Annotated in this window: 53 protein-coding genes, 2 tRNA genes and 2 pseudogenes (1 of these 57 cut by a window edge); 23 read left to right on the top strand and 34 right to left on the bottom strand. The window is 66.4% G+C overall.

The features are described from left to right. Together G7Y82_RS20180 and G7Y82_RS20175 are read left to right on the top strand one after the other, a co-directional pair. Positions 1-1,203 carry the 3' portion of a PQQ-dependent dehydrogenase, methanol/ethanol family gene (locus tag G7Y82_RS20180; RefSeq protein ID WP_168149953.1) on the top strand. Its footprint begins 933 nt before the window's first position, so 1,203 of the gene's 2,136 nt are visible here — the last part of the coding sequence; the start codon falls outside the window, past its left edge; the stop codon is at positions 1,201-1,203. A gap of 157 nt (positions 1,204-1,360) precedes the next feature. After that, positions 1,361-1,693 (top strand): high-potential iron-sulfur protein, encoded by a 333-nt coding sequence (locus G7Y82_RS20175; RefSeq protein ID WP_168149942.1) that lies wholly within the window; start codon positions 1,361-1,363, stop codon positions 1,691-1,693. 86 nt (positions 1,694-1,779) lie between these two features. Here G7Y82_RS20175 and G7Y82_RS20170 read toward each other — a convergent pair whose 3' ends face one another. Genes G7Y82_RS20170 through G7Y82_RS20150 form a run of 5 tightly spaced genes read right to left on the bottom strand, consistent with a single transcriptional unit; the run spans position 1,780 to position 7,153 of the window. Further along, on the bottom strand, positions 1,780-3,108 hold the full coding sequence (locus tag G7Y82_RS20170; RefSeq protein ID WP_168149941.1) for a cytosine deaminase: 1,329 nt from the start codon (positions 3,106-3,108) through the stop codon (positions 1,780-1,782). A 3-nt stretch (positions 3,109-3,111) separates the two neighbouring features. After that, positions 3,112-3,897: an ABC transporter permease gene (locus tag G7Y82_RS20165; RefSeq protein ID WP_168149940.1), complete on the bottom strand. Its 786-nt coding sequence runs from the start codon at positions 3,895-3,897 to the stop codon at positions 3,112-3,114. Then, positions 3,894-4,694 carry an ABC transporter ATP-binding protein gene (locus G7Y82_RS20160; protein ID WP_168149939.1) on the bottom strand — a complete coding sequence of 267 codons (801 nt, stop codon included), beginning with the start codon at positions 4,692-4,694 and terminating at the stop codon, positions 3,894-3,896. The genes G7Y82_RS20165 and G7Y82_RS20160 overlap by 4 nt, the downstream gene beginning before the upstream one ends. Beyond that, entirely contained in the window at positions 4,684-5,742 is a 1,059-nt protein-coding gene (locus tag G7Y82_RS20155; protein ID WP_168149938.1) for an ABC transporter substrate-binding protein, read from the bottom strand. The genes G7Y82_RS20160 and G7Y82_RS20155 overlap by 11 nt, the downstream gene beginning before the upstream one ends. Positions 5,743-5,752: 10 nt before the next feature. Further along, on the bottom strand, positions 5,753-7,153 hold the full coding sequence (locus tag G7Y82_RS20150) for an FAD-binding oxidoreductase (protein WP_168149937.1): 1,401 nt from the start codon (positions 7,151-7,153) through the stop codon (positions 5,753-5,755). Positions 7,154-7,398: 245 nt separating this feature from the next. Here G7Y82_RS20150 and G7Y82_RS20145 point away from each other — a divergent pair, with 245 nt between their 5' ends. Beyond that, on the top strand, positions 7,399-7,830 hold the full coding sequence (locus G7Y82_RS20145; protein WP_206370927.1) for a MarR family winged helix-turn-helix transcriptional regulator: 432 nt from the start codon (positions 7,399-7,401) through the stop codon (positions 7,828-7,830). A 45-nt stretch (positions 7,831-7,875) separates the two neighbouring features. Here the strand turns inward: G7Y82_RS20145 and G7Y82_RS20140 are convergent, their stop codons facing one another. Then, complete coding sequence (locus G7Y82_RS20140) at positions 7,876-10,077, bottom strand: phosphocholine-specific phospholipase C (RefSeq protein WP_168149935.1); 2,202 nt, start codon at positions 10,075-10,077, stop codon at positions 7,876-7,878. 373 nt (positions 10,078-10,450) lie between these two features. On the opposite strand from G7Y82_RS20140, the gene G7Y82_RS20135 reads away from it, so the two are divergent. Beyond that, entirely contained in the window at positions 10,451-12,301 is a 1,851-nt protein-coding gene (locus tag G7Y82_RS20135; protein ID WP_168149934.1) for a M61 family metallopeptidase, read from the top strand. A 44-nt stretch (positions 12,302-12,345) separates the two neighbouring features. On the opposite strand, the gene trhO is transcribed toward G7Y82_RS20135, so the two are convergent. The 5 genes from trhO to G7Y82_RS20110 all read right to left on the bottom strand — a co-directional run bounded on the left by trhO (position 12,346) and on the right by G7Y82_RS20110 (position 18,425). Next, a complete protein-coding gene (gene trhO / locus G7Y82_RS20130; protein ID WP_168149933.1) occupies positions 12,346-13,263 on the bottom strand; it encodes an oxygen-dependent tRNA uridine(34) hydroxylase TrhO in 918 nt (305 codons plus the stop codon). A gap of 115 nt (positions 13,264-13,378) precedes the next feature. Beyond that, positions 13,379-15,328 (bottom strand): sigma-54-dependent Fis family transcriptional regulator, encoded by a 1,950-nt coding sequence (locus G7Y82_RS20125; protein WP_168149932.1) that lies wholly within the window; start codon positions 15,326-15,328, stop codon positions 13,379-13,381. A gap of 88 nt (positions 15,329-15,416) precedes the next feature. Further along, positions 15,417-16,874 carry a LutB/LldF family L-lactate oxidation iron-sulfur protein gene (locus G7Y82_RS20120; RefSeq protein ID WP_168149931.1) on the bottom strand — a complete coding sequence of 486 codons (1,458 nt, stop codon included), beginning with the start codon at positions 16,872-16,874 and terminating at the stop codon, positions 15,417-15,419. A gap of 97 nt (positions 16,875-16,971) precedes the next feature. Further along, positions 16,972-17,667 (bottom strand): LutC/YkgG family protein, encoded by a 696-nt coding sequence (locus G7Y82_RS20115; RefSeq protein ID WP_168149930.1) that lies wholly within the window; start codon positions 17,665-17,667, stop codon positions 16,972-16,974. Further along, a complete protein-coding gene (locus G7Y82_RS20110; protein ID WP_168149929.1) occupies positions 17,664-18,425 on the bottom strand; it encodes a (Fe-S)-binding protein in 762 nt (253 codons plus the stop codon). The genes G7Y82_RS20115 and G7Y82_RS20110 overlap by 4 nt, the downstream gene beginning before the upstream one ends. A gap of 136 nt (positions 18,426-18,561) precedes the next feature. Between G7Y82_RS20110 and G7Y82_RS20105 the strand changes: the two genes are divergently transcribed. Further along, the gene (locus G7Y82_RS20105; protein WP_168149928.1) at positions 18,562-19,257 is read left to right on the top strand and encodes a FadR/GntR family transcriptional regulator; all 696 of its coding nucleotides are present in this window, start codon (positions 18,562-18,564) and stop codon (positions 19,255-19,257) included. 231 nt (positions 19,258-19,488) lie between these two features. Further along, positions 19,489-19,944: a hypothetical protein gene (locus tag G7Y82_RS20100; protein ID WP_168149927.1), complete on the top strand. Its 456-nt coding sequence runs from the start codon at positions 19,489-19,491 to the stop codon at positions 19,942-19,944. A 3-nt stretch (positions 19,945-19,947) separates the two neighbouring features. Here the strand turns inward: G7Y82_RS20100 and G7Y82_RS20095 are convergent, their stop codons facing one another. Beyond that, positions 19,948-20,490 (bottom strand): cytochrome b, encoded by a 543-nt coding sequence (locus tag G7Y82_RS20095; RefSeq protein WP_168149926.1) that lies wholly within the window; start codon positions 20,488-20,490, stop codon positions 19,948-19,950. Then, a complete protein-coding gene (locus tag G7Y82_RS20090; protein WP_168149925.1) occupies positions 20,487-21,587 on the bottom strand; it encodes a catalase family peroxidase in 1,101 nt (366 codons plus the stop codon). The genes G7Y82_RS20095 and G7Y82_RS20090 overlap by 4 nt, the downstream gene beginning before the upstream one ends. A gap of 192 nt (positions 21,588-21,779) precedes the next feature. On the opposite strand from G7Y82_RS20090, the gene G7Y82_RS20085 reads away from it, so the two are divergent. The 3 genes from G7Y82_RS20085 (at position 21,780) to G7Y82_RS20075 (ending at position 24,416) form a co-directional block, all read left to right on the top strand. Then, entirely contained in the window at positions 21,780-22,298 is a 519-nt protein-coding gene (locus G7Y82_RS20085) for a sigma-70 family RNA polymerase sigma factor (RefSeq protein ID WP_168149924.1), read from the top strand. After that, entirely contained in the window at positions 22,295-23,044 is a 750-nt protein-coding gene (locus tag G7Y82_RS20080; protein WP_168149923.1) for an anti-sigma factor family protein, read from the top strand. The genes G7Y82_RS20085 and G7Y82_RS20080 overlap by 4 nt, the downstream gene beginning before the upstream one ends. Before the next feature lie 61 nt (positions 23,045-23,105). Beyond that, positions 23,106-24,416 (top strand): patatin-like phospholipase family protein, encoded by a 1,311-nt coding sequence (locus G7Y82_RS20075; protein ID WP_168149922.1) that lies wholly within the window; start codon positions 23,106-23,108, stop codon positions 24,414-24,416. 51 nt (positions 24,417-24,467) lie between these two features. On the opposite strand, the gene G7Y82_RS22020 is transcribed toward G7Y82_RS20075, so the two are convergent. Continuing rightward, positions 24,468-24,821 (bottom strand): glycine zipper 2TM domain-containing protein, encoded by a 354-nt coding sequence (locus G7Y82_RS22020; protein ID WP_168149921.1) that lies wholly within the window; start codon positions 24,819-24,821, stop codon positions 24,468-24,470. A 168-nt stretch (positions 24,822-24,989) separates the two neighbouring features. On the opposite strand from G7Y82_RS22020, the gene G7Y82_RS20065 reads away from it, so the two are divergent. Beyond that, on the top strand, positions 24,990-25,910 hold the full coding sequence (locus G7Y82_RS20065) for an alpha/beta hydrolase (protein ID WP_168149920.1): 921 nt from the start codon (positions 24,990-24,992) through the stop codon (positions 25,908-25,910). 75 nt (positions 25,911-25,985) lie between these two features. Further along, positions 25,986-26,858, top strand: a complete 873-nt coding sequence (locus tag G7Y82_RS20060; protein WP_168149919.1) for an alpha/beta hydrolase — start codon at positions 25,986-25,988, stop codon at positions 26,856-26,858. 13 nt (positions 26,859-26,871) lie between these two features. On the opposite strand, the gene G7Y82_RS20055 is transcribed toward G7Y82_RS20060, so the two are convergent. Beyond that, the gene (locus G7Y82_RS20055; protein WP_366515705.1) at positions 26,872-27,711 is read right to left on the bottom strand and encodes a YihY/virulence factor BrkB family protein; all 840 of its coding nucleotides are present in this window, start codon (positions 27,709-27,711) and stop codon (positions 26,872-26,874) included. A 200-nt stretch (positions 27,712-27,911) separates the two neighbouring features. Between G7Y82_RS20055 and djlA the strand changes: the two genes are divergently transcribed. Beyond that, positions 27,912-28,679, top strand: a complete 768-nt coding sequence (gene djlA, locus G7Y82_RS20050; protein WP_168149917.1) for a co-chaperone DjlA — start codon at positions 27,912-27,914, stop codon at positions 28,677-28,679. A gap of 7 nt (positions 28,680-28,686) precedes the next feature. Here djlA and G7Y82_RS20045 read toward each other — a convergent pair whose 3' ends face one another. From G7Y82_RS20045 to G7Y82_RS20035, 3 genes are all read right to left on the bottom strand, one after another. Continuing rightward, positions 28,687-30,015: a PQQ-dependent sugar dehydrogenase gene (locus tag G7Y82_RS20045; RefSeq protein WP_168149916.1), complete on the bottom strand. Its 1,329-nt coding sequence runs from the start codon at positions 30,013-30,015 to the stop codon at positions 28,687-28,689. A 31-nt stretch (positions 30,016-30,046) separates the two neighbouring features. After that, a complete protein-coding gene (locus tag G7Y82_RS20040) occupies positions 30,047-30,958 on the bottom strand; it encodes an NTF2 fold immunity protein (protein WP_168149915.1) in 912 nt (303 codons plus the stop codon). Positions 30,959-31,042: 84 nt separating this feature from the next. Continuing rightward, positions 31,043-31,321, bottom strand: coding sequence for a hypothetical protein (locus G7Y82_RS20035; protein ID WP_168149914.1), 279 nt, complete (start codon positions 31,319-31,321; stop codon positions 31,043-31,045). Positions 31,322-31,492: 171 nt separating this feature from the next. Between G7Y82_RS20035 and G7Y82_RS20030 the strand changes: the two genes are divergently transcribed. After that, positions 31,493-31,684 (top strand): DUF4169 family protein, encoded by a 192-nt coding sequence (locus G7Y82_RS20030; protein ID WP_168149913.1) that lies wholly within the window; start codon positions 31,493-31,495, stop codon positions 31,682-31,684. Between the two features lie 21 nt (positions 31,685-31,705). Here the strand turns inward: G7Y82_RS20030 and G7Y82_RS20025 are convergent, their stop codons facing one another. Genes G7Y82_RS20025 through G7Y82_RS20015 form a run of 3 tightly spaced genes read right to left on the bottom strand, consistent with a single transcriptional unit; the run spans position 31,706 to position 33,493 of the window. After that, on the bottom strand, positions 31,706-32,530 hold the full coding sequence (locus G7Y82_RS20025) for a sterol desaturase family protein (protein ID WP_168149912.1): 825 nt from the start codon (positions 32,528-32,530) through the stop codon (positions 31,706-31,708). Positions 32,531-32,587: 57 nt separating this feature from the next. Continuing rightward, a complete protein-coding gene (locus G7Y82_RS20020; protein WP_168149911.1) occupies positions 32,588-33,103 on the bottom strand; it encodes a hypothetical protein in 516 nt (171 codons plus the stop codon). Between the two features lie 45 nt (positions 33,104-33,148). Further along, positions 33,149-33,493, bottom strand: a complete 345-nt coding sequence (locus tag G7Y82_RS20015) for an EF-hand domain-containing protein (RefSeq protein ID WP_168149910.1) — start codon at positions 33,491-33,493, stop codon at positions 33,149-33,151. Positions 33,494-33,662: 169 nt separating this feature from the next. On the opposite strand from G7Y82_RS20015, the gene G7Y82_RS20010 reads away from it, so the two are divergent. Further along, entirely contained in the window at positions 33,663-34,385 is a 723-nt protein-coding gene (locus G7Y82_RS20010) for a response regulator (protein ID WP_168149909.1), read from the top strand. Continuing rightward, on the top strand, positions 34,382-35,713 hold the full coding sequence (locus tag G7Y82_RS20005) for an ATP-binding protein (protein WP_168149908.1): 1,332 nt from the start codon (positions 34,382-34,384) through the stop codon (positions 35,711-35,713). The genes G7Y82_RS20010 and G7Y82_RS20005 overlap by 4 nt, the downstream gene beginning before the upstream one ends. Before the next feature lie 107 nt (positions 35,714-35,820). On the opposite strand, the gene G7Y82_RS20000 is transcribed toward G7Y82_RS20005, so the two are convergent. The 3 genes from G7Y82_RS20000 to G7Y82_RS19990 form a co-directional block, all read right to left on the bottom strand. Further along, the gene (locus tag G7Y82_RS20000) at positions 35,821-36,033 is read right to left on the bottom strand and encodes a cold-shock protein (protein ID WP_168149907.1); all 213 of its coding nucleotides are present in this window, start codon (positions 36,031-36,033) and stop codon (positions 35,821-35,823) included. A gap of 205 nt (positions 36,034-36,238) precedes the next feature. Next, positions 36,239-37,285 (bottom strand): AI-2E family transporter, encoded by a 1,047-nt coding sequence (locus G7Y82_RS19995; RefSeq protein WP_168149906.1) that lies wholly within the window; start codon positions 37,283-37,285, stop codon positions 36,239-36,241. Then, entirely contained in the window at positions 37,278-38,438 is a 1,161-nt protein-coding gene (locus tag G7Y82_RS19990) for an AI-2E family transporter (protein WP_168149905.1), read from the bottom strand. The genes G7Y82_RS19995 and G7Y82_RS19990 overlap by 8 nt, the downstream gene beginning before the upstream one ends. Positions 38,439-38,653: 215 nt before the next feature. Between G7Y82_RS19990 and G7Y82_RS19985 the strand changes: the two genes are divergently transcribed. Next, a complete protein-coding gene (locus G7Y82_RS19985; protein WP_168149904.1) occupies positions 38,654-38,884 on the top strand; it encodes a hypothetical protein in 231 nt (76 codons plus the stop codon). Between the two features lie 4 nt (positions 38,885-38,888). On the opposite strand, the gene G7Y82_RS19980 is transcribed toward G7Y82_RS19985, so the two are convergent. From G7Y82_RS19980 to G7Y82_RS21985, 6 genes and pseudogenes are all read right to left on the bottom strand, one after another. Further along, positions 38,889-40,031, bottom strand: coding sequence for a mechanosensitive ion channel family protein (locus G7Y82_RS19980; RefSeq protein WP_168149903.1), 1,143 nt, complete (start codon positions 40,029-40,031; stop codon positions 38,889-38,891). A 71-nt stretch (positions 40,032-40,102) separates the two neighbouring features. Further along, on the bottom strand, positions 40,103-41,002 hold the full coding sequence (locus G7Y82_RS19975) for a DMT family transporter (RefSeq protein WP_168149902.1): 900 nt from the start codon (positions 41,000-41,002) through the stop codon (positions 40,103-40,105). A 76-nt stretch (positions 41,003-41,078) separates the two neighbouring features. Further along, positions 41,079-41,154: transfer RNA gene (locus G7Y82_RS19970), tRNA-Asn, on the bottom strand. A 110-nt stretch (positions 41,155-41,264) separates the two neighbouring features. Beyond that, entirely contained in the window at positions 41,265-42,446 is a 1,182-nt protein-coding gene (locus tag G7Y82_RS19965; RefSeq protein ID WP_168149901.1) for a pyridoxal phosphate-dependent aminotransferase, read from the bottom strand. Between the two features lie 242 nt (positions 42,447-42,688). After that, positions 42,689-42,835 (bottom strand): annotated as a pseudogene (locus G7Y82_RS21990) (cryptochrome/photolyase family protein); the annotation flags it as partial. Between the two features lie 2 nt (positions 42,836-42,837). Beyond that, positions 42,838-43,002: a DUF2256 domain-containing protein gene (locus G7Y82_RS21985; RefSeq protein ID WP_168149900.1), complete on the bottom strand. Its 165-nt coding sequence runs from the start codon at positions 43,000-43,002 to the stop codon at positions 42,838-42,840. Positions 43,003-43,126: 124 nt separating this feature from the next. On the opposite strand from G7Y82_RS21985, the gene G7Y82_RS19950 reads away from it, so the two are divergent. Next, complete coding sequence (locus tag G7Y82_RS19950) at positions 43,127-45,004, top strand: ATP-binding cassette domain-containing protein (protein WP_168149899.1); 1,878 nt, start codon at positions 43,127-43,129, stop codon at positions 45,002-45,004. A 142-nt stretch (positions 45,005-45,146) separates the two neighbouring features. Here G7Y82_RS19950 and motB read toward each other — a convergent pair. Together motB and motA are read right to left on the bottom strand one after the other, a co-directional pair. Continuing rightward, positions 45,147-46,034, bottom strand: a pseudogene (gene motB / locus G7Y82_RS19945) (flagellar motor protein MotB); the annotation flags it as partial. Positions 46,035-46,040: 6 nt separating this feature from the next. Then, on the bottom strand, positions 46,041-46,895 hold the full coding sequence (gene motA / locus G7Y82_RS19940; RefSeq protein ID WP_168149897.1) for a flagellar motor stator protein MotA: 855 nt from the start codon (positions 46,893-46,895) through the stop codon (positions 46,041-46,043). Positions 46,896-47,072: 177 nt separating this feature from the next. Here motA and uvrB point away from each other — a divergent pair, with 177 nt between their 5' ends. Further along, complete coding sequence (gene uvrB / locus G7Y82_RS19935; protein WP_206370925.1) at positions 47,073-49,136, top strand: excinuclease ABC subunit UvrB; 2,064 nt, start codon at positions 47,073-47,075, stop codon at positions 49,134-49,136. Between the two features lie 31 nt (positions 49,137-49,167). On the opposite strand, the gene G7Y82_RS19930 is transcribed toward uvrB, so the two are convergent. Then, positions 49,168-50,514 carry a cytochrome-c peroxidase gene (locus G7Y82_RS19930; RefSeq protein ID WP_168149896.1) on the bottom strand — a complete coding sequence of 449 codons (1,347 nt, stop codon included), beginning with the start codon at positions 50,512-50,514 and terminating at the stop codon, positions 49,168-49,170. Between the two features lie 100 nt (positions 50,515-50,614). Further along, the gene (locus G7Y82_RS19925) at positions 50,615-52,306 is read right to left on the bottom strand and encodes a phospholipase C (protein ID WP_168149895.1); all 1,692 of its coding nucleotides are present in this window, start codon (positions 52,304-52,306) and stop codon (positions 50,615-50,617) included. 202 nt (positions 52,307-52,508) lie between these two features. Between G7Y82_RS19925 and G7Y82_RS19920 the strand changes: the two genes are divergently transcribed. The 5 genes from G7Y82_RS19920 to G7Y82_RS19900 all read left to right on the top strand — a co-directional run bounded on the left by G7Y82_RS19920 (position 52,509) and on the right by G7Y82_RS19900 (position 55,090). Continuing rightward, positions 52,509-52,585, top strand: a tRNA-Val gene (locus G7Y82_RS19920). A 449-nt stretch (positions 52,586-53,034) separates the two neighbouring features. Then, a complete protein-coding gene (locus G7Y82_RS19915; RefSeq protein ID WP_168149894.1) occupies positions 53,035-53,247 on the top strand; it encodes a hypothetical protein in 213 nt (70 codons plus the stop codon). Further along, positions 53,244-54,533: a rep family protein gene (locus tag G7Y82_RS19910; protein ID WP_168149893.1), complete on the top strand. Its 1,290-nt coding sequence runs from the start codon at positions 53,244-53,246 to the stop codon at positions 54,531-54,533. The genes G7Y82_RS19915 and G7Y82_RS19910 overlap by 4 nt, the downstream gene beginning before the upstream one ends. Positions 54,534-54,535: 2 nt before the next feature. Continuing rightward, positions 54,536-54,814 (top strand): single-stranded DNA-binding protein, encoded by a 279-nt coding sequence (locus G7Y82_RS19905; protein ID WP_168149892.1) that lies wholly within the window; start codon positions 54,536-54,538, stop codon positions 54,812-54,814. Positions 54,815-54,826: 12 nt separating this feature from the next. After that, positions 54,827-55,090 (top strand): hypothetical protein, encoded by a 264-nt coding sequence (locus G7Y82_RS19900; RefSeq protein WP_168149891.1) that lies wholly within the window; start codon positions 54,827-54,829, stop codon positions 55,088-55,090. Positions 55,091-55,207: the final 117 nt, after the last annotated feature.

The following is a 55,207-nucleotide window of genomic DNA, read 5'->3' as shown; positions in this document are numbered from 1 at the left end:
AAATACGTCTGGCATTACCAGACGACGCCGGGCGACGCCTGGGACATGACCGCCACGCAGCACATGATCCTGGCGACGCTGAAGATCGACGGCAAGCCGCGTGACGTCATCATGCAGGCGCCGAAGAACGGCTTCTTCTACGTGCTCGACCGCGCCACCGGCAAGCTGATCTCGGCCGAGAAGTACGCGCCGGTCAACTGGGCAACCAAGGTCGACCTGAAGACCGGCCGCCCGGTGTTCACCGAGGAAGCGAAGTACTGGAAGCAGAAGGGTCCGGTGCTGGTGCGTCCGGGCTTCTGGGGTGGTCATGACTGGCAGCCGATGTCGTACAACCCGAACACCGGCCTCGTCTACATTCCGAAGCATGTGTTCGCGGTCACCTATCAGAACGATCCGAACTACAAGTACGAGCGCGGCGCCAAGAACTTCTATCAGCTCGGCGTCAGCGCCGCGGCGATGAAGGACTCCAACGCCGACATGCAGAAGTGGGCGGACTCGTGGACCGGCTCGCTGCTGGCCTGGGACCCGGTCAAGCAGAAGAAGGTCTGGGAAGTGCCGTACAAGACCATCTTCAACGGCGGCACGCTGTCGACCGCCGGCAACCTGGTGTTCGAAGGCACGGCCGACGGCCGCGTCGTCGCCTACCGCGCCACCGACGGCAAGAAGCTGTGGGAGTCGCCGGCGCAGTCGGGCGTGATGGCCGGCCCGGTGACCTACGAGGCCGACGGCGAGCAGTACGTGACGTTCATGGTCGGCTGGGGCGGCGCGTTTGCAACCTTCGCCGGTCAGGCCTCGCTGAATGCCGGTGTGCGTCCGTATGCGCAGGTGCTGACCTACAAGATCGGCGGCGACGCTAAGCTGCAGCCGGCCGTCTATCCGGAACTGCTGCCGCCGGCGCCGCCGAAGCAGACCGCCACCGAGGCGCAGATCGCCAAGGGTCGCGACCTGTTCAACGGTCATTGCTCGCAGTGCCATGGCATCAACGCCGTGTCCGGTGGCGTCGTGCCTGACCTGCGTCGCCTGACCGCGGCCAAGCATCAGATGTTCCCCGGCATCGTCATGGGTGCGTACGCGAGCAAGGCGATGCCGTCGTTCGCCGGCGTGCTCAAGCCCGACGAGATCGACGACATCCATGCCTATCTGATCAAGCGTGCCTACGACCTCAAGGAAGAGATCAAGGAAGACCCCGAGCACGCCAAATAGTCTCTCCTCCGCGCGTTTGCGCGTTGGCCGCGCCCCGGAGCAGCCGGGGCGCGGCATTTTTTGGAGCACTGCATCTGTTCACGCGAACGCCGCGTTCGCCCCCCACACGCGGCACCACCACGTTCTGGAGCCTTCGCGCTTCCTACAGGAGACGGGTATGCAACATCAGTCCGATCGTCGTCGTTTCATCAAGTTTGCCGGCGCGTCCGCCGCCACCCTCGCCCTCGGCGGGCTGTGGACCTCGCGCGCCATGGCCGCCGACAAGATCAGCGTCGACGATCCCACCGCCAAGGCCCTGCACTACACCGACGATGCCAGCCACGTCGATCAGGCCGCCAACCCGAACTACGCGGCTGGCCACCATTGCGGCAATTGCGCGCTGTATCAGGCCAGCGCCGAGAAGGACGGCCACGCACCGTGCGCGGCATTCGGCGGCAAGCTGGTCGCCAAGAGCGGCTGGTGCGCGGCCTGGGCGAGCAAGCCGGCGTAAGCGCACCGCAACGATTCCCCCCCGCCCCCGCGCGTTGGCCGCGCTCCACGACGAGTGGCGCGCGGCCTTCTTTTTGCCGTTGACGGCTATGACCGCCGCAGCGAATCGAGCAGCCGGTAATCCGGCAGGCGCGTATCGATGGCCCGCCCCCGACGCAAGACGACGCGCTCGGACTGGAAGCGCGACAACATCTCCGAATAGTCGCGTGCCGGCAGCACGATCAGGTCGGCATCGTGACCGACGCCAAGCAGCCCGCAGCTCGACAACCCCATGATCGCCGCCGGCGTCGCACAGGCAGCGGAGATCCAGTCGCCGACCGGATGGTCGAGATGCGCAATTTTCACCGCCTGTGCGAAGGTCTCCAGCATGTCGTGATCGCCGTAGGCGTAGAACGGATCGCGGCAGTTGTCGCCGGCAACGGCGACGCGCAGGCCGGCGGCCTTGATCTCGTGCAACAGGGTCACGCCGCGCCAGCGCGGCGTGCGGCCGCTGCCGCGATCCTGCAGATAGAGGTTGACCGTCGGCAGACTGACGATGTCGATGCCCGCGCTGCGGCAGGCCGCCAGCGTCGCGTCGATCACCGCGTCCGGCTGCAGCGCCAGCGCGCAGCAGTGGCCGGCGACGATGCCGTGCCTGAAGTCGCGTTCGATCGCCAGCCCGGCGATACGCAGCAAGGTCTGATGGGGGGCGTCGTCGTTCTCGTCGACGTGCAGATCCAGCGACAGACCATGCCGCTCGGCGAGCGCGAAGACGCGTCGCATCGCCGCGTCGAACAGCGCCGACGGCATCGTGTTGGGCCGGCTGCGAAAGCGCGTCACGCAGCCCAGCGCGGCACCGTGCCGCGCGACCTGTTCGGCGAGTGCGTCGCCTTCGTCGCCGACAAACGCATCGAGCGTGATGATCGACGACGCCTGCAGCGTGATACGCCCGGCCCAGCGCTCGCGCATTTCGGCGAAGACCGGAAACGAAATCGCCGCTTGCGGCGGCTGCGAATCCAGATGCGTGCGTATCGCCACCACGCCCTTGGCATAGGCAGTGCGCAACGCGAACTCCATGCGCAGGCGCAGGTCTTCGGCGGTCCAGTGCGCACTGCGATCGGCCTGCGTCGCCAGCGCCGCGTCGCGGTGCGTGCCGGTCGGATTCGGCTGGCGCGGCCAGATATGGCCCTTGTCGAGATGGGTATGACAGTCGACCAGACCCGGCAACACCATCGCCGCGTCGAGATCGGGGCCGAGTTCGGCATCGAGCGCGCCGGCCGGCACGATCGCGGCGATCCGCCCGCCTTCGATCAGCAGATCGGCGGCCAGCAGTTCGTCGTCGCCGTCGAGCGCGGCGCCGACCAGCAGACAGCGTGGCACGGTGACGCCACGCAGCGCATAGCGGTCGGCATTCGGTAAGGCGAAGAAAGGCGACACGAATCAAAGCTCCCTGGGCATGGCACTTTCGTGCCAGCGGCGTAGCGCCAGATGCGAGATCAGCGACAGGCTGCCGAAAATCACGAGGCCGCAGGCGGAAATCAGCAGCAGCGCGGCAAACATTTCCGGAATCGCCAGACGATAGCCGGCGTCGAGGATGCGCGACGCCAGACCCGAGCGTGTGCCGCCGGTGCCGGCGACGAATTCGGCGACCACGGCGCCAACCAGCGACAAGCCGCCGGAGATGCGCAGACCGCCAAGAAAATACGGCGTGGCCGCCGGCAGCTGCAGGTACCACAAAGTCTGCCAGCGGGTCGCGCGATACAGGCGGAACAGGCTGAGCAGATGCGCGTCCGCCGAGCGCAGCCCAAGCGTGGTGTTCGACAGAATCGGAAAGAACGCCACCAGCCACGCGCAGATCAGCAGCGCCACGTGCGCATCGCCGGTCCAGATGATCAGCAGCGGTGCGATCGCCACGACCGGCGTCACCTGCATCACTACCGCATACGGAAACAAGGCCTGCCCCAGCGCACGCGATTGCACGAACAACACCGCAAGCAGCAGCCCGGAAACGACGGCGAGACACAGTGCGGCCAAGGCGATGCTCATCGTGATCCAGGTCGAATGCAGCAAGGCCGCGCGCTCGTCGATCAGTGCACGACCGATGGCCAGCGGCCCGGGCATGACATACGGCGGCACGGCGAGCCCGCTCACCAGCAGCTGCCAGACGACCAGCAGCAGCACGCCGGCCAGCACCGGATACGACCAGCGCGCGAACGACGCCTTCATGCCGCCACCTCGGCGTCGCGCAGCGTCGCCGCCAGCGCGTCGGATGCGCGGCGGCTGTGCTCGGCGTAGGGCGCCGACGTGCGGTAGGCCGGCGTACGCGGATACGGTTCGCCGACGGCAAGATCGGCACTGATGCGACCCGGCCGCGGCGCCATCACCAGAATGCGCTGCGCCAGGAATACGCTTTCGAACACCGAATGCGTGACGAACAAGGTCGTGAAGCGCTGCGCCTGCCAGAGCCGCAACAGATCGTCGCTGAGCTTTTGCCGGGTGATTTCGTCGAGCGCCGCGAACGGCTCGTCCATCAGCAGCAGTTCCGGTTGGGTGACCAGCGCGCGTGCGATCGACACGCGCATCTTCATGCCGCCCGACAGCTCGCGCGGATAGGCGTCCGCCGCGCCGGCCAGACCGACCGCCGCCAGCGCCTCGGTCGCGCGCGCGCGGGCCTCACGCGCGGTGAGCCCCTGCAAGCGCAAAGGCAGAGCGACGTTGCGTGCCGCCGTCGCCCACGGCATCAGCGTCGGCTCCTGGAAGACGAACGACACGCGCGCATCGCGACCGGCGCCGCGCGGCCATTCGATGCCGCCGCCGCTCGGCGCCGTGAGTCCGGCGACCAAGCGCAGCAAGGTGCTCTTGCCGCAGCCGGACGGCCCGAGCAGCGAGACGAACGAATGCGGCGCGATGTCGAGATCAATACCGGCCAGCACCGGCGCCGCGCTGCCGTAGCGCTTGCTCAGGCCGTGCAGTCGTAGCGCCGGCCGCGCGTCGTCTGCCGGACTTTTCGTTTCAGCGTGCATCGGTCGTGCTCCCTGTCGTTGGCGACATGCCGGGCGGCGTCCAGCGTTCGTTGACGTAGCGCAAGGTGTAGGCGCTGGCGACGTCGAGCCGCGCCGGCAATGCCTCTGCCGCCACCATCGTGTGATAGAAGTCCTGCCAGCGACGATCGGTCATGGCCCCCGGCCCCGACTGCAACGCGTCGCCGGATTCGACGATGCCGGTCTGCTTCAAGGCGGCGATCGAGTACGCGATGCGCGCGTCGTCCAGATACGGATTCCCGCGCTTGATGGCGGCGTTGGCGGCCGCCGAATCGCCATGGAGGTATTGATACCAACCCAGCCGCGTGGCGGCGACGAAGCGGCGCACGACATCGTCGCGCTGCGCGACCAGCCGCGACGACGCCAGCATTACCGCGCTGTACGCCGAATAGCCGTGATCGGCGAGCACATGCACGACCGGCTCGATATGCTGACGCCGCAGCTGAAACGGTTCGCTGGTCACGAAGCCTTCGCAACTGAGCGTCGGGTCGACGAGAAACGGCGCGAGGCTGCCGCCGTAAGGTCGCAGTTGCGCGTCGTCGTAGCCGTAGCGTGCGCGCAACCACGGCCAGTAGCTCTGCCGACCGGGCGCCGACACCATCACCGGCTTGCCGCGCAAATCGGCGAGCGTGTCGTTGCCGCTGTGCGCGTGCGACAGCAGCACGTTCGGCGCGCGTTGTCCGAAGGCGGCGATCGCCACCGCGGGAATCCCGCTGCGCAGCACCGACAGCACGCGGAAGCTGTCGGAATCGACGATGTCGACGCGCCCGGCCGCCAGCAGTTGCAGGGCATTGAGCTGCGGCGCGCCGGGCACGATCTCGACGTCCAGCCCGTGCTGGCGATAAAGCCCGGCGACCTGCGCCTGGAACAGCCCGCCTTTCTCCGGCTGCGGCAGCCAGCCGAGCTGGTAGCGAATCGCGTCGAGACCGTTGCGGCGCGGCGGCCGCGTCGACGGCGGGCGGCAGCCGACGGCCAGGGCGCCGGCTGAACCGAGCGCAGCCGCGAGCAGGGCGCGTCGCGTCAGCGGCATCGCGTATCGCTCACGCCGCCGGCCGTTCGTACTGCCAGCCGGTGGTCGGCAGCTCGACACCGCTGCTGTGCCCGGCCGCGCCGCCGCCGACGTCGAACTTGCCCGGATTCATCAGGCCGTACGGATCCATGCGCTGCTTGAACTCGGCGTCACGCGCCTCGACGTGCTTCATGCCGTTGTCCTTGACGAAAAACGTATGGTTGTTCGCAACCATCGCACCATCTTCGGTCATGCCACGAATCACGTCGGCCACCTGCGCATCGTCGACATAGCCGTAGTACGGCGATCCCTGGAACGCGAGACGCCCGGCGTAGCGCTTGACCTCCAGGTGCAGGCCGCCCAATTCGCGGAAGCGGCGATGGCTGCGTGCCACCGCGGCCACCGCGTCGGGATCGAGATACAGGCCGATGTTGTTGACGATGTCGCGCCGTTCGCGATTGACCTTGAGCCGCGCATGGCCCCAGCAGAACTCGTAGAGCGGCGCGCCATAGCTGCCGGCGCCCTCGGCCGCCTCGGAACGAATCTCGCCGCCATAGCGCGTCACCAGCGCGCGGAACGCTTCCATCGACGGCGCGGCGATCATGCAGCGCGCCATGCTGTCGCCGTCGCGGCCGAACGGCCGCATCGCGCTCATGTAGTGCCAGTTCGGCCAGTCGTCGAGCGAGATCAGCTTTTTGATGATGCCGTCCGCCAACCCCAGCTCATACGCGAACTCGACGGCGGTCATGAAGGCCGGGAACAGCGCGATCACTTCGACCCACGGCCAGGCGGGCGCCAGCGGCAGCTCGACTTCGGTGATGATGCCGTTGGTGCCGTAGGCGTGATGCACCAGGTTGACGTCGTCGCCGCGCAGCTCGACGACCTCCGGTTGCTCGCCGACGCTGATCACGCGCAGTCCGAGGATGTTGCCGCGATCGCGCAGGATGCCCCAGGTGCAGCTACCGATCCCGGCGTGGCCGCCACCGACATAGCCGGCGACGGTCGCCGCACGTTTGGTCGACGAGTGCATGCGCAGTTCGCCGCCCAGCGGTCGCGTCGTCTCGTCGATCGCGATCAGGCGTGCGCCGGCCTGCGCGCGGACGCGATGCTCGCGCACCCACAGCACTTCGGAAAGCGCCGTCATGTCGACGATGGCGCCGCCGTGCAGCGGCACGCCCTGGCCGAGATTGCAGGTTCCGCCGCCTCGCATGATCAGCGGCATGCGGGTTCGCGCGGCCGCCGCCGCGACCTGCAACACGTCGGCTTCGGTCCGCGGCCGCACGATCAGATCGGCAACCTTGTCGGCCGCATCGCGACGAATGATCGGGCTGAAATGCATCGACATGTCGCGGCTGCGACGACGCACCTGCTCCGCATCGCATTCGAATGGAATGTCGCCCAGTTGCTCGGCAAACCCCGTCACATCGTTCATCGCTGCGCTCCGGCTGCGGCGGCCACCCCTCGCGGCCCCCAATGAGCGCGATCCTACACACAAAACTTTTAAAAGTGAAATTTCACCTATTTATGCCGAGATCACGCGGCGAGCCGATCGGCGGACTGGCCTGAAATCTATATTGGGAAAGACCCGAACGCCGAGATTCGTGATCGGATCGGCGCCGGCATGAAAATGAAATTTCACATAAAATGCAAGGCATTACTGCGCCGAAGACGCCAATCATGGAACTCGAAAGCCATCTCTTTTTTCTGTGCACGCAAGTCGTCTATCGACGACAGCGCGCCCTGCAGAAGGCGCTGAAGCCGATCGGCCTCAGCGCCACGGAGTTCCGCATCCTCAGCGCCGCGCTGCGCAAGGGACCGCTGAGCGTGCGCGACATGGCCGAGTGGACCGCATTCGAGCGCACGCGTCTCACCCACAGTCTCGACGGCCTGGAGGCGCGCGGCTGGGTCGCCCGCAACTACGCCGCGGACGACAAGCGCAGCGTGCTGGTGCGTATCACCCCGGCCGGCAAAGCGATCTTCGAACGCGCCAAGCGCATCGTCGACGACGTCACCGACCGCATCATGGGCGACGTTCCGTCTTCGCAAGTCACGCAGTTGCGCCACGCGCTGCAAACCATGCGCGACAAGCTGATCGAAATGGGTGACTGACACCGCGAGCGGCCGGCGGCGGCGAGCGCCGCCGGCCGCGGTGGATCAGCCCAAACCCATGGCCGGATCGCTGATCGTATCGCCGCCGGTTTCGATGCGGCCGGCGAAGCGCCGTTTGAACGATGCCGAGGCATCGCAGCTCACTTCGAAGTCATACCAATGGCCGTCGTCGCCGACCGGCCAGCGGAACTCGCGCTCGCTGCGCGGCGGCACGTTGACCGCCCACGGCCCGCCGTTGCGGTAGGCCATCGCGTCGATGCGGAATCTGCACGGATGACGGCCGTCGTTGCGCAGGCGCACCGTCAGCACCACCAGCGGACGATGGTTGTCGCAGGCGATCTCCACTTCCGGCTGCACGGCGGCCGACAGTTCACGCGTGGCGCCGCGGTACGCACGGTGATAGCCGTTCGGGCCGAGCACCCACAGGTCGTAGGCGCCGAGGTCGTCGCCCAGGTCCCAGTCGCCAGTCAGCGTCTTGCCGGCCTCGACCACATAGCGACGCGGAATGCGGTCCAGGTGCAGCTTGTCGTAGACGTGGAAGACCGCGCCGGCGGCGTCGCGGCTGTCGTTGCCGAAGGTCAGCGTCAAACGCTGCGCGTCGGTATCGACGTCGGCCATCGTGTAGAGCCGGTACGGCAGCGCGCGCGACGGACGGATACCGCGCGCCTGTAACGGCGCGACCGGATCGGTCGGCACCGGAATCGCCGCCTGTGTCTGCTGGCTCGCGGCCAACGCATCGGCGGCAGCCTGCGTGGTGCGACCTTCAAGCGTCGGAATCGGTCGCTCGTTCGGGCGCTTGAAGTCGAACGCGCTGGTCAGGTCGCCGCAGACCGCACGGCGATAGGCGCCGACCTGCGGCTCGACCACGCCGAAGCGCTTTTCGAGGAACAGCAGGATCGAGGTGTGATCGAAGACCTGAGAGTCGACCCAGCCGCCGCGACTCCATGGCGAGATCACCCACAACGGCACGCGCGGTCCCGGCCCGAACGGCTTGCCGTCGGCGGCCGGCTGCTTCGACGTCGCCGGTGTGTAGTTGTAGTACTCGAAGGCCATGTCGGCATCGGACAGCGTGCTGGCACCGGCCAGCGTACCGTCGTCGTTGTATGAAGGTGCGCTCGGCGGCGGCAGGTGATCGAAAAAACCGTCGTTCTCGTCGTAGTTCACGAGCAACACCGTCTTGCTCCAGACCTGCGGATTTGCCGTCAGCGCATCGAGTACAGCCTGCACATACCAACCGCCCTGTGCCGGGCTCGACGGCCCGGGATGCTCGCTGTAGGTCGACGGCGGAATGATCCAGGACACCTGCGGCAGCGTGCCGTTGGCAACGTCGTCGCGCAGCGTCTGCAGCAGACCATCCGGCATCGTGTTGCAAAAGCCCTTGGCGAGCGGGCTCAGGGCGTCGTCGATCGCTGGATCATAGGCCGGCGTCGTGTCCGGCAAGGCCTTGGGCCGGCGTTCTTCCGGCATCGCCTCCATCGCCGCGCGCCAGTGCTGGAAGCTCATCATCTCGTTGCAGCCGAAGTTGTCAGCTAGGCTTTGATAAACCTTCCAGCGCACGCCGGCGGCTTCCAGGCGATCGGCATAAGTCATCCAGGTCCAGCCTTCGCTCGACGGGCCGACGTCGTTGCCGCCGTTGAACTCGTTGATCATCGCCGCCACGCCATCGCCGGACGGGCCGTTGGTACCGGTCCAGTAATAGAGGCGATTCGGAATCGTGCCGGTGTGCATCGAGCAGTGATAGGCATCACAGACCGTGAACGCATCCGCGAGGGCGCGCTGGAATTCGACTTCCTCGGTGTTGTAATAGCCCATCGACAGCGGATGCTTGGTCGCCGGCCAGCGGTTCATGCGGCCGTGATCCCAGGCCGCCTGCGCGTCCGGCCAGGTATGCGGCGTACCGCCGGCGCGCTGCGCGTTGCCGGCCGTCTCGTCGAGGTGATACGGCGTCTGGGTGTTGCCGTCTGCGTCTGTCTGCCAGAACGCGTTCTGACCGTTGGCGAGCGGAATCGGAAAGCGGTCACCGTAGCCGCGCACGCCGCGGAACGTGCCGAAGTAACTGTCGAACGAACGGTTCTCCATCATCACCATGACGACGTGCTGGACGTCCTGGATGCTGCGCGTCTCGTTGTGCGCCTCGATGGCGAGGGCGCGACGAATGCTCGGGGGAAACACCGACAGCCCGGCCACGGCGGCGGAACTGCCGAGCGACGTACGCAGAAAGCGACGACGCGACTTATCGATGCTCATGCTTTGCGGCTCCTTGTTGCGTGAATGCGATGTGCCGCCATCCGCCGCGAAGCGGCGGCACTAGATCCGAGACACGACGATGGAGATGGCAGCGTTTGTTTACGACTCGATGCAGCCGCCGCATTGTTCGAAACACAAGTGTCGACCGTGTGTCGAGCGCGATGCACGGACGTGCGCGCATGCCTGAGCACGGATCGTGCGCATTGCCCTTCATGGACGTGACAAGAGACTGTGCTGAGCACGCCCCCTACATTCCCGCGCTATCATCGAATGCATCGTCGCGGCAGCGCGCGGCGTCCGATATCGCGAGCCCGCCCTCGCGCAGACGCCTAGGTCCTGCAGGCTGCCCGACCCCACGTATCCGATCCGCATCATGACGAAAAGAACGAAAACGCCGACGCGCCGCGCGAGCACCACCACACAACCACCAGTGATGACCGTCGAGGTCGACGCCACCGATACCGCGCGCCGCATTCTTGCAGTCCGCCAGCGCGTACCGACCGCCGGCGAAACGCTGTCGCTGCGCTTCCCGCAGTGGCTGCCGGGCCATCACTCGCCCTACGGGCCGGTTCACATGCTCGGCGGCCTGACGGTCAGCGCCGGCAAGCGTCGCCTCGACTGGGTGCGCGATCCGGGTGATGTCTATCGCTTCGACATCGCGCTGCCGGCCGGCACGACTGCCGTCGACGTCGAGTTCCAGTGCCTGACGCCGGTCAGCCCGCGCCAGGGCCGCGTGACGATGACCGACGAGATCATCGACCTGCAGTGGAATCTCGCGGTGCTGTATCCGGCCGGTCATGACATCCACACACTGATGGTCCAGCCGTCGCTCAAGCTGCCGGCCAAGTGGTCGTTCGCGTGCGCGCTCGACGTGACGCGCCAGAAGCGCGACTGGACCGAATTCGCGCCGGCATCGTTGGCGACGCTGATCGACTCGCCGCTGTTCGCCGGCCTGCACTTCAAGCGCGTGCCGCTGGACGGCAACGCCAAGTCCGGCGTGTTCCTCAATGTCGTTGCCGACGAGGCGCAGTACCTCGAAGCGAAGTCCGAGCAGATCGACGCACACGCCAAGCTGGTGCGCGAAGCCCGCACGCTGTTCCAGTCGCGGCACTACCGTCGTTATGAATTCCTGCTGTCGCTGAGCGACAAGCTCGGCGGCATCGGCCTCGAACATCACGAGTCGAGCGAGAACGGCGTCAGCACCGGCTACTTCACCGAGTGGGACAAGAACGTCTGGCACCGCGATCTGCTGCCGCACGAATACGTGCATTCGTGGAACGGCAAGTTCCGCCGCCCGGCCGGGCAGTGCGTGCCGGACTACAGCACGCCGCTGGTCAACGAACTGCTGTGGGTCTACGAGGGCCAGACGCAATACTGGGGTCAGGTGCTGGCGGCGCGCGCCGGGCTGTGGACCACCGAGTTCGCGCTGAACGTGATCGCCACCGTCGCCGCCACGTTCGAGTTCAAGCGCCCGGGCCGCAAGTGGCGGCCGCTGGTCGACACCACGCTGCAGCCGATCGTCATCGATCGCCAGCCGCTGTCCTACGTCACCTGGCAGCGCACCGAGGACTACTACCAGGAAGGCCAGCTGATCTGGCTCGACATCGACACGCGTCTGCGCGAGCTCACCAACGATCAGCGCTCGCTCGACGACTTCGCCGCCGCGTTCTTCGGCATCAAGGACGGCGATCGCGCGCCGACGCCGTATACGTTCGACGATGTAGTGACCGCACTGAAGGCCGTCGCCGAATACGACTGGGCGCGCTATCTGCAGCGCAACGTCTACAAGCTGCGGCCGCGTGCGGTGCTCGACGGCCTGAGCCGCGGCGGCTGGAAGCTCGCGTTCGCCGAGGAGCCCGGCGCTTATCTGAAGAGCGTCGAGGCGGCACTGAAGATGGACGACTTCAGCTATTCGCTGGGCCTGTCGCTGACCAGCGGCGCGATCATCGGCGATGTGGTCTGGGGCGGCGTCGCATTCAAGGCCGGGCTGCGCAGCGGCATGAAGCTGCTCGCCGTCGATCAGCGCGAGTATCGCAAGGAGCGCCTGATCACCGCGCTCAAGCAGGCCAGGAAGCGCCGCCGTGCGATCGACCTGCTGGTCAAGGACGGCGATCACTACCGCACGGTGTCGATGGCCTACTACGACGGGCCGCGCTATCCGACGCTGGAACGCATCGATGGCACGCCGGACCGGCTGACCCAGATCTACGGGCCGCGCACCTGAATCGGCGGCGGCACGCCGCTGCGTCTGACGCGGCGGCCGCCGCGCTATTCGCGGTCGATGTCGGCAGGCGTCACGTCGGTAGCCGCGCTCGGACCCTGCTGTGATCGCCGCATCTGCAGCATCGCGCGACGTGCCGGTGTCAGCCCGGTGACGCATCGCGGGCAGTGGATGCCGGGGTCGTAGTCCGCCGAGCCCTGTTCTTCCGCCGTCAACGGCTCGCCGCAAGCGTCACAGCGACGTGTAAGCCCCGGACGCAAGCCATGGCCGACGGCGACGCGCTCGTCGAACACATAACACTCGCCCGCCCACAGACTCTGCGTCGCCGGCATCTCCTCGAGATATTTGAGGATGCCGCCGCGCAGGTGGTAAACCTGCTCGAAACCCTGCTCGCGTAAATAGGCCGTGGCCTTCTCGCAGCGGATGCCGCCGGTACAGAACATCGCGATCGGCCGTTGCTCCTGGCCGCGCAATTCGCGCTCGACGTAGTCCGGGAACTCGCGAAAGCTTTCCGTTTGCGGCGACACCGCCCGATGAAACGTGCCGACGCGCACTTCGTATGCGTTGCGCGTGTCGATCACCAGCACGTCCGGATTCGTCAGCAGATCATTCCACTGCGCCGGGTCGACATAGGTGCCGGCGCTGCGTGACGGATCGATGTCCGGCACGCCCATGGTCACGATCTCACGCTTGAGCTTGATCTTCAGGCGTGCGAACGGGATTTCCGGCGCCAGCGATTCCTTGTGTTCGAGTGTCGCAAAGCGTGGATCGGCACGTAGATGGGCCAGTACCGCGTCGATGCCGCTGCGCGATCCGGCGATCGTCCCGTTGATGCCCTCAGCCGCCAGCAGCAGCGTGCCGCGCACCCCAGCCTGCGCGCACACCGCGCGCAGCGGCTCACGCCATGCCGCGAAATCCGGGATGCGGGCGAAGTGATACAGCGCGGCAACGACGAAAGAGGCCATGGGCGGCAAGGACGGACGGGGCCGCGATTGTAGTGCGTCCGGCCGCTGCGGTTCGCGCCGCGCCGCCCGCGCACGACGAACGGCGCCGCATGCCCTTGCCGCCGTGCCGGCGAACCTAGTGCAACTGGTTCGGCGGCACGATGCCGTGGCGCTTCATGCGCCGATAGATCGTCGCGCGGCACAGACCCAGATCGCGAGCGGCCTCAGTGATGTTCCAGTGCCGGCGGCGCAGGGTGTCGAGCAGATGCGCGGCATCGTGTGGCAATGCGGCATCGCCATAGGCCGTTTGCGGGACTGGCGCCACGCGGATCGGCGGAGCCGCCGCGTCGGCGAACTCGCCCAGTTCCGGCGGCAGATGTTCGACGCGAATGCCGTCGTCACTGACCGACAGCAGAAAACGCAGGACCTGCCGGAGCTGACGGATATTGCCCGGCCAGCGATAGCGCAGCAGGCGCTGGAACGCCGCATCGTCGATGCGCGCCTCACAGCCCAGTGCGTCGGCCTCCTCGTCGAGCAGGGTGCGGATCAGATACGGCAGGTCGGCGCGTTCGCGCAGCGGCGGTAGCGCCAGCGTCGCACCACAGAGGCGGTAGTAGAGATCCTCACGAAACGCCCCGGCGGCAATCATCTGGCGCAGGTCGCGATGCGAGGCGGCAATGACGTGCAGATCGAGCGGCACCGGACGATCGGCACCGAGCGGCAGCACCTCGCCTTCCGACAGCACGCGCAGCAAGCGCGTCTGCAGATCGACCGGCATGTCGCCGATCTCGTCGAGGAACAGCGTGCCGCCGCTGGCGCGCTGGATCAGACCGGTCATGCCGCGGCTGCGCGCGCCGGTGAACGTACCCGGCATGTAACCGAACAGCTCGCTTTCGATCAGCGACTCGGGGATCGCCGCGCAATTGACGGCAACGAACGCCTGCTCGGCGCGGTCGCTGGCTTCGTGCACGGCCTTGGCCAGCACCTCCTTGCCGCTGCCGGTTTCGCCCTGGATCAGCAGGTTCAGTGGCCGGCTGGCAAGCCGGCGAACCTGTGAAATCAGCGTGTTCATGCGCGGATCGTCGCCGGCCAGCGACTCGAGCGTCGGCACCGACGACGGCACCAGAATCGCCGGCTTGCGCACGGCGCCGGCGGCCTTGCGCGGCAGCGCGACGGCCGCGTAGTAGCGGTCGCCCTGCCAGGTGTCGAGCGCGGCGCGCGAAGACGCCTCCGGCGTGCGCGCCAGCTTCCAGATTTCGTGCGGGCGGCTGCGGAACACGGCGCTGAGGTTGTTGCCGATCAGCGTGTCGCCGCCGCCCAGGCCGCTGACTTCGAGCATGCGCAGACGACTGCGCGCACCGGTGTTGGCGCCAACGATCATGCCGTCGCCGTCGAACGCGAGCATCGCCTGCGCATTGACGTCGACCAGACCAGCGGCGGTGCCGAGACGCAGGATCCAGTGTTCGCGAAAGTGATCGATGAAGTTCGCATCCTCGATCATGCGCCCATACAGCGCCGTCAGATGGCGTGCCAGATGCTGGCTCTCGCGCGCTTCCGGCGAGCTGACGGCGGACAGGTCGAGCACGCCGAGCAGTTCGCCGAGCGGATCGTAAAGCGGCGTCGCCGTGCAGCTGAGGCCGACGATGCCAGTGTAGTAATGGTCCTCGCGGTGACAGGTCAGCGTGCGCCGTTCGGCGAGGCAGGTGCCGATGCCGTTGGTGCCGGCGAGACGCTCGTTCCAGTTGGCGCCCAGCACCAGGCCGGCGGCCAGCGGCGAATCCGAAGCCGGATCGCCGATCGCATCGAGCGTGACACCGTTGGCGTCGGCGATCAGCAGCACGTAGCCGAGTTCGGCAACGTGCTGATACAGCTCTTCCATGCCGGCACGGGCCACCTGCAGGTAGCGCAGGCTGGCCGGCGATTCGGTGCGCGCGCCGAACGGGCTCGACGGGTCCAGCCCGTAGTCGTTGTAGCAGCGAAACCACGAGCGGTGGATGAGGCTTTCCGCCCGCTCGTCGAGTACCGGCAACTGCCCGCCCGCGACCACGCTCATGACCGCTTCGATGTGATGATGTGGCGATCGCATCTCTTCCTCCGTCATCTTCTAATGACCGCTTCCTGATCCGGCGCTCTGCGGCGCCTCGATCATCAAGTCTAAACCGAATGCGTGCGCATCACCCCCCACCATCGCGACGGCGCTGCGCCAGCATCGCGCGCAGCGACTGCGGCGCCGGCTTGAGCGGTGCGCGGCTTTGCGTCCAGCCGGCCTGCACCGGCGGCGTCAGCCAGCGCAGGCGCGGCGCCAGCCACGCGAACAGCCGGTACAGCGCGGCGTTGGAGTACAGCAGGCGCCAGCCCTTCCAGGCCAGGACTTCGCCGAGGCGGCGCACCGTGCCCTGCCCGACCAGCGCCTGACTTGGCGGCGTCATCGACTCGGTCACCGAATGCCGGCCCGCTTCGCGCAACTTCATCAGCATGTCCGGAATCGGAATCTTGACCGGGCAGACTTCGCCGCAGGCGCCGCACAGGCTCGATGCGGTCGGCAGGTCACGTGTCGATTCCAGGCCGACCAGATGCGGCGAGATGATCGAGCCGATCGGCCCCGGATACGTGGTGCCGTACGACAGGCCGCCGACGCGTGTGTAGACCGGGCAGTGGTTCATGCACGCACCGCAGCGGATGCACTGCAGCGTCGCGCGGTAACGCGTCTCGCGATAGGCCTGGGTGCGGCCGTTGTCGAGCAGCACCAGATGCATTTCCTGCGGGCCGTCCTTCTCGCCATCGCGGCGCGGCCCGGAAATGATGTTCAGATACGTGGTCACCGCCTGACCGGTGGCGCTCTTTGGCAGCAGCGCGTACAGCGGCAGGACGTGTTCGAGTTTCTCTACGACCTTCTCGATGCCGGTGATGGCGATATGCACGTCCGGCACCGTCGTGCACAGCCGGCCGTTGCCTTCGTTCTCGACCAGCACCAGCGTGCCGGTTTCGGCGACCATGAAATTGACGCCGGACACGCCGATCTTGGCGGCACCGAACTTCTCGCGCAGCGCCTGGCGACCAATGCCGATCAGCTCGTTGACGTCGTCGGTGAGCGGCGCACCGTTGATGTGCTCGTGGAAAATCTCGGCGACATCCTGCTTGGTCTTGTGGATCGCCGGCATGATAATGTGGCTGGGCCGATCGCCGTCGAGCTGCAGGATGTACTCGCCCATGTCGGTTTCGAGGCACTCGATGTCCTGCGCGGCCATCGTGTGGTTCAGCTCGATTTCCTCGCTGACCATCGACTTGCCCTTGACCATCAGCGACGCCTCGTGGCGCTGCGCGATGTCGAGGAAGATGCGGTTGGCGTCTTCCGGCGTTTCCGCCCAGTGCACCTGCACGCCGCGCGCGGTCAGGTTGGCTTCCAGCGTTTCGAGCAGGTCCGGCAGATGGTTGAGCGCGTGCTGGCGCACCTGCTCACCCATTTTGCGCAGTCGCTCGAAGGCCTGCAGATCCGGGAACTGCAGCGCGCGACGCTCGATCAGAAAATCCATCGCGCCGCGGAAGCTCGAACGCAGATGCGCGTCGTGCAGCGCCTCGTGGCTGCGCAGCTTGAAGTCTTCCGGGCGCACGGTCACGGCTTCGGCGCTCATGCGGCAACCCTCGCACCGACTTCACGTGTGACCGCTTGCACGAGAGCGCATGCTCCCGCACCCGTTTGCGCTGCGCGCAAAGCACCGTGTCGCATGCTCATGCGCCACCTCCATCGCGGATCAGCAAGATCACCAGTTCCTTGGGGCCATGCGCGCCGTAGACCAGCACGCGCTGAATGTCGGCGGTCTTCGACGGGCCGGTGATCATCAACACATTGGTCGGCATCGCATCGGTCCAGCGCTGCGTGCTCATCGCCTCGTGCAGCGTTTCGAAAATCTGGCGCTCGTGGAGCACGGCGATATGCAGCGGCGGAATCAGCGACAGCGTGCGCGGCTCGGCCGGCGTCGGATGCAGCAGCAAGCTGCCGGTTTCGGCGACGGCCCCGACCGTGGTCGTGATGCCGGCGTCGACCTCGTCGAACAGTTCCTTCTTGATCCCGGCCAGCGGCTCGTCGTACCAGCGCAGTTGTTCGGCCGGCAGCAAGCCGGCGACGGTCTCGGCGATCGCCGTGCCGCGACCGAGCAGCAGGCGCGCCGGACGCTTGTCGGCGAACACGCCGGCCAGCGCCTGCGGCCAGTCGGCCGGCGTGGTCTCGACCACTTCGGCACGCCAGCTCTGCGCGTGGCGAATGAAGCGCGCGGTACGCGACTCGTCCTGCGGCACGGCGCGCGCGGCGTAGTAGCCGGCGACGTCGGGCACCGCCACCGGCTCGCCGGCCGGCGCCGCACGCAGGCGCTTGAAGATGGCACCGCGCGCACGCGCGTCAGCGTCACGAATCGGGTTGGCGCTCATGCTGTGCCTCCCTGCGCCATGCGCTCGCGGATCAGCGTCGCGATGTGGCGGCCGCGCAGCGCGTCCTGCCGCTTCTCCAAGGTCAGATTGAGGTTGAGCAGGCAGCCGCAGTCGGCGCTGACGAAGCCATCGCAACCGGTGGCCTTGATCGCGTCGAGCTTGTCGGCCGCCATCGCCGCGGAAATCTCCGGATGCTTGACCGAGAACGTGCCGCCGAAGCCGCAGCATTCGGACTCGTGGTCGTGCACGAGCAGCTCGACACCGGGCAGCTTGGCCAGCGCCGCACGGCCGTTCGGCAGTGCGTTCATCTCGCGGCGCGCGCTGCACGAGGTGTGCAGCGCAACTTTGATCGGCGCCGCACCGGATGGCAGTTCAAGCCCGAGGTGGTTGACCACGTAGTCGGTGAACTCGTAGGTGCGCGCGGCGATGTTCTCGGCCTGGGCGCGGCGTGCGGCATCGTCGGCAAACAGCTTCGGCCAATGGTGCTTGAGCATGCCGCCGCAGGAGCCGGACGGCACGATGATCGGCCACGGCTCGGGAAACAGATCGAGCTGCGCGGCGGCGACGCGACGCGCCTCTTCGGGAAAGCCGGTGGTATAGCCGGGCTGTCCGCAGCAGGTCTGGGACTCGGGAAAATGCACGGTGACGCCGAGCCGTTCGAGCACGTCGACGACGTCGAGCCCGGACTGCGGCGAGAACAGATCGATGACGCAGGTCGCGAACAGATAGACCTGGGTCGCGGCGGGATTCGGTTTCATGGCTCCTCCCTGTCGGCCGCGAACGCCCGGATGGCGCACGGCGATGGGTTTATGAGCGCAGTCTGCGAGCCAGCGACGAATGTGGGATATTGGTCCGACCATTTCAATCGGCTCGATTCCCGTCCCCGTTTCCGCCATGTCCGAACGCCGCAGCGACCGTATTGCGCAACAGCTCGAAGCCGCCATTCTCGAAGGCGAGTTCAGCGGCCGCCTGCCGCCGGAGCGCGAGCTGGCGCAGCGCTATGGCGTGTCGCGGCAAAGCCTGCGCGAAGGCATCGGCCTGCTCGAGGCGCGCGGCCTGCTGTCGCGACGCCAGGGCGCCGGCACCTATATCAATGACGCCGGCGATCAGCGCATGGCCGAGATCTGGTCGGAGATGGCGCAGCGCCACCCGCAGCTGCAGGAATCGTTGATCGAATTCCGCGTGATGATGGAATGCCGCACCGCCGAGCTCGCTGCGCAGCGCCACACCGCGGCCGACCGCGACGCGCTGATTCGCGCCGAGGCGGCCGTCGACGCTGCCTATCGCGGCGGCGACCGCAAGGCGCAGATCGCCAGCGATGTCGGCTTTCACCGCGCGATCGCCGATGCCGCGCACAACCCGGTGTTCTCGTACCTCACCGGTTCGCTGCTGAAGCTGCTGCACGATCACGTGCAGCTGAGCATCGCCGGCCTGGCGCCGCAGTCGGAAACGGCGGCGGCGCTGCGCACCCAGCACCGCGCACTGCTCGAGGCGATTCTGTCGCGCGACCCGGCCGCCGCACAGGCCTGCGCGGCGACGCATATGGAGTTCGTCCGTGTGCGCCTCAACGACCGCTTGGCCGCACACTGAGCCATCGCAGACCGCGCGCCGGCACGCTGCGTGCTAGTGTTGTGCGGTCGCTCGCACGCCTTCAATGCCGAAGCCGCCGTACGACGATCGACGCCCGTCGTCCGCAATGCCGCGGATCGACGCCGGATTCCCTGCCCCGCGCAGCCCCGGCGTCCGGCCCGTAGTCCCTGACGCTGTCCAGCCGCCGGCTGCGCAGCGCTCATCCGCTCATTGCAGACCCGGAGATTCGCCATGCGGCATTCCTTCCTGATCCCGGCCGCGCTCGGCCTGACGCTGTGCCTTGCCTCGCTGACCGCCGACGCCTGGGGCGGCGACGACAACAAGTTCGTCGTCGTCAAGAACGGCAGCAGTTGCATGCTCGAGCTGCAGCCGGAACGCGACATGTTCAACGTTGCGTTCACTTCGCCGACGACGCTGCGCATCGAATCGAGCTACGGCTTCATCGGTGGCTCGGCGGTGCGCATCAGCTTCGACAAAGGCCCGGAAGCACATCTGTCGCGGCTCGACTCGCGCAGTGAAAAGCGCGTGCTCGGCACGCTGTCGCCGGAGGAGATCGCCGCGTTCGGCCAGCACACTTCGGTGCGCGTCGCCGGTGACGCCGCGCTCGGCAACCTTTATCGCAGCATTCCGCTGGCCGGCTTCGAGCAGGCTTACGCCCAGTTCAAGAGCTGCGCGACAACATCCTGAGGCTCAGCCGCGCCAGCGCGCCATCGTCGCCAGCACGCCATCGCGCCGCACCCAGCCGTGGTGCAGCGCGGCGGCGAGGTGCAGCATGACCAGCGCGAACAGCGACCACGCCAGAACCGAGTGCAACATGCGCAGCGCCGCGTAGGTCGGTGCGTGCGGCGCCAGTATCGCCGGCAACTGCAGGCCACCGAGCAACGCCACCGGATAGCCGCCGGCGGACAGCATCGCCCAACCCACCAGCGGCAAGGCCAGCATCAAGCCGTAGAGCGCGACGTGCGAACCGTGCGCGGCGAGGCGTTGCAGTGCGGACAGATCATCCGGCAGTGCTGGGGCCGGATGGCGCAACCGATACAGCAAGCGCACGATCGCGAGCATGAAGATCGCCACGCCGATCGATTTGTGCCAGACGATGTAGCGGCTGTACTGCGCTGGATCGCCGGCGATCATGCCGGCACCGAGCAGCAACATGAGGACAATCAGCGCCGCCATCGTCCAATGCAGGGCGCGCGCGATGCGCGAGAAATGCGATGCGTTCGATTGGTTCATGGCTGCGCCTCACCATGCGTGCCCGCCTGTTGTCCGGCCAGGGCGCTGTCTCCGGGTGGCTCGCCGGCGCGCCTCCGATAGGACACGGCGTAGGCCGCCGAACGCGCGCTGAGCAAGGGATCGTTGGACGCTTCGATACCGTCCGGCAACACCAGCGGGTCGTAAACGATGTCACGGCAGCCGCCGACATCCTCCCCCGATGCATGGGTCAACGTCAGCGTGCCGGCATCGATGGTCGGCCGGTCAGCCGGCCATGGCTGCGAGGCGTCGTCGACCGCATCGCCCGGTTGCGCCAGCGTCAGCATCAGATGCCAGCGCAGCGGTCCCGCGTCGAGCTGCTGCAGCAAGCGTTCGAAGCGCGCGTTCGGATCGTCGGCCAAGGCTTGCGGGTCCGCGACCTGCTCCGGTCGCAGCGACCAGCGCACCGCATGCGTACCACCCAGCGCGTCGCGCAGGATGAACGCATTGACGCTGTTGTACGTGTCGCTGCCGAAGTCGGTGGCGCGCGGCATCGTCTTCAACGCCTGCCCCAACGCCGCGGCCTGCGGGTGCGCGGCGATAAATGCGGACATCGCCGCGGGATCGGGCTTGCCGGTTTCCGGGTCCGGCTGCTGCGCACGCAGCTGGGCTTCGAAGCCAGCCGGTGTCGCCACCGGGAAGAACGGAATGTCGTTCATGCCGGTCCGCCACTGCTCGCCGTCCGGCAGCGTCAACTGCAAGGCCAGGCTGCGCACCGCCGCGCTGCCGTCGGGCACATAAGGATTAGGGCCGGCCTCGGCAAAGCGGCCGATCACGCTCGCCCGCTGCCGCGCGAAGAAGCCGGCTCGCGAATCACGGCTGGCGGCGCCGTTGCCGTCGAACCAGCCGCTGACGCAAATGCCCTTGGCGTGATTGCGGCGAAAGCCCGCATGCGGCCGCGGCCCCTGCAGGGTGTCGATGATCGCGCGCGCGCTCAAACCACGGCCACCGAGCACGCCCGCAAACCAGGTGAATCCGCCGACACCAGCGGCGACGACGGCGGCAATCGCCGTCAGGCGCGCCAGCGCCGCGGCGCCACGCAAGGGTTCGCGCCGCGGCGGCGCATGATCGGGATTCATGACTAGGTATCCTGTTGAGGTATCGCCCGGTCAGACGAACCGCTTCGGGGTTTATTCCCGCCACCCGAAAAATCTTTCGCGCTCGCTCCCCCTGGCATGACGACAGCGGCCGATGAAGGTCGTGTCATCTACCGCTATATGGGAATAAATTCACGTGCCGCTCGTCTCACCGTGGACTACCATCGCAAGGCCATGGATCAGAGTCCCTTCGACGACGCCGAACTACGTGCACTGCTGCCGCGATTGCGGCGCTTTGCGCTGCAGCTGACGCAGGACCCGCAGGCCGCCGACGATCTCGTGCAGTCGAGCCTGGAGCGGGCGCTGACGCGCGCCGGCGGCAAGCGGCCGGAAGGCGATTTGCGCGCCTGGCTGTTCTCGATCCTCTACCGCCGCTTCGTCGACGAACAACGCCGGCAGAAGCGGTTCAGCCGCGTCCTGGCCCTGTTCGGTGCTCGCGACGCCGGCCAGGCGTCGTCGCCGGAAGACACCATCGTTGCGCACTCGATCCTTGCCGCACTGGCGGCGCTGCCCGCTGAACAGCGCGCGCTATTGCTGCTGGTCAGTGTCGAAGGGCTGAGCTATCAGGAAGCGGCCAACGCCCTCGACCTGCCGATCGGCACGGTGATGTCGCGCCTGTCGCGCGCACGGCAGGCCTTGCGCCGGCTCAGCGATGGTGACGCGGCGCCGGCCGCACTGAGGATCGTCAAATGATGGCGCATCCGACCGAGGCCGACCTGCATGCCTACGTCGATGGCCGCCTCGAACGCAGCGAGCGGCTGCGCGTCGAAGACTGGCTGATGGCCAATCCGGATTGGGCGATGGTCGTGTCCGGATGGCAACGCGACGCCAAGCGCCTGCGCACGGCGCTGGCGATGCCGGATAGCAACGAGCTGCCATTGCGCTTCTCTGCACAACGCTTGCAGGAGCGCCAGCGCAGCCGGCGGCGCGGCCAGCTGGCGATTGCCGCCTCGCTGCTGCTCACGCTCGGCATCGGCACCTTGCTCGGCTGGCAGGCCGGCCATCGTGCCCCGTTACCGTTCGTGCCGATGGCCGATGCGGTCGAAGCCCATCGCTTGTTCGCCGACAACCCGAACGCGCCGCTGGCGTTCAGCGGCAGCGACACCCTGCCACTGCAGCACTGGATGGCCACGCATTTCGATGCCGGCTCGGTGCCATCGCTGACCATCACCGGTTTCAAGCTGGTCGGCGCGCAGCCGCTGGTCACCGACGCCGGCGCCGCGTTGTTGCTGCTCTACGAAGATCAGGTCGGGCAACGCATCAGCGTCTACCTGCGGCCGCGTTCGCGCCTGAACAACCACGCCGTCGAGACGCGTCGCGACGGTGACCTGATTGCACGCTACTGGGTGCGCGGCCCCTATGGCTACGCCGTGGTCGGCAGCGCCGACGATCCGCGCGCGGGACTGCTGCAACAGCACTTCGCGCCGCATCGCACCTGACAGCGCGAAGCCGATTGGCTATCGTCGGCGGCGGGATCAATGCCAACGTCGGGGAAACAGGGTGCGGAGACGACTCCCAACCAGCGCGATGCTGATCGGCGCAGCCGCAGCGCTCGCCGCCTGTGCGCCGGCCCCTCGCCTGCCACCGCCGGCGCCGCGCCTGAGCACCGCCGATCCGGTCGGCTTCGAAGGCGAGCACGTCCGCCTCGCGTACGACAGCGAGCACGCCTTTCTCGAACATTCGAAGCTGACCTTCGCAGCGTTGCGCCGCGCCGCGGGCGACGGCCCGATCAATGCCCTGTCGCTGTCCGGCGGCGGCGCTGGCGGCGCCTTCGGAGCCGGCGCCCTGGTTGGCTGGACACGCAGCGGCAAGCGTCCCGAGTTCCAGCTCGTCACTGGCGTCAGCGTCGGCGCGTTGATCGCACCGCTGGCCTTTCTCGGCCCTGACTGGGATCCGGTACTGACCCGCGCGCTGGCTGGCGACAGTTCCGAGCATCTACTGCAGCGTCACCTGCTCGATGCCCTGTTCGGCAGTTCGCTGTACGCCGGGCGGCCGCTGCGTGAACTGGTCACCCCATTCGTCACCGACAAGCTGATCCGGGCGATCGCACGTGAGTACGCCCGCGGACGGCGGCTCTACATCGAAACCACCGATCTCGACAAAGGCGAGCCGGTCATCTGGGACATGGGCGCCATCGCGACGCACGGCGGTCCGGCGGCGAGAAAGCTGTTCACGAATGTGCTGGTCGCGTCCGCCAGTATCCCCGCGGTGTTTCCGCCGGTATTGATCCGCGTCACCGAGCACGGTCACGAATACGACGAGATGCATGTCGACGGCGCCACGACGATGCCCTTGTTCATCGGCCCGGAAGTGTCGGCACTGGTGACGCGCGACGCGCCACGCCTTCAGAACTTCCGCGCGTACGTGCTCGTCGATGGCCAGCTCGGACGCTTTCCGAGCAAGACGCGTCTGCGCACGCACAAGATCGTGGCGCGCGCGTTCGATACCAACCTGACGCATGAGATTCGCATGGCGCTGGCACTCGCCTACAACTTCGCCGATCGCTACGGCATGCGCTTTCAGCTGACGGCGATCCCGACCGGCTATCCGTTCGGCGGGCCGCTGGATTTCAAGCCGGCACACATGCACAAGCTGTTCGATTATGCAGCGCACTGTGCCGAAAGCGGACAGCTCTGGCTGTCGCTCGACACCATGTATCACCAGGCGATGACCGCCAGTGCACCGATGCCGGGGGCCACACCCGGCTGTCCGGTGGTCGATAGCGCGGACGCGCCCAGCGATCCCGCGTCCGCGCACATTCAACATGCGCCGGATGCGCACCCGAAACCCCAAGCGGTAGAGCACCCATAAAGCAGAGGCGGACATGATGTCCGCCTCTGCTTTTAGCTCATGACATCTCGATCAGCTCGCGACGTCGTGGCACTGCTGCTGGTAGGTCACGTCCTGATCCGGAAATTTATCGTTGGCGATCTTGTGGCCGGCATAGGCACCGCCCACAGCACCCGCAGCGGTCGCGACATCCTTGCCGGTACCGCCGCCGATCTGATGGCCCAGCACGCCGCCGGCGACACCGCCGACCACGGTCCCGATCACCGAATTGGTGCCGTTCTTCTTGTTCGTCACCACTTTCTCGTTGGTGCAGACCGTATGCGTCTTCGCATCATCGCCCTTCGAGTGTGAGGCATAGACCATGGCCGATCCGGCCACGACGACGACCGCAACACCACCAATGATTCCCGCTGCAACGTTGTTCATGACACTGCACTCCTTTGCGAAACGCACGATGTGCGTTGCAAACCACCCTAAAGCGCGTCACTGAATTTTTCCTGATTGCGCGTGTCAGCCGACGTTCAGCCGTTTTGCCCGGCCCGCGCAGCGTCACGACACACCGCTACGATATGCAGCGTCTCGCAAGGAGTGCGGATGCGCGCCATCGTTCCCGTCATCGCCGCAGTGCTGTGGTGCAGTGCCTGCAGTACCGAGCTCGGCCGTCCGGACGGCCCGCCGCCGACGCCATCGCACACGACCTTTCACGTCGAGCGCGGCGTACGCTTCACCCCACCGGAATGGCCGCAGGAGCTGCGCGCCGACCTCTATTTGCCCGATGGCAGCGGCGCGCATCCTGCGGTGTTGCTGCTGTTCGGTGGCGGCTGGCACCACGGCGAGCGCACGCAGCTGGCGCCGATCGCCACGACGCTTGCGCAGCGCGGCTATGTCGCGGTGGCCATCGATTACCGGCTTGCGCCGATCTACCACTTCCCGGCGCAGCTGCAGGACGTGCAGCTCGCGGTGCGCTGGATGCGCGCCAACGCGGCGACCTATGACATCGATCCCCGACGCATCGGGGCCTGGGGTTATTCGGCTGGCGCACATCTGGCCGCGCTGCTCGGCGGAATCGACACGCGCGACGCGCTCGGCGAGCCCGGCAGCCGCATCGAGGCCGTCGTCGCCGGCGGCACGCCCACCGATCTGACCAAGCCGACCCATCATCACCAGGTCATCGAGCTGATCGGCGGCACCGAGGCGCAGAAGCCACAGCTCTACCGCGAAGCCTCGCCGGTCGACTACGTCGATCGTGGCGACCCGCCGGTGTTTCTCTATCACGGCGGCAGCGACGAGCTGGTGCCGCTCGATCACGCCACCGACTACAAGAAGAAGCTCGACGCCGCAGGCGTTCCGTGTGAGCTGATGATCCTGCACGGGCGTGGCCATGTGATGACATTTCTCACCGATCAGCCCGCCGTCACCGCCGCGCTGCACTTTCTCGATCGCTATCTGCGCGACGCCCCGCTGACGGTCGCTACCGACCATGCCGGCCAAGCTGCTGCCGAACCGCCGCCATGAGGCCGGTGCGCGAGCCTTGCGTCCGCCAGCGCGCTCAGGCCGTATAAGCCTGCGCATCCCGATCGAGGTCCACGCATGCTCCGTCATTCCAGCCTGGCTGCCGCACTGCTCATGGGCGGCTGCACGCTGCACCAGGGTCGCCCTGATGTCCCGGTGCCGGAACCGACGCGAACGGACTATCGCGTCATTCGAAACGTCATCGTCTCACCGCCCGACTGGCCGCAGCCGCTCGCGGCCGACATTTACCAGCCGCGCGGCGACGGCCCGTTTCCAGCGGTGCTGGTGCTCTATGGCGGCGGCTGGCATTCGGGTGATCGCACGCAGCTCAAGTCGATTGCCAAACAACTCGCGCGGCGCGGCTATGTCGCGGTCGCCGGCAGCTACCGACTCGCCCCCGACCACATCTGGCCGACGCAGCTGCGTGACGTACAGCTCGATGTGCGCTGGATGCGGACACACGCCGCGCAATGGCGGATCGACCCGCAACGCATCGGCGCCTGGGGCTACTCGGCCGGCGCACACCTCGCCGCGCTGCTCGGCGGGATCAGCGCTAGAGACGCGCTCTACGACGCCGACGCGCGCGTCGAGGCAGTCGTCGCGGGTGGCACGCCCAGTGATCTGACCAAGTTTCCCGGCGGCACGCTCGTCCCCCAGTTCATCGGCGGGACGCGCGACACCCACTACGCCCAATATCAGGCAGCCTCGCCGGTGCACTACGTCAGTGCCGGCGATCCACCGGTGTTTCTCTACCACGGCGGTTTCGATCGCCTCGTGCCACCGGATCACGCCACCGACTACCGGGCCTTGCTCGATGCCGCCGGCGTGCCGTGCGAGCTGATGATCCTGCGCGGCCGCGGGCACATCACCGCGTTTCTGACCGATGGTGCCGCCGTCGATGCGGCACTCGAATTCCTCGACCGCCGCCTGCGCGACGATGCAGGACCGTAACTAACTCAGCCAGTCAATGAAGAGGACGTCTGCGCGCCGCCAGCGATCCATGCCGCAACGCGAATTGATAGGTAAACGCCGCACCGAGCAGGAAGATCTGCGCCGAGTAGTAGACCCAGACGATCACCGCGATGAGCGTGCCCGAGGCACCGAACGACGACGCCACCGAAGCATGCCCAATGTACAGACCGATCAGCAGCTTGCCGACCGAAAAAAGTAAGGAGGTGATGGCGCCGCCGACGATCACGTCGCGCCATTCGATGCGCACGCGCGGCAAGACCTTGTAGATCATCGCGAACAGCGCGGTGATGATGGCGAAGCCGAGCGCAAAATTGAGGACCTGCAGCAACCAGCCGGCGCCGCCGAGCCAGTCGCTCCAGAAGCGGCCGATGACGCTGATCGTGGCGCTCACCACCAGCGACACCATCAGCAGGAAGCCGACGCCGAGTATCAGGCTGAACGCCAGCAAGCGCGCACGCAGCAGACGCATGAGGCCGCTGCCACGACGCGGCGGTGCATGCCAGATGATGTCGAGATCGCGCTGCAGCTCGGCCAGCACCGTGGTCGAGCCGATCAACAGCGTCAGCAAGCCCACCAGGATCGAGACCGGACCGTCGCCGGAGCGCGCGGTGCTGGCCAGCACCGCCTGGATCGCGCTGGCGCCATCGCGACCGACCATGCCGGCAATCTGCTCGAACAACGCGCCACGCGCCGCGTCCTCGCCGAAGATGAAACCGGCGACGGTGATGACGATCAGCAGCAGCGGCGCCATCGACAGCACGGTATAGAACGCCAGCGCCGCGCCCATGCTCGAGGCGCCGTCGTCCATCCAGGCGCCGACGGTGCGGCGCACGAGTTGCAGCCATTCGCGCCATTGCGGAAGCGGCGGCCTGGCGGGCGAAGGGTGGATCACATCGGCGGACGGGGCAGGCATCAATGATTTAAAGCATGTCAGCGACGCGAATCATGAAAAGCGCCACGACCCGCACCGCAGATGAACGAGGCCCCGATCGCCACAGCGAAAGCCGCGGGCGCTCACGTAGAATGGCTGGCATGAATCCCCTCGTCATCATCGGCGGCCTGATTGGCGCGCTGTTCGGTCATCTCCCGGGTCTGGTCATCGGTGCCGGCATCGGCTACCTGCTCGCGCGCACGGTGCGCGTCTCGGTGATCGGTGCAGCGACCAAGGTGCAGTCGCAGTTCCTCGATTCGACGTTCGCGGTGATGGGCGCGGTCTGCAAGGCCGACGGTCAGGTCACGCACGACGAGATTCGCGTTGCCGAAATGCTGTTCGATCGTTTGCACCTGTCGCCGACCGCACGCGAGTCGGCGAAGCAGGCATTCAACCGCGGCAAGACGCCGGGCTTCGATCTCGACGGCGAAGTGCGTCGCTTCGCCCTCGCCGCGCGTGGCCAGCGCGTGCTGTTGCAGATGTTCCTGCAGGTACAGCTGTCGGCGGTGGCCGCCGACGGCGCCGCGCATCCGGCCGAGCGCGAGATGCTGACCCGCATCGCGCGCGGCCTGGGACTGTCGGAAGCCGAAGTCCAGGCGCTGGAAGCGATGCTGCGCGGCGGCGCCAGTGCGGGCGGCACGCGGGCACCCAGCCCGTCGGCGATCGACGACGCCTACCGCGTGCTGGGCGTGCCGTCATCGGCCTCCGATGCGGACGTCAAGAAAGCCTATCGCCGCCTGATGAGCCAGAACCATCCGGACAAGCTCGCCGCCAAGGGGCTGCCGGAGTCGATGCGCGAAATGGCCGAGCAGAAGACGCGCGAGATCACCGCGGCTTACGAGCTGATCGAGCGCATGCGCAAAGCCTGAGGCGAGCTCAGGGCGTTGCAGCCGGCGGCGCGGCGGTGACCCGCCAGATCGTGTTGCCGACGTCGTCGGCGATCAGCAGCGCCCCGGTGCGATCAAGCGCGACACCGACCGGCCGACCGTAGGCCTGACCGTCGTCGCTGACAAAGCCGTCGAGTACATCGCGCGGCATGCCGGCCGGTTGGCCATCGGCAAACGGCACGAAGATCACCTTGTAGCCGCTGCGCGGCTTGCGGTTCCATGAGCCGTGCTGACCGACGAACATCCCGTGTGCATACGTCGGCGGCAGGTGGTTGCCGGCCGCCGCGCACAAGCCCAGCGACGCGGTGTGCGCGCCGAGCGCGTAGTCCGGGACAATGGCACGGGCCACCAGGTCGGGCTTCTGCGGTTGCACGCGCGTGTCGACATGCGTGCCGTAATAGCTGTACGGCCAGCCGTAGAACCCGCCCTTGCGCACCGAGGTCATGTAGTCGGGTACCAGGTCGTTGCCGATCTCGTCACGCTCGTTGACGACCGTCCACAGCGCGCCGCTGTCCGGCTGCCAGGCCATGCCGTTCGGGTTGCGCAGGCCGGTCGCGTAAAGCTGGTGAGCACCGCTGGCAACGTCAACCGCCCAGATCGCCGCGCGCTGCTGCTCTGCTTCCATGCCGTTCTCGGCGGCATTGCTGTTGGAGCCGACCGTCACGTACAGCGTGCGGCCATCGGGGCTGGCCAACAGATTCTTGGTCCAGTGATGATTGCGCGGCCCGGCCGGCAGCTCCACCAGCGTGCTCGGTGGCGCATCGATCTGCGTTTCGCCATCGCGGTACGGGAATGCCAGGATCGCATCGGTGTCGGCGACGTAGAAGATATTGCCGATCAGCGCCATGCCGAACGGCGAATGCAGGTGCTCGAGGAAGGTGGTGCGTTGATCGACGACGCCATCGCCGTTGGCGTCACGCAGCAAGGTGATGCGATCGGCACTGGGGACGCCGGCGCCGGCGCGGCGCATCAGCAGTGACGCGATCCAGCCCTTGAAGCCGGCGCTGTCGTCAGGGCGTGGCGGCGCATTGGTTTCGGCCACCAGCACATCGCCGTTCGGCAGCACGTAGAGCCAGCGCGGATGGTCGAGGCCGGTCGAGAACGGCCGCACCTGCAGACCGTCGGCGGCGCGCGGGTGCAGATCGGCCGGCCAACCAGCCGCCCTGGCGACGTTGACGGTCGGAATCAGCGCGGCATCGGCTTTCGGCAACGCCGGATCGGGGCCGTAGCCGGCACTGACCGGCCGATTCGATGCGGTGCTGCAGGCCGCCAGCGCGAGCGTCGCCAGCGCAGCGGCCAGACCTGCGAGCTTGATCATATGCAGCCTCCCGACATCGCAGCGCGCTCGATCAGGAGCGCCCGGATCCCGGCGAAATCCGCAGCACCTGTCCGGTGCTGGCGTCGACGACGAGGATGAAACCCTCGCCGAGGTGACCGGCCGATGCCAGGCCCGACACTACCCAGCGCTGGTTCCAGCGATACGAGCGGAACGGCCCCTGGATCGCGACCTGCTCCTCGCCATAGCGCTCGGTCCACAGCTTGCGCGCGATCTCGATGACCTGACGACCGTCACTGACCGGCCCCAGCGGCGCGATGTCGGCAACCTTCTCGTCAGCGCCGACGCTGCCGAGGTATTGCAGCGCCCAGGCCTTCCATTCGGCGTCCGGCGCCGGCTGCGTGACCTTCTGTCGCAGATGCAGGTCGTACGCCGGCGGATAGGATGCCGGCAGCGGCACGGCGTGCTCGCCGAGCAGCCCGTTGAGCGTGGTTCGCACCTGCTTGGCAACATTGATCGGCGAACCGGGGTGCGCAGGACGCGTGTAGACGATGTGATCGTCACCATCGACGACCACCAGCCACGGCGTCCGCGTGATGCCGTAGGTCGCGACCAGCGGGTCGCCATTGAGCAGTAACGGAAAGCTCAGGCCGCGCGCCTTCATCGCCTGCACCGGATCGCCGTTTTCCATGATGTTGATCGTCCAGACGTGGACGCCGGCATCGCGATAATCCTCCCAGATCGACTGCACATAAGGCTGCAGCGCACGGCTGTACGGGCACCAGGACGGCCAGAACAGCAGCACCGACGGCTGATGCTGCGCGTCCTGCGGAAAGTGGACGGTCTCACCGTTCGGGGTTTTCAGCGTCCAGGCCGGTGCGGTTTCCAGCGCGGCATCGGCGGCATCGGCAGCCGGCACGACGGCAAGCCACGCAAACCACACCGCGAACAGCGCGGCCAGACCGCGCGCAATCGATCGATCCATCGACGTCATCTCCCGTGCCGGCACACCGCCAGCGCCGGTACAGCTTACGGATTCCGGCCCGCGCTCGTCAGCGCCGGCATCGCCTCAGAACGTCTCGTCCGCTTCGTCGAGCGGCAGATCGAGCTGATCCGGGCGCGCCCAACCCGGCCGGCAGTTGCCGAACACCAGCACCTGCTGGCGCCAAGAGTACTGGCCGTCGGTCGGGCCGAGCAGATGCAGGCCGGACAGCACCAGGACCGGCGTGCCGCGCAGATGTTCGTGCTCGGGCCGCACGGTGGCGTCCGGACGAAAGCGCAGGCGAATGCCAACCGGCCAGTGGCTGGCGGGACGCGCGGGGACGATTGCGGCACTGGATTCTTTCATGGAGGCGGCAACATCGGTCGAAAGGAGGCCCTTCGATTATTCGTTGTCGTCGGCGCCACGCCATCTGGGCGGCCCCCGACAGTCTTGTCAGTCTGATCGCACACAACGCGTAGGACAGCAGCCGGGTCGCACGTTCGCTATGCTCGGCACCTGTTGCCGGAACTGCCTGCCATGGCCGAGATCATCAATCTGAACAAGCGCCGCAAGCTCAAGGCGCGTGCCGACGCCGAAAAGCAGGCGGCCGACAATCGTGTGCGCTACGGCCGCACCAAGGCCGAAAAGGAACAGGCCGCCCGTCAGGCCGAACTCGAGCGCCAGCGCCTCGATCAGTTGCGTCGCGAGACGCCACCCGCCGACGACTGAACGCCGCGGCCGGCCACCGTCTCAGCCGGTCAGCACGCGCAGACGCGCCTTCAGCCCCTGCGCATCGCGCAGCTCGGCGAACATCGCCCGCCACTCGCCGAACGCCACCGCAAAGGGGTTATAGCGCGGCGCCCGGCCCGCAATGCCATAGCGCAGCGCCGACTCGTCCGGCGCGGCAGCGAACGTCCCGAACAATCGGTCCCAGACAATCAGGATGCCGCCGAAGTTGCGGTCCAGCAGTTCCTCGTTCATCGCGTGATGGACGCGATGGTGAGTCGGCGTGTTGAACACCCATTCGAGCGGCCCGAGGCGACCGACCAGGCGGCTGTGCAGCACGAACTGGTAAAGCAGATTGAGTGCGAACGCAGCCGTGACCCAGGTCGGCGAAATGCCGAACCCGACCGGCAGCAGCAGGAACAGCCAGGTGCCCGACAGCAGCTCGGTCCAGCCGAGCCGGTAGGCCGCCGACAGGTTCAACTCGGTCGACGAGTGATGAACGCCGTGCGTCGCCCACATCCAGCGCAGCATGTGACTGCTGCGATGGAACACGTAGTAGATGAAGTCGACCAGCAATACGACGCCAAGAAACGCCCAGGGCCCCTGCAACTGCGGATCGAACAAGCGATGCGCGTAGACCCAGGCGAACAGCGGCGCCAGCAGCAACAGGTTCAAAGGCCGGATCAGCAGATTGCCGACCGCGATCGCCATCGATGTGCCGCTGTCGAGCCAGCTGTAGCCGCCTCGACGTCGCCACGCGAGCCAGGCGATTTCGGCAAACGCGATGCCCATCAGCAACATCAGCATCAGGGGGTGGCGCTGCGGTGCGCCGTGCAGAAGTTCAATCATGGCGAGGCTCGGGCAAAAAGCTGCGGCCGGCCGTGGCCGGCCGCAGAGGCTGGGGGCTTAGCGCTGCACCGTCACGTCACGCGATGCGGTACCGCCGTTCGGGCCGGTGGCGTTGACGTTCGAGGTGTAGGTGCCGGTGGCCGGGTCGTAGACGCGCGTCGCCGAACGCGTGGCGGTCGCGCCGTACGGTCCGGTGACCGTGCGCGAACGGTCGACCGTGCCGCCGTAGACGGTCGTCGAACCGCCGCGCGTCACGGTGTCGCCATAGCGATTGGTCGTCGTCACGCTGTGCGACGCGGTGCCAGCATCGGCGTCGACCGTACGGTTGACCTCACGAGAGGCGCCATACGGCCCTTGCTGCTCACGCGTCGCCGAGTGGTAGCCGGGTTCGTTGGTGACCGTCGCCGAGCGTTCGGTGCTGCGGCCGTTGGGGCCGGTCCGCTCGACGTGGTGACCGCGGGTACCGGCCTCGGCCTGCAGCGGTACGGTGGCGGCGATGGTAACGCCGGTCAACAGCACGGCCGACAGCAGCGAGCGGGACAGCGGGCGAATCGTGGAATTGCGGTGTTTCATGGCAGGACTCCTTCGGGGTACGTCGGTGGGGCTTCAGGGTCACAATCAGTGTTTGCGCAGCGCGAGGAAGCGCTGACGCAGCTCGGCGCGGGTCAGCTCGCCATTGCCGTCGGTGTCGGCCGCGTCGAATTGCGCCAGGCGCGCGGTGACGAATTCGTCTTCGCTGATCACGCCGTCGTGATTGGCATCAAGGTGCGCAAATTGCTGATGCAGCGCGGCGCTGGCCTCGGCGCGGCTGATCGCGCCATTGCCGTCGGTATCGATGGCCTTGAGTCCCATCGCCGCCGACGCGGCATCCGGGGTCGACGCCTGGGGCTGTGGCTGGGCATGGGCCGCCAGCAGCGGGCACAAGCCCAGTGCTGCGGCGCCGACGATCATCCATCGTTTCATCACACACTCCTCGCATTCGGCATCTGAGCCGGTGATGCAAGACTGCCAGTGCGCTTTTTCCGGGCGATGTCCTGCGCGTCGCGCCCTGTGACGCTGTGTAACAGCGCGGGCGATGGCAGGCCGTCTGGGCTATAAAAAGCGCCTTGCCCACCACCCGAGCCGCCGCACCATGGACGCCGGACAACGCATCGTCATCGTCGAGGACGACCGTGAGATCGGTCCGCTGGTCAGCGCCCTGCTCGAACGCGAGGGCTATGTCGCCGAGTGGACGCGTAACGGCAACGAGCTGGATGTGTCACTGGCACGCCAGCGCGCCGATCTGGTCGTGCTCGATCTGATGCTGCCAGGTGAGGATGGTCTGTCGATCTGCCGGCGCCTGCGCAACGCCGGCAATCTGCCGATCGTGATGCTGACCGCCAAAGGCGAAGACCTGGACCGCATCATCGGCCTCGAAGTCGGCGCCGACGACTACCTGCCCAAACCGTTCAATCCGCGCGAGCTGCTGGCGCGCATTCGCGCCGTGCTGCGCCGCGCCGCACCCGCGGTCAGCGCAGTGCCGGTCGCACACGAATGCCTGCTGTTTGCGGGCTATCGCTTCGACCTTGCCGCACGACAACTGACGCACGAGGACGGCCGCGACATCGAGTTGTCGGCCGGCGACTACGATCTGCTGGCGATGTTCGTCCACCACCCGCAGCGGGTGTTGTCGCGCGAGCAGATCATGGAATTCACCAAGCGTCGCAGCTGGGAGGTCTACGATCGTTCAATCGACATCGCGGCCTCGCGACTGCGGCGCAAGATCGAACCCGATCCAGCGCGACCGAGCCTGATCAAGACCGTCCGCAACGGCGGCTACCTGTTCACCCCGGCCGTCGAGCGCGCCCCGGCATGATCGGATTGACGTTGCGGTTGACGGTGCTGATGACCGCCACCGTGCTACTGGTCATGCTGACCATGTTCGGCGCCTATTACGCGCAGCAACCCAACGACAACCGTGCCGAGCTGCCGCTGATCCCGGAGCGGGTCGCCGCCATCGTGCGCCTGCTCGACGCCACGCCGCCCGCCGAAACCGAGCGCACACTGCAAGCGATCAATTCGTTCGATTTTCAGGTCACGGTCCATGACGGCCCGCTGCGCTCGACGGACGACGAGGCCGACTTTCCGCTGATGCGGCATCTGATCCGGCGCGGCCTGCCGACCGACCGTAGCCGGCCGATCGAAATTCGCGCCGGTGACGCCGACAGCTCGCTGCAGGTCATGGTCCATCCGTCCGGCTTTCGCCGTGGACCGCTGCGTATCGCCGTGCAGCTGCACGACGGCCGCGTCGTCGAAATCAAGATTCGCGGCGGCGCGCTGGGCCGCAGCCTGCGCCGGCCATTCATCGCCATCGTGCTGCTGCTGCTCGGCATGATCGGCCTCGGTGCGCTATGGGGCTTGCGCGGCCAGATCCGGCCGATCGAAGCCCTGGCGCGTGAGGTCGAGCGCGTCGGCACTGCCGACGAAGGTCCACCGCTACAGGCACGCGGGGCGCGCGAAGTCCGGCAGCTGGTGGTCGCGTTCAACCGCATGCGCGAGCGCCTGCACCGCTTGATCGAAGGCCGCACCCGGATGCTGGCCGCCATCAGCCACGACCTCGGTACCTATCTGACACGGCTGCGCCTGCGGATCGACCTGATCGACGACGCCGACCAGCGCGCCCGCGCCGAACGCGACCTGCACGACATGCAGCAGCTGCTGCGCGACACGCTGGCCCTGGCCCGTGTCGAAAGCGGCGGCGAACATCCGCGCGAGCCGGTCGATCTGGCGGCGCTGGCGGCACGCGAGGTCGGCGAGCAGCAGGCAGCCGGAGCCGTCGTCAGCCTGCAGACCGACGACGAGGCGATCGCGGTCAGTGGCCACCCGCTGTCGCTGGCGCGCGTGTTCGCCAACCTGATCGGCAATGCGATCCGCTACGCCGGCAGCGCCGAGGTCACGGTGCGGCGCACCACGTCCGGCGCCGAGATTCTGGTCGACGATCGCGGCCCCGGCATTCCGGCCGATGAGCGCGAGGCAGCGCTGGAGCCGTTCTATCGCCGCGACGAGGCGCGCACGCTCGACGACGGCGGCTCGGGGCTGGGTCTGGCGATCGTCGCCGACATCGTCCGCCGCCATGGCGGCAGTCTGCAGCTCGACGATCGCCCCGGCGGCGGCCTGCGCGTACGCGTGCAGCTACCGACCTGAGCGCCGGCGCGGACTTGGGCCAGGCCGGCAAAACAAGCCTGCACCGTAAACGTCGGGCATAAAAAAACCGCGGCCGAAGCCGCGGTTTTTGGTACGACGGAACAGGCTTAGATCGCGCGGATCTGGGTGGCCTGCATGCCCTTCGGGCCGCGGACCGCCTTGTACTCGACGCGCTGGCCTTCGGCCAGAGTCTTGAAGCCCGTGCCCTGGATTTCCTTGAAGTGGGCGAAAAGGTCTTCGCCGCCTTCAGCCGGCGTAATGAAGCCGAAGCCCTTGGCGTCGTTGAACCACTTCACGGTTCCGGTGGAGACATTGCTCATGGATACATTCCTTTCAAACGTTGATGGTGAATCGGGCAAACCCGCCCGCAGGGTGCAAACGGTCAAGAGGAACGCATCGGGTATTCGCGCCGTTCGAGACGGCTACCAGCTGATGAGACTGCTTGATACGACTGCGGCGCGCACGTTACGCGATCCCGAAGAATTTGTCGAATGCGTGGAGAAAAACCGGACCGGAGGCGGTTTTTCAGCCCTCAGCGGCCGAGTCCGCCGCCTGCCGGCGCTCCAGGGCCGGCAGGTACAGGCGCCGATAGGCGAGCAGCAGCACCGCGAACAGCGCCGGCGCCATCAGCACGCCCAGCAAGCCGCCCCAACTGGCCATCACCAGCATGAAAACCAGCAGCGGCACCGCCGGCAACTGGGCGCGGTCGCGCATCACCAGCGGCAGCACGACATGACTTTCGATCTGCTGGGTGATGAAGAACACCGCCAGCAGCCACGGCACCAGGGCCAGATTCGAGGCCATCGTCACCAGGCTGGCGAACACCACGACGATGGCGATCCCGGCGTATGGAATGATGCCGAGCACGCCGGTCAGGACGCCGAACAACAGCCAGTAGTCGACGCCGACGATCCACAAGCCGATCGATGTCAGCGTGCCGATGATCGCCATGTCGATCAGCTGCGCGGCGAACCACAGACGAATGGTGCGGGCTGCTTCGGCGAAGAATGCTGTCGCCGCCGCGCGACGTGCCGGCGGGAACGCGCCGACCAGGGCGTCGCGGTAGTAACGCGCCTCGACCGCCGTATAAAGGCCGATGACGAATGCGAACACCAGTGCCCCGGCCAGGCCGAAGCCCGACCACGCGCCGTGGAACAGCTTGGCGCCGACCAGCTTCGCTGCGCCGGGCGCGTTCGACAGCGCGCCATCAACGTCGAACCACGGATAGCGGTCGACCAGCCCGCCGGCTCGCGCCTGCAGCCGCGAAATGATGTCCGGCATGCGCTCGACCAGCGACGCCAGCTGCGTTTCGCCGATCAGGAAGATCACATAGCCGATGCCGCCGAACACGGCGACGATCAGCGCCACCAGCAGGATCGCGCTGACCACGCGCGGAATTCGGTAGCGGCGCTGCAGCCACATCAGCGCCGGCGTCAGGATCGTGCCGATGCCGATACCGATCAGGGCGCTGATCAGGATCGCCTTGACGAAGACCAGCGCGGTCAGCAGCAGGCCGAGCAGCGCCACGTAATTGACGACCGCGATCGCGTCGCGCCGGCGCCGCTCAGCCACGGGGCTGTTGCCGCCCGTCGCTGCGCAGCAATTCGGCGACCGCCTGCAGGCCGTCGACGCGCTCGCAAATGGCCATCACCGCCATCATGATCGGAATGCCGAGCAACAGCCCGGGCACGCCCCACAGCCAGTCCCAGACCAGCAGCGTGACGAACGTCGCCACGGCATTGATGCGGCCGACACGCTCGGTCAGCCACGGCACGATGCCGAGCCCGACGACGCCGGCGATGGCCAGCGCACTGCCGGCCACCAGCAACGTGCTCTGCACGTCGTTGAACTGCAGATAGGCGAACATCGCGGCCAGCGCGACGATGAACGTCGAACCGATATACGGAATCAGGTGCAGCAGCGCCGCGGCCACGCCCCAGAGCACCGCGTTCGACATGCCGATCGCCGCGAACGCGACGCCGGTGCCGGCACCGACCAGCGCACTGGTGCCGACCTGGATGCGCAGGTAGCGCTGCATCTGCAGGTCGATCTCGTCGAGGATTTGCACGGTCAGTTTCTTTTCGTGCAGGCGCCGGCCGCTGATGCGCACCAGTTTGCGCTTGAACGAATGCCCGGCAACCATCAGGAAGTAACTCAAAGCCAGCACCACGACGGTCTGACCGATGGCCTTGGCCGTGGTGCCGGCCGCCGACCACAGGTGGGCGCGCAGGCTCGGGGCCGGCAAATCCGGGGTGATGTCATTGCGCGGCGCGGCGCCGGATGCGGCTGCCTCGTCGAGCGCATTGGCGGCGGCGGTCAGCTTGCGAATGGCGCCGGTCTTGTCGAGCGCGGTGCGGTGCAACAGGCTCTCGAGCCGCTGCGTCGCCTTTGGCACGTTGTCGAGGATGTCGCTGACGTGCGGCTGCAGCGCGATGGCGCCGCCGACGATCGCCGCCACCAGCACCGCCAACACCAGAAACGCGCCGGCCGCCTCCGGAATGCGCAGCCGCCGCCGCAGCAGATCGACCAGAGGCGTGAGCAGATAGCTGAGTGATACCGCGAGCACGATCGGCACCAGCACGTCGGCCGCCAGCTTGATGGCGGCAATCACCGCCAGCACGGCGAGCACCGCCAGCGTCGTGCTGCGCAGGTCCAGTGTGGTCCGCAGACCGCGCCGGGGCCATTCCATGTCCGGCGTCGGATCGACGTGGCGCCCATCCAGCATGCCTGTCCTCCCTAGGCGTGCAACGACCGGCGGCATCCTTGCCACCGGCTTTAGCAATCAGCAAAGCGCAACCCGGCTGTCGCATCGCTGAACTCGACGGCAGCGTCGATCAGCGCATTGCAACCTTTTGCCGGGTGACGTGCATCCAATCAACGACCCGCAACGCTGCACAAGGACGCGGCGGCGCCCCCTTCATCGACACAGGAAACCCGATCATGAATCACACCGACACGCTGGCTGCGGACGCGCTCGTTCCGCAGAACGACCCGCAGTCCGCCCACGACCAGACCCTCGACGCGCTGCGCCGCCGGCCTCGCCCGTTGCTGGCCTGGGAGCAGCAGCAGTACGACCGCAACTTCCGCGTGCTGCGCACCCCCGGCGATCTGCTCGGCGCTGCCGCCAACGACAACGACGCCAACGGCTGGATCGCGCGCGGCAGTCTTTAAGCGCTCACCGCTGCGGCTGGGTCGGCGACGGCGACGAGACCTGCTCGCTCGGCGCCATCGCCGATTGCGGCAACAGCTTCGGCGGCGCCTCGTCCATCAGCTCGGCGCGGGTATGCGGCAGATACAGCGGATACTCGCGGGCGATGTAGGCGATCAGGCCCTCGCGAACACGGCAGCGCAGATCGAAGTTGCGGCCCGAGTCGGCCGACGACAGCAGGACGCGCAGCTGCATCGCCGCCGGCGTCGTGTCGGTGACCTGGACGATCGCCAGACGGCCGTCCCAGTCGCCGTCGAGCGCGCAGAGGCGCTGCGTCTCCTCACGGATCGGCTCGACCGGCAGGCGGTAGTCGACCCACAGCATCACCGTACCGAGAATCTGCGAGCTGCTGCGCGTCCAGTTCTGGAACGGCTTTTCGATGAAGTACTGCAGCGGCACGATCAGCCGGCGCTGGTCCCAGATCGCGATGACGACATAGGTGCCGGTGATTTCCTCGACACGGCCCCACTCGCCTTCGACGATCAGCACATCGTCGAGGCGGATCGGCTGCGTGATCGCCAGCTGCATGCCGGCCAGCAGATTGCCCAGCACCGGCTTGGCGGCGAGGCCGAAGGCCAGACCGGCGATACCGGCCGACGCCAGCAGGCTGGCGCCGACCTGGCGCACGCTCGGGAAGGTCAGCAGCGCCAGCGCCACGCCGAGCACCAGCACCAACAGATACAGCAGTCGGGTCAGCACCCGCGCCTGCGTCAGCCGCGCGCGGCCGCGCACATCGTCGCTACCGCTGGCGTACGGATTGACGTGGATGACCGCCTCGCCGCCGACCGCCACGCAGCGCAGCAGCAGCCAGGTCAGCGAGCCGATCCAGATCACGATCGCGATGCGTCGGCCGACGCCGGCAATGTCCGTCGTGTCCGGCGCTGCCTGCCAGACGATGTTGAGTACCGCCAGCAGCACCACCACCGTCAGCGGCGTGTGCGTGCGACGCACGATCAGGCCCGTCACCGACTCCGGCCGGGTCGCGCGCAGCAGCGCCATGCGCAACAAGCGCATGCCGAGAATCACCAGCAGCAGCGCAGCGCAGATCGCCAGCGCGGTCCAGACCCAATCGGGCAGATCGACGCGCAGGCGCGCCCACAGTTCGTGCATGCAAAACTCCTTGCTCGGGTCGGTCGCCAGGCCCCGCTATGTTTAGCAGGACGCGTGCCGGGGCTTGCGGATCAGGCTGCGACGTCGGCGCGACGCTTCGGCCAGCGCAGCTCGGTGACGATCACACTGAGCACGATTAGCGCACCGCCGATGAACCCCAGCCAACCGAGACGGTCGCCAACGAACACACCGACCAGCGCCGCCCAGACCGGCTCCAGCGCATAAATGACAGTCGCACGCGTCGCCGGCACCGTGCGCTGCGCCCAAGTGATGCCGAACTGGATGAACGCGCTGACCAACGCCATCGCCAGTACGCAGGCGACATAGCCGCCGGTGAACTGCGGCATCGGCTCGCCACGCAGCAGCGCCGCCCCCAGACCGAGCACGCCGACCGTGGCCAACTGCACGAACGCCAGACGCTGCACATTGCAGCGCACCGCGTAGCGGCCGATCAGCAGGATCTCGAAGGCCATGGCCAGCGCGCCGATCATGGTCAGCAGCGCGCCATGGTCGATCGCCAGCAGGCCGGCGCGCGGATTCGACAGCAGCACCATGCCGGCCGTCGCCATGACGATGCCCACCCAGGCCATCGCCCGTGGCAGCACACGGAACAGAGCGATCTGCAGCAAGGGCACCATCGGCACGTACAGCGCCGTATAGAAGCCGGATTCGCTACTGGAAATCTCGCGCAGGCCCAGGGTCTGCAGGCTGTAGCCGAGAAAGACCGCGACGCCGATGGCGATGCCGCCGCGCAGTTCGTCGCGCGAAAAGCCGCGCAGCATCCGCCGGCAGGCCAGACCGAACAGCACTGCCGCCAGCCCGAAACGCAGACCGACGAAGGTGAAGGCGCCGCTCCACTGCATCGCCGTCTTGACGACGATGAACGTGCCGCCCCAGACCGCGGTGATGGCGATCAGCAGCAGGTCGGGCGCCGGCAGACGGGCGCCGCGCGTGGCGGGTTCGGCGTGCATGAGCAGGACGTAAAGACTTCTTTTCCGGCCCCAGAAAAGACAATAGCCGCACAAGGCGGCTACTGGCTTTGAAAAGTGGCTCCGCGACTTGGACTCGAACCAAGGACCCAGTGATTAACAGTCACTTGCTCTACCGACTGAGCTATCGCGGAACAGCAGGGGTGCGAATTCTAGTCAGGCCGTCCGCGTGATGCAATGCCCGAATCGCAAAAGGTGCTGACGGGCGCACGGACGGTCGTTGCCGCCCGTGCGCCCGACGGGGTCAGCCGGCGAGTGCCTTGATGCGCTCGACGCTGCCCTGCAGAACCTTGTCGCTGGTCGCGAACGACAGCCGGATGTGACCCGGCGAACCGAAGGCCGAACCCGGCACGACGGCGACCAGTGCCTTCTGCAGCAGCATTTCCGACAGTTCCAGATCGTCCTTGGCGCCGAGCTTGGCCATCAGGCCCTCGACGTTCGGGAACACGTAGAACGTGCCGTCGACCGGCAGGCACTTCACGCCCGCCACCGTGTTGAGATCGGCGACCAGGCGGTCATGACGCGCCTTGAACGCTTCGACCATGGTCGCGACGCAGCCCTGGTCGCCGTTCAGCGCCGCCGCAGCGGCGACCTGCGCGATCGAGTTCGGGTTCGACGTCTGCTGCGACTGGATGTCGGCCATCGCCTTGATGATCGGCGCCGGGCCGGCCGCCCAACCAAGACGCCAGCCGGTCATCGAATAGGTCTTCGACACCGCGTGGATGATCACCGTGCGGTCGTACAACGCAGGGCAGGCGTTGACGATGTTGGCGTACGGCTCGCCGGTCCACATGATCTTCTCGTACATGTCGTCGCTGGCGATGACGATCTGCGGGTGCTTGAGCAGCACCTCACCCAGCGCCGCCAGCTCGGCCTTGGTGTAGGCCATGCCGGACGGGTTCGACGGCGAGTTCAGCCACAGCATCTTGGTGCGTGGCGTGATGGCGCGCTCCAACTGCTCCGGCGTGATCTTGAAGCGGGTCTCGGCGGTCGTGTACATGAACACCGGCGTGGCGTCGGCCAGCAACACCATGTCCGGGTACGAAACCCAGAACGGCGCCGGGATCAGCACCTCGTCGGTGGCATTGAGCACCGCCTGGCAGAGATTGAAGCAGGCCTGCTTGCCACCGGTGGTGGCGACGATCTGGTTCGGCTTGTACTCCAGCGCGTTGTCGCGCTGCATCTTGTCGATGATCGCCTTCTTCATCGCCGGCGTGCCGCCGACGGCCGTGTACTTCGTCACGCCCTTGTTGATCGCCTCGATCGCCGCATCCTTGATGTGCTGAGGCGTGTCGAAATCGGGTTCACCCGCGGACAGCGAGTAAACATCCTTGCCCAGGGCCTTGAGTTCGGCGGCCTTGGCGGTAACGGCGAGCGTCGGTGACGGCTTGATACGGCCGACACGCTGCGCGAGAGACAGTTCCACGGTTGAAATCCCCGTCGGGTGGCTGGAAAAAAGCTGCGGCTATGAGAAAGCGGCACAAATTCTAGAAAAAAAGCGCGCGAGATAATAAGTGAAAACCCCCAGAGACGCACCGTGAATCTTGCGTCATCGGCGACTCAGCGTTTCAGCGCCCCGCTGCGGATCGCCGCGGCCCGCTCGGCGGGCCGGAAGCGGCACTGCGCGCACAGGCTGCCGGCGCTCATGCGCTCGATATAGCGGCCGCTGGCGATATGCGGCTTGCTCAACCAGACATGCGTCGATTCCTCGGCCACCTCCGCCATCCAGACCGCGTCGCGTTCGGCGTCGAAACCGTCGAACGCGCTGGCCTGCAGGTCGAGTTGGTCGCCAAGGACGACGACCAGATGGCGCAGGCTCACGGCGCCTTGGCCCGGCGGCGGCGGCACGCTTCAGAGCAATAGCGCACATCGTCCCAGTTCTTCGCCCAGGTCCGGCGCCAGCTCATGGGCCGACCGCAAACCGCGCACGGCTTGCTCGGCAGCGAGGCCTTGTTGCCTTTGAACCCTCGCGTGACGCGCATCCAGCCTCCTTCGGCGGTCCGTGCACGGACGCCCGACGATAGCACCGCGCCCGCAGCGCCAAGCGGCGCACCGCCGTCAGCCTTTAGAATTGCCGCCCCGTTGCCGCCCCTCCTGGAACCCCACGTGACGCTTCTCGCGCTCAAGAACATCACCCTGCGCTTCGGCGGTCCGCCGCTGCTCGACGGCGTCGACTTCGCGATCGAGCGCGGCGAGCGCGTCTGCCTGCTGGGCCGCAACGGCGAGGGCAAGTCGACGCTGATGCGCGTGGTCACCGGTCAGCAGCAGGCCGACGACGGCGACGTGATCCGCAGCCAGGCGCTGCGCATCGCCGAGATGCCGCAGGACGTGCCCAAGGGCCTGACCGGCACGGTGCGCGACGTGGTGGCGTCCGGCGCCGGCGCAGTCGGCGAGGCGCTGGCCGAGTACTACCAGTTGCTGGAACGCGATCCCAACCAGCTCGACCGCCTCGGCAAGCTGCAGCACGTCCTCGACAGTCAGGACGGCTGGGCGCTGGATGCGCGCATCGACAGCATCGTCTCGCGTCTGGAGCTGCCGCCCGACACCGATTTCGACGCGCTGTCCGGCGGCCTCAAGCGCCGCGCGCTGCTCGGCCGCGCGCTGGCCTCGGAACCGGACCTGCTGCTGCTCGACGAGCCGACCAACCATCTCGACGTCGATTCGATCGCCTGGATCGAAGACTTTCTGGTGTCGTGGTCCGGCGCGCTGCTGTTCATCACCCATGACCGCGCGTTCCTGCGGCGCCTGGCGACGCGCATCGTCGAACTCGATCGCGGCCAGCTAACCAGCTGGCCGGGCGACTACGACAACTATCTGCGCCGCCGCGAGGAGCGCCTGCACGCCGAGGCGCAGGAAGTCGCGCTGTTCGACAAGAAGCTGGCGCAGGAAGAGGCGTGGATCCGCAAGGGCATCGAAGCGCGGCGCACACGCGACATGGGCCGCGTCAAACGCCTTTACGAAATGCGCGACCAGTACGCGCAGCGGCGCAAGCTGCAGGGCACCGCGCAGTTCACCGTCCAGGAGGCGGAGCGCTCCGGCAAGCTGGTCACCGAGGCCAAGAACCTCAGCTATCGCTGGGACGACAAGACCATCTGCCGCAACTTTTCGACGACCATTCTGCGCGGCGACAAGATCGGCGTGATCGGACCCAACGGCGCCGGCAAGACCACGCTGCTGCGCCTGCTGCTCGGCCAGTTGCAGCCGGACAGCGGCGAAGTGCGCACTGGCAGCAATCTGGAAATCGCCTGGTTCGACCAGTTGCGCTCGACGCTGGATGAGAGCAAGCCGGTCTGGGAAAACATCGCCGGCGGCCGTGAGTTCGTCGAGATCGGCGGCGCGCGCAAGCACGTCATGAGCTATCTGCAGGAATTCCTGTTCACGCCGGACCGTGCACGCAGCCCGACGCATGTACTGTCCGGCGGCGAGCGCTCGCGTCTGCTGCTGGCGCAACTGTTCAGCCAGCCGGCCAACCTGCTGGTGCTCGACGAACCGACCAACGACCTCGACGTCGAAACCCTGGACCTGCTCGAAGAACTGCTCAACGACTTCGACGGCACGGTGCTGGTGGTCTCACACGACCGTGCGTTCGTCGACAACGTGGTGATGCGCACCCTCGCCTTCGAAGGCGACGGCCGCATCAGCGAATACGTCGGCGGCTTCGAAGATTGGCTGCGTCAGCGCCCGACGCCGGCGGCGAAATCAGCGCCGGCCACCAAGCCCGCCACGCCCGCCACCACGGCAGCGCCGACGCCGGCCGTCACCAAGCCAGCGATGAGCAGCAAGGACAAGCGCGAACTCGCCGACCTGCCGGCCAAGATCGAGAAGCTCGAAACGGAACAAGAAGCGCTGGGCCTGAAACTGGCGGCGCTGTACGCCGAGAAGCCCGATCAGGCAGTCGACGTGCAAAAGCGCCTGACCGCGATCGAAACCGAGCTGGCCGGCGCCTACGCGCGCTGGGAGACGCTGGAGTCGCTGCGCTCCTGAGCGTCGCTCAGGGCGACGATGCGCGCACCGCCGCGGCCGTTGCGGCGGCCGGCGCAGCAGCCGGGACACTTGCTGGCGCCTCGCCGACGGTCGCAGCCCCATCGCCGGTCGCGGCGACCACACCGTCGGCCGGCGTCGGCACGTCGCTGACCGCCGCCGCCTCGTTGCGGCGATCGGCTTCGGTGTCCTGATTCATGACGATGATGCTGATACGGCGGTTGATCGGATTGTCCGGGTGCTGCTTGTCGAACAACACGGTCGACGCCAGACCGACGATGCGATCGATCTTGTCGGCCTGCATGCCACCGGCGATCAGCGCGCGCCGTGCGGCATTGGCACGGTCGGTCGACAACTCCCAGTTGGTATAGCCGCCGTCGTTGCCGTACTGCGTGGTGTCGGTGTGGCCGGTGATGCTGATGTGGTTGGGCACCGTGTCGATGAACTTCGCGAGCTCGGCAAGGATCGTCGTCGTATATGACTTCAGCGACGCGCCGCCAAGATCGAACATCGGCCGATTCTGCTTGTCGACGATCTGGATGCGCAGCCCTTCCTTGGTGATGTCGAGCAGCAGTTGATCCTTGAACGGTTCCAGCGCCTGGCTCTGGCTGATCGCCTTCATCAATTCGACGCGCAGCGCTTCGAGGCGCTTGCGGTCTTGCTCCTGCGCGACCTTGCGCGCTTCCTCGGGGCTGGACGGCGGCAGCTTCTCGCGCTGCACGACGTCGTCCATCATCGGCCGGTTCATCGAGCCATTGAGCTGGATGACCGAGCTGGACGGCCCGCCCGGGCCATTGGCGCCCGCCGCCGGCTGCTGCGCGGTGCCGATGGTCGCGCTCGGATTGTTGAAGTAGTCGGAGATCGCCGCGCGCTGCTGCTTGTCACTGATGCCGACAATCCACATCACCATGAAGAACGCCATCATCGCCGTCACGAAATCGGCGTACGCCACCTTCCACGCACCACCGTGATGCCCGCCGCCCTGAACCTTCTTGACGCGGCGGATGATGATTTCCGCACTTTCGTTGGCCACGGCGCGTTACCGGTTGCCCTTCAGGTGGGTTTCGAGCGCCGTGTACGCCGGACGCATCTTCGAGTTCAGCGACTTGCGCGCGAATTCGACAGCGACGATAGGGTTGTAGCCACGCAGACTGGCGAGCAGCGCGGCCTTCACGCATTCGAAGGCTCGGCTGTCTTCGTTGGCGCGCGCCTCGACCGCCGCGGCCAGCGGGCCGACGAATCCGTAGGCCAGCAGAATACCGAGGAAGGTACCGACCAGCGCAGCGGCGACATGGGCGCCGATCTCGTTGACCGGACCGTCGAGCGCCCCCATGGTGATGACGATGCCGAGCACCGCGGCGACGATGCCGAAACCCGGCAGACCATCGGCCACTTTCTGCAAGGCATGCGCCGGGGCCAGCGCCGCGTGATGATGCGTCTCCAGCTCCAGCTCCAGCAGCGGCTCCAGCTCGTGCGGATTGATGTTGCCGCCGATCATCAGCCGCAGACAGTCGGTCATGAATTCCAGCAGGTGATGGTCGGTGACGATTTCCGGGTACTTCTTGAATAGTTCGCTGTTGCCGGGGTTTTCGACATCATCCTCCAGCGACATGACGCCCGACTTGCGCATCTTGCTGAGCACGTCGTAGAGCAAAGAGAGGATCGACAGGTACTGCGCCTTGCCGTACTTCGGCCCCTTGAGGATCGACAGGCAGCTTTTGAACGTTTCCTTGACGACCTCACCGGTGTTGGACGCCAGAAACGCGCCGAGCGCCGCGCCACCGATGATGACCAGCTCGAACGGCTGCCACAGCGCGCCCAGATGACCGTGCGAGGCGATGTAGCCGCCGATCACGCTCAGAATGACGACGATGGAACCGATGATCGGCAGCATGGGGGAGAATCCTGGTCTGAGGGGTTTGCCCGGTATCTGCCCTCTTTATTGGCCGCCAACCGAAAATCTTGAGCCGCCCGGACCGCCGGGCCGGAACGTTCGTCGGCCGCCCACCATCCTGGTGCGGTAATCTAGACGGTCTCTTGATCGCGGCCGGCTCGGCCCCAGGTATTTCCGATGCAGGAAGCTCCGCGTACAGCGCTCAAAGATCGTCGTCTCAAGGACCGCGACGCCCATCTGTTCCAGCTGAAGGCGAACTGGCCGCCGGCCGGTGATCAGCCGACGGCGATCGCCGCCCTGACCGAGAACCTGCGCGACGGACTGGCGGCGCAGACGCTGCTCGGCGTCACCGGCTCCGGCAAGACCTACACCATCGCCAACGTCATTCAGGAACTGCAGCGCCCGGCGCTGATCATGGCGCCGAACAAGACGCTGGCGGCGCAGCTGTACGGCGAGTTCAAGGAGTTCTTTCCGGACAACGCGGTCGAGTACTTCGTCTCGTACTACGACTACTACCAGCCGGAAGCGTACGTGCCGAGCACCGACACCTTCATCGAGAAGGACAGCTCGGTGAACGACCACATCGAGCAGATGCGGCTGTCGGCGACCAAGTCACTGATGACGCGGCGCGACACCATCATCGTCGCCTCGGTATCGGCGATCTACGGCCTCGGCGATCCGGAACAGTATTTCCAGATGGTGCTGCACCTGATCAAGGGCGAGCGCCTGCCGCAGCGCGAGCTGATCCGTCAGCTGACGTCGATGCAGTACGTGCGCAACGAGGTGGCACTGGAACGCGGCACCTACCGCGTACGCGGCGAAGTCATCGACATCCACCCGGCCGAAAGCGACGCCGCGGCGATTCGCGTCGAGCTGTTCGACGACGAGATCGAGTCGATATCAGAGTTCGACCCGCTGACCGGCGAGCTGAAGCGCAAGCTGCCGCGCGTGACGGTGTTCCCGAAGTCGCACTACGTCACACCGCGCGAAAAGATCGTCAGCATCTTCGACGAGATTCGCGACGAGCTGAACGAGCGCATCAAGCTGCTGCGCCTGCAGAACAAACTGCTCGAAGCGCAACGCATCGAACAACGCACCAACTTCGATCTCGAAATGATTCGCGAGATCGGCTATTGCAACGGCATCGAGAACTACTCGCGCTATTTGTCCGGCCGCAATCCGGGCGAGCCGCCGCCGTGTCTGTTCGACTATCTGCCGCCGGATGCGATCGTCGTGCTCGACGAGTCACACGTCACCGTTCCGCAGATCGGCGCGATGTTCAAGGGCGACCGTTCGCGCAAGGAAACCCTGGTCGAATACGGTTTCCGCCTGCCGAGTGCGCTCGACAACCGGCCGCTGCGCTTCGACGAGTTCGAGCGCATCTGCCCGCAGACCATTTACGTGTCGGCGACGCCCGGACCCTACGAGCTCGACAAGTCCGACGGCGCCGTCGCCGAACAGGTCGTGCGCCCGACCGGACTGGTCGATCCGCCGACCGAAATTCGCAAGGCCTCGACGCAGGTCGACGACCTGCTCGGCGAGATTCGCCTGCGCGCCGAGGCCAAGGAGCGTGTGCTGGTCACGGTGCTGACCAAGCGCATGGCCGAGGATCTCACCGACTATCTGCACGAAAACGGCGTCAAGGTCCGTTACATGCATTCCGACGTGGACACCGTCGAGCGTGCCGAGATCATTCGCGACCTGCGCCTGGGCCTGTTCGATGTGCTGATCGGCATCAACCTGCTGCGCGAGGGCCTCGACATTCCCGAAGTCTCGCTGGTGGCGATTCTCGACGCCGACAAGGAGGGCTTCCTGCGCTCCGAGCGCTCGCTGATCCAGACCATCGGCCGCGCCGCGCGCAACCTCAACGGCAAGGCGATCCTCTACGCCGACCGCGAGACCGACTCGATGAAGCGCGCGCTCGGCGAGACCGATCGGCGCCGCACCAAGCAGATCGAATACAACCAGGCGCACGGCATCACGCCCAAGGGTGTGCAGAAGCGCATCGCCGACGTCATGCGCTACGGCTACGAGGACTATCAGGTCGGCGCCGCGCTGAAGGCCGCCGAGGTCAAGGCCCGCTACGACATCCTGCCGCCCGAGCAGATGAAGAAGAAGATCGCCAAGCTCGAAAAGGACATGAAGCAGCACGCCATGAACCTCGAGTTCGAGGCCGCCGCCAAGCTGCGCGACGAGATCCGCAAACTGCGCGAACAGGCATTACGCAACGCGGCCGCCTGATCGGTGGCCGCGTTGCGGTCAGCTCCCTCCCCTACTGCCGTGGCATCCAGCCGTCGTTGAGCGTGCCGATGAACGCGACGATGTCGCGAATGTCCTGCTCGTCGAGCGGCGGCGTGTCGCCGGGCTTGAGATCGAACGGTGCGTCGATACGGTCGATGTTGGCGCGGTAGGCCGGCGGCACGTCGTCATAGCGCTGCAGCTTGCCGTCCGCGCCCTTCGGATAGATCCGCTCCGGCTGCGTCTCGCGCAGATCGTAGAAGCGCACCACATCCTCCAGCTTGTGGTAGCGGCCGTTGTGGAAGAAGACCTGGCGGCGCGCGGTATTGCGCAACGTCGGCGTCAGGAACATCGAGCAGTACTGCGTCTGCGCCTTCATGTCGGAGCGCATCGGCCCGCACAGGCCGATGTCGAAATAATTCGGATCATCGTTGACCTTGAGCTGCGGATTGCGCGGGACGCCCAGCGCTTCGTACTGAAAATCCGTGAACAGCGGCGGCAGGTGATCCGGCGTCGGCTGATCGACGTGGCAGGCTGCGCAATTGCCTTTCTGCGGATCATTGAACAGCGCGTAGCCGCGCTTTTCCTGCGCGGTGAAACGCGCCTTGCCTTCCAGCCACGCGTCGTACTTGCTGTCGTACGGATGGAATTTGGGGCTTTCGAACTGGTAGCGCGCGATGGCCGATGTCGCCTCGGCGACCAGCAGTCGTGAATCGTTGAAAATGTTCGGCCCGAACAGTTGTTCAAGCGCCTTGCGGTACTGCGGCTTGTCGAGCTTGGCCGCCACCGCGTCGGCATCCGGATTCGCCATCTCGAATGGATTGAGCAGCGGCCCATAAGCCTGTGCCTGCAGATTGTCGGCGCGGCCGTCCCAGAACATGCCGCCCTGCGGCACCATCGCCGGTTTTGCCGGCGCCACACCGGCCTGCTTGGTGCCGCGCTGCGTGTCGGCCGCCTGCGCGGCCAGCTGTTGCAGGTTGACGTTCTCGTTCTGCGGATTGTCGGGACCGATGCTGAAGTTCGGCTGGCGCTCCAGATACTTCAGCGACGGCGGCGGGCGCATGCCCTGCTGCTGCAGCTCGGGGCCGCCGAGCTGGGCCGGCAAGGCGTTCGGCGGTCCGTAGTCGTGGGCCGGATCGTGGCAGGACGCGCACGACTGCTTGCCCGAAGCCGACAGCGACGGATCATGAAACAGCTGCTCGCCCAGCCGCGCCATCGCGCTGAGCGGCCGTTGTTTGGGGCGATGCAAGCGAAGCGGGTACGGGTTGTAACCCAGCATCTCGCGTGCCTGTGCGCGCAGCGTGGCGCCATAGAGCGCGACACCCGCCAACAGTGCGAGCACGACGACAACAGAAACGGAAACAACGGCGCGGCGACTCATGATGTGGAATGCAAAGACCGGTTGCAGCGGGAGAACGGAAGAAGCCGTGGCGCCCCAAGGGGACGCCACGGCCTGAATCAGCGTGTATCGCGCGAGGACGTCAGTCGCTGCTCGGCGCCGCGTCGAGCACCGCGCCGGTGGACGGATCGAGCCAGACCTTGGCCGCGTCGCCGCTGCCTGAGAAGTCGAACAGACCTTCGATATCGCCGGTCGTCGAGTCGAACGAACCACCGCCGATGCGCTCGCCGCCCAGCCAGTTGTCTTCGATGAACTTGACGATGGACGCCTGCGTGATCTGTGTGTGACCGACGTAGTTGACGCGCGCCCACGGCGAGATCACCAGGAACGGGATGCGCGTGCCAGGGCCGCAACGGCCGTTGACCGGCTCGCCGTTGACGCCATTGGGCTGCGTGCCGCTGCCGCAGGTCGACGCACCGTTGAGCGCGTCGGCATCGGCGCTGTACGACGCATGCGTCGGCGCTGCGTAGCTGTGGTCATACCAGCCGTCCGAGTCATCGTAGGCGACGATGATCGCGGTGCTGCTCCAGTCCGGCTGCTGCTCGATGAAGTTGACGACCTTGGCGACGAACGCCTGCTCGTCGACCGGATCCGAGTAACCCGCATGCGCGTCCTGGTAGGCCGGCGCCTTCAGATACGCGACCGACGGGAAGTTGCCCGCCTTGACCGCCGTATAGAAGTCGTTGACGTCGTACTCGTGGTTGGCCGGTTCGGCCGTCGTGCCGTCGGCTTCCGTGCTGTAACCGATACGGTCGGTCGAGCTCGGACGCGTGTGGTCGGCGTTCAGCGTCGACGCGTAGTACTGGAACCAGGCGTGATGCGGAATGTAGTCGGTGACCGTTTCGCTGACCGTGTCCGAATACGTGCTGCGCGAGCAGCCCGTCGTCGCATTGTCGTTCTGCGTCGTCAGGTCGAAGCCGCCCATGAAGCTGCCCCAGGTGATGCCGGCATCATTGAGCAGATCGCCAATGTTCTTGCCCTGCATGCTGATCGTGCCCGACGTCGAGCTCGAGCAGACGTCGCCGGTCGGATCGATGTCGCCGATCAGCGTATAGCCGCCCTGGCCGTCGTCGATCAGGTGGCTGCTCGGCACGCCCGTGCCGCTGCCGTCCGCGTCGATCGTCACGCCGTTGGTCTGGCCGGCGATTGCTTCAAGCGCGCCCGGCGTCGACGGACCGTAGGTATCGCTGAACGCGTTGTCGCTCATCGAGAAGCCCTGCGCGAGATTCCACAGCGCGGTGACGGTGTTGCCGTCGTAATAGCCCATGACCTGACCCGTGGTACCGAATGCACCGCTACCGCCGCTGGTGCCACGACCGGTGTAGAGCGGGAACAGATCCATCGCACCGTTGTCGGCCGCTTCTTCTTCCGGCGTATACGCGTGGTTCTGGTCGGCCGTCGCCGCCTGCGTGACATCGAGACGGAACGGGTCGGCCGCACCGTCGCCATTCGCCGTGTTCGTCGAGTTCGGGTTGCTGGTCAGCAGATTGGCGTATTCGAGCGTGTTGATGTCGGTCGGCGTACCCGACGCGGCGGTGAAACTCGTCTCGCCGTCCGGATTCGTCGCATTCGGATAGGTGGCGAAATAATGATCGAACGAAATGTTCTCGCCATAAATCACGACTAGATGCTTGATCGGCGTGGCGGTCGTCAGGGCGTCCTGCGGCGACGTCGATTCACCCGACGACGCGTCGTGGTTGTTGTTGCTGCAGGCTGCCACGATGAGCGTCAAAGTGAACGCGGACAGCGCGGTCACAGCGGCTTTGCGAAACATGTTGGGGGCTCCATGGGTAGGGAAAGCGCGTGCGCGACGGCAATGGCCATCGACCGCGTGAACCCTAGCTGTCGGTCATGACAGCAAAACGACAGTTCTTTGAAACAGAACCTGAAATTTTTGACAGGAGCCCGTCACCGAACGATTTTGCTTGCATGCCGGAGGGCGACACGGTATTGTTCGCGCCCTTCGCAAGACCCATAGGCGCGTAGCTCAGCTGGTTAGAGCACTACCTTGACATGGTAGGGGTCGTTGGTTCGAATCCAATCGCGCCTACCAACACACGACGACGCCGGCCCTGTGCCGGCGTTTTCGTTTCCGAAACCTCTACAGCGGCAATTCCTTCTGCTTGCTGTACTCGCTCCGCGCACCGAAACCACACTGCACGTTCGTCGTCGTCCTTTGCGGTTTTAATTTTGTTGTCGAGCAGCGCCGCCATCGGATCAGCACCGACTAGTTCGGCCAGTTTCCATGCCATCCAATCAGGCATCGGCCGTTCCCCGCTGCGGACCTTGTTCACGAACGATCGTGCGCGTTTGCAGTACTTCGCCGTAGCGTAGTCGCTGCCTAGCGCGTCTTTCGCCTTATCCAAAAGTTCGAGGCTCATTTCGGTCCCTCATTGGTGAACTGGAAACAGTAAACCATAGTGGTACGTCCCTCAAGGGTGGACATTTAGTTCCCTATTGGTGGACAATCGGTCCCGCTTTAGGGGACACATGGGGTGCACTGTGGAAAATCAACTTTCGGAAGCTGAAGCGGCATCGATCCGCCAGCAGATCAAATGCTGCGCGGTGATGGCCGAGCGCAATTTGACCGACGCGCTCGAAGCCGAGCTTGCCGGGTTCACGTATGCCGCGCAGGTGCGCCGTGACCTGGCGACGCTCTCGTCGCTCTTCGCCCTCGACTTGGCTGAACGTAATCGCGAGGTCCTGGGCGCATGAGCCACCAGGACGAAACGCACCAATCCGGTGCGCCTACCAATACCTTGGTATCTATTACCAATTGTGTCCACGCTTCCGCATCCGATACATCGTCGGACACCCCCACTAATTGTGTATACACCTCGGCGTCACAGTCTTTCGACGACGAAACGGCCGCCAAGCGCGAAGCCCGTCAGCGTCGTTACGAGCTTCAGCGCACCGCCGCTACCCTGTTGCGCGACGTCCCCCACCCCCGTGGTCGCGAATGGCGGACGGTGCGCTGTCTTTTGCACTTCAGCGGCGAGGCCGTCGCCGTTCGCTACTCGCCGTCCATCGCCCGCGCAAGCTTCGCGGGCGCCTGTGTCTGCGGCTCTGTCTGGGTCTGTCCGGTTTGTAGTGCTCGCATCTGCGAACTGCGCCGCATCGAGATTGCCGCCGCGCATACCGTGCATGCCGCTGCCGGCGGTTCCGCTCTCTTCGTGACCCTCACGACGCCGCACGACATTTCCGACGAGCTGTCGGCTCTTCTCGGCAATCGTCGTAAAGGCGGCCTTCGTGGTCTTGCAGGTGCTATGAAGCGTTTTCGCAACGACCGCCAAGTCAAAAAGCTTGTCGAATCCCTGGGCCGTGTCGGCTTCATCCGCGCAACCGAAATCACGCGTGGCGCGAATGGCTGGCATCCGCACTTCCACGAGCTGTGGCTGACCGACTGCCCGCAGGACGACCGTATCCGCGTCCATGCTACCGAAGTCCTGCTGAACGTCTGGAAGCGCGTAAGCGTCATGTCGGGCCTGGACGAACCGAACGCACGTGGCGTCGATCTGCGGTGGTCCTGGGATGCCTCCGAGTACCTCTCGAAGATCGGCCACGAACAGACCTGGGGTTCTGCCCGAGAACTCGCTAGCGCCGCCACGAAACGCGGTCGCAAGACCAGCCGCAATGCGTGGCAACTTCTTCGCGCCGCTGGTGATGGCGATCGAGACGCTGCCGAAGCCTTCAGCGAGTTCGCACAAGCGACGCTTGGTCAGCGTCAACTCGTGTGGGCACGCGGCCTCAAGGCCGCCTTAGCGATCGAGGATCGCACTGACGAAGAGCTTGCGCGCCACGTCGACGAAGACAGCTTCGTTATGAGCGTCATTCCCGCGAATCGCTGGCGTGCCCTTCTTCGTCTTCCCTATGAGTGGCGTGCTCAAGTGCTCGACGTAGCCGAGAACGGCGGCCCGCATGCCGTCTCTGATTTCCTCGACCTCCTGGAGGTCAACCCGTCGCAGGCGCGGGAATTCGTCCGCATTCTCTTGGAGGTTTGATCGTGAATCTGAAAATCGAGGTGGTGGGTTTCGAGGAGCGTGAAGTCGTCAGCAAGAAGACTGGCGAGATCATGCGTTTCAAGGAAGTGAACGCCTACGTTCACGGCTGTGCGAAGTATCCGTTCGCGATCAAGTTTGACGTGGCCAAGGGCGGCAATCCCCCGGCGCCTGGCATGTATGAGCTGGATCCGTCGAACTTCTACGCCGGTGACTTCGGCAAGTTGTCCGTGCGTGGTCAGCTCATTCTGAAGCCCGTTCTTTCGTCGTCGAAAGCCGCTTAACGAGTTCGATCGATGACTACCGTCGCGATGTTCGTCTGCCCGTCGTCCTCTCTGTCCGTAGCTCAGGATGGCAACGGCAATGAGTTCGCCGTGTGCGCTCAGGGCGAGGGCGCTGTTCAAAACGTCGTCGTGGCGGAGCCGTTCGACCCTGCCGAGCTGAACAGCGACGAGCTGTCGCAGGCACTTGCAGCTGGCTTTGTCGTCATGGCAACGGGTTTGGCTGTTGTCTGGGCAGCTAAGCAAGTTATGCGCGCGATACGTAGCGCGTTGGTTTGAGAGTTGCTGTACGGGGAAGCGTCCCGCCCGATCTCGGGACGCAGGCAACGTCGGGAGACAGCGCCATGTTGAAGGAAATCGCGCTCACGAAGCGCAATGTTGTGAAGGGTGCGGCTG

This window comes from Solimonas marina (assembly GCF_012241385.1).
In the GTDB taxonomy this organism is placed as follows: domain Bacteria; phylum Pseudomonadota; class Gammaproteobacteria; order Nevskiales; family Nevskiaceae; genus Solimonas; species Solimonas marina.
This window is presented reverse-complemented; position numbering and strand designations above follow the sequence as displayed.

What these genes read in the sequence shown, in the direction of transcription:
- G7Y82_RS20175 (WP_168149942.1), top strand. Translation starts at nt 1,361, where the DNA reads ATGCAACATCAGTCCGATCGTCGTCGTTTCATCAAGTTTGCCGGCGCG.
- G7Y82_RS20165 (WP_168149940.1), bottom strand. Translation starts at nt 3,897, where the DNA reads ATGAAGGCGTCGTTCGCGCGCTGGTCGTATCCGGTGCTGGCCGGCGTG.
- G7Y82_RS20160 (WP_168149939.1), bottom strand. Translation starts at nt 4,694, where the DNA reads ATGCACGCTGAAACGAAAAGTCCGGCAGACGACGCGCGGCCGGCGCTA.
- G7Y82_RS20155 (WP_168149938.1), bottom strand. Translation starts at nt 5,742, where the DNA reads ATGCCGCTGACGCGACGCGCCCTGCTCGCGGCTGCGCTCGGTTCAGCC.
- G7Y82_RS20150 (WP_168149937.1), bottom strand. Translation starts at nt 7,153, where the DNA reads ATGAACGATGTGACGGGGTTTGCCGAGCAACTGGGCGACATTCCATTC.
- G7Y82_RS20145 (WP_206370927.1), top strand. Translation starts at nt 7,399, where the DNA reads ATGGAACTCGAAAGCCATCTCTTTTTTCTGTGCACGCAAGTCGTCTAT.
- G7Y82_RS20140 (WP_168149935.1), bottom strand. Translation starts at nt 10,077, where the DNA reads ATGAGCATCGATAAGTCGCGTCGTCGCTTTCTGCGTACGTCGCTCGGC.
- G7Y82_RS20135 (WP_168149934.1), top strand. Translation starts at nt 10,451, where the DNA reads ATGACGAAAAGAACGAAAACGCCGACGCGCCGCGCGAGCACCACCACA.
- trhO (WP_168149933.1), bottom strand. Translation starts at nt 13,263, where the DNA reads ATGGCCTCTTTCGTCGTTGCCGCGCTGTATCACTTCGCCCGCATCCCG.
- G7Y82_RS20125 (WP_168149932.1), bottom strand. Translation starts at nt 15,328, where the DNA reads ATGCGATCGCCACATCATCACATCGAAGCGGTCATGAGCGTGGTCGCG.
- G7Y82_RS20120 (WP_168149931.1), bottom strand. Translation starts at nt 16,874, where the DNA reads ATGAGCGCCGAAGCCGTGACCGTGCGCCCGGAAGACTTCAAGCTGCGC.
- G7Y82_RS20115 (WP_168149930.1), bottom strand. Translation starts at nt 17,667, where the DNA reads ATGAGCGCCAACCCGATTCGTGACGCTGACGCGCGTGCGCGCGGTGCC.
- G7Y82_RS20110 (WP_168149929.1), bottom strand. Translation starts at nt 18,425, where the DNA reads ATGAAACCGAATCCCGCCGCGACCCAGGTCTATCTGTTCGCGACCTGC.
- G7Y82_RS20105 (WP_168149928.1), top strand. Translation starts at nt 18,562, where the DNA reads ATGTCCGAACGCCGCAGCGACCGTATTGCGCAACAGCTCGAAGCCGCC.
- G7Y82_RS20100 (WP_168149927.1), top strand. Translation starts at nt 19,489, where the DNA reads ATGCGGCATTCCTTCCTGATCCCGGCCGCGCTCGGCCTGACGCTGTGC.
- G7Y82_RS20095 (WP_168149926.1), bottom strand. Translation starts at nt 20,490, where the DNA reads ATGAACCAATCGAACGCATCGCATTTCTCGCGCATCGCGCGCGCCCTG.
- G7Y82_RS20090 (WP_168149925.1), bottom strand. Translation starts at nt 21,587, where the DNA reads ATGAATCCCGATCATGCGCCGCCGCGGCGCGAACCCTTGCGTGGCGCC.
- G7Y82_RS20085 (WP_168149924.1), top strand. Translation starts at nt 21,780, where the DNA reads ATGGATCAGAGTCCCTTCGACGACGCCGAACTACGTGCACTGCTGCCG.
- G7Y82_RS20080 (WP_168149923.1), top strand. Translation starts at nt 22,295, where the DNA reads ATGATGGCGCATCCGACCGAGGCCGACCTGCATGCCTACGTCGATGGC.
- G7Y82_RS22020 (WP_168149921.1), bottom strand. Translation starts at nt 24,821, where the DNA reads ATGAACAACGTTGCAGCGGGAATCATTGGTGGTGTTGCGGTCGTCGTC.
- G7Y82_RS20065 (WP_168149920.1), top strand. Translation starts at nt 24,990, where the DNA reads ATGCGCGCCATCGTTCCCGTCATCGCCGCAGTGCTGTGGTGCAGTGCC.
- G7Y82_RS20060 (WP_168149919.1), top strand. Translation starts at nt 25,986, where the DNA reads ATGCTCCGTCATTCCAGCCTGGCTGCCGCACTGCTCATGGGCGGCTGC.
- djlA (WP_168149917.1), top strand. Translation starts at nt 27,912, where the DNA reads ATGAATCCCCTCGTCATCATCGGCGGCCTGATTGGCGCGCTGTTCGGT.
- G7Y82_RS20045 (WP_168149916.1), bottom strand. Translation starts at nt 30,015, where the DNA reads ATGATCAAGCTCGCAGGTCTGGCCGCTGCGCTGGCGACGCTCGCGCTG.
- G7Y82_RS20040 (WP_168149915.1), bottom strand. Translation starts at nt 30,958, where the DNA reads ATGGATCGATCGATTGCGCGCGGTCTGGCCGCGCTGTTCGCGGTGTGG.
- G7Y82_RS20035 (WP_168149914.1), bottom strand. Translation starts at nt 31,321, where the DNA reads ATGAAAGAATCCAGTGCCGCAATCGTCCCCGCGCGTCCCGCCAGCCAC.
- G7Y82_RS20030 (WP_168149913.1), top strand. Translation starts at nt 31,493, where the DNA reads ATGGCCGAGATCATCAATCTGAACAAGCGCCGCAAGCTCAAGGCGCGT.
- G7Y82_RS20025 (WP_168149912.1), bottom strand. Translation starts at nt 32,530, where the DNA reads ATGATTGAACTTCTGCACGGCGCACCGCAGCGCCACCCCCTGATGCTG.
- G7Y82_RS20020 (WP_168149911.1), bottom strand. Translation starts at nt 33,103, where the DNA reads ATGAAACACCGCAATTCCACGATTCGCCCGCTGTCCCGCTCGCTGCTG.
- G7Y82_RS20015 (WP_168149910.1), bottom strand. Translation starts at nt 33,493, where the DNA reads ATGAAACGATGGATGATCGTCGGCGCCGCAGCACTGGGCTTGTGCCCG.
- G7Y82_RS20010 (WP_168149909.1), top strand. Translation starts at nt 33,663, where the DNA reads ATGGACGCCGGACAACGCATCGTCATCGTCGAGGACGACCGTGAGATC.
- G7Y82_RS20005 (WP_168149908.1), top strand. Translation starts at nt 34,382, where the DNA reads ATGATCGGATTGACGTTGCGGTTGACGGTGCTGATGACCGCCACCGTG.
- G7Y82_RS20000 (WP_168149907.1), bottom strand. Translation starts at nt 36,033, where the DNA reads ATGAGCAATGTCTCCACCGGAACCGTGAAGTGGTTCAACGACGCCAAG.
- G7Y82_RS19990 (WP_168149905.1), bottom strand. Translation starts at nt 38,438, where the DNA reads ATGCTGGATGGGCGCCACGTCGATCCGACGCCGGACATGGAATGGCCC.
- G7Y82_RS19985 (WP_168149904.1), top strand. Translation starts at nt 38,654, where the DNA reads ATGAATCACACCGACACGCTGGCTGCGGACGCGCTCGTTCCGCAGAAC.
- G7Y82_RS19980 (WP_168149903.1), bottom strand. Translation starts at nt 40,031, where the DNA reads ATGCACGAACTGTGGGCGCGCCTGCGCGTCGATCTGCCCGATTGGGTC.
- G7Y82_RS19975 (WP_168149902.1), bottom strand. Translation starts at nt 41,002, where the DNA reads ATGCACGCCGAACCCGCCACGCGCGGCGCCCGTCTGCCGGCGCCCGAC.
- G7Y82_RS21985 (WP_168149900.1), bottom strand. Translation starts at nt 43,002, where the DNA reads ATGCGCGTCACGCGAGGGTTCAAAGGCAACAAGGCCTCGCTGCCGAGC.
- motA (WP_168149897.1), bottom strand. Translation starts at nt 46,895, where the DNA reads ATGCTGCCGATCATCGGTTCCATCGTCGTCATTCTGAGCGTGATCGGC.
- uvrB (WP_206370925.1), top strand. Translation starts at nt 47,073, where the DNA reads ATGCAGGAAGCTCCGCGTACAGCGCTCAAAGATCGTCGTCTCAAGGAC.
- G7Y82_RS19930 (WP_168149896.1), bottom strand. Translation starts at nt 50,514, where the DNA reads ATGAGTCGCCGCGCCGTTGTTTCCGTTTCTGTTGTCGTCGTGCTCGCA.
- G7Y82_RS19925 (WP_168149895.1), bottom strand. Translation starts at nt 52,306, where the DNA reads ATGTTTCGCAAAGCCGCTGTGACCGCGCTGTCCGCGTTCACTTTGACG.
- G7Y82_RS19910 (WP_168149893.1), top strand. Translation starts at nt 53,244, where the DNA reads ATGAGCCACCAGGACGAAACGCACCAATCCGGTGCGCCTACCAATACC.
- G7Y82_RS19900 (WP_168149891.1), top strand. Translation starts at nt 54,827, where the DNA reads ATGACTACCGTCGCGATGTTCGTCTGCCCGTCGTCCTCTCTGTCCGTA.